This is a genomic window from Proteus myxofaciens ATCC 19692 (assembly GCF_001654855.1).
Taxonomy (GTDB): Bacteria; Pseudomonadota; Gammaproteobacteria; order Enterobacterales; family Enterobacteriaceae; genus Proteus; species Proteus myxofaciens.
The window spans coordinates 1-56,774 of sequence record NZ_LXEN01000019.1 but is presented as its reverse complement, the minus strand read 5'-3'; the positions used below and the strand labels follow the sequence as shown (position 1 = coordinate 56,774).

Sequence of the window (56,774 nt, the reverse complement as noted above, 5' to 3'; positions counted from 1 at the left end):
AAGATAAAGAATAATCTGATAATGAAATAAATATGTTATTGCGATTTATTCTGTAAATAAATGATAATGGTTATAATTATTGCTCGGCCTTAAAGTAGATACTAAGGAGTAAAAGAATTGTCATGACTAAAGACGATGAAAAGTCTAATAACTGTTGAGGATTGATATGATCCCACGATAAAAATGTATTGTAATGATCTTAGTTAAAATAATGTTTTCTTCAGTTTGTATTCATGATGTGAATAATGCCTGTTATCTTTAATAAAAAGATAATATAAAACAATTTTTACCGTTTTATCACGCTTAAAGCTTAAAAGGATAGAACGATAAAACTCTTTAGTTTTACCTCCAAATTTTACTCATTATCTAATAATTGCATATTGATCTGGGTATCTAAATATATCAGCATGATTATCACGAGTTGGTTTGTTAGAAAATCTTAATTTGGGAATATTTACTCATATAAGGCGTATTTATTATTGTGTAAGTAGAATAAATAAAAAAAATAGAAATGATGGTATCAAAGTGTAAGTTTAAATTGCCTCATTGTAACTCTAGATCTCCATACTGTTCATATTTATTCAGTTGGCCTTTAATTTAATTCTATAGAAAAATGGCATTTTATCGATAAAAATAAGGTAGTTTTGGTTAAGTGTTGTTGCTTGTATGGCGAAAATCACATTTAAAAGTAGAGTATGAATGTATAAAAAACACTCTATAATTGTTGATAACGTATTTCTTTTATGAAGAAATTTCTCACTAAATAATAACATTTGTTACATTACTCTTTATTTGTGTAAGGACTATTTTTTGTTGATAGATTGTATTTTGATCACGGCTCTTTTGGGACTTAACATTGATATGATTGAGGTATACAAATGTAAGCTTTGATGAGTTTATGTTAGAACTAAAAGCATAAGTATCTACTGATACAAGCTCAATTTTATAAAATAAACTATGAATTTTAATATTTATTGAATTTTATTTTTATAAATAGAACTGTTTTTTAATTAAAATTAATATTTATATATCGTTATATTTATATCTTTTTATATCTTTATTTGCATTTTTTATTAAATAGTATGGTTATTTTATAATAATATTATAGTTTTCATTTTTAATTAAAAGCATTTTTTTATTATTACATATCTTTTTATATGAGTTTATAATGGCTGGAAATTAAAAATTAACTGTTTTTTATTTGTATTTTAATGAAATCAATTATTATAAATTAGCTATATTGAATTTGTTCGATGGAAAAGAGATAAATTAATTACTTATTATTTTAGATAGACTAAAACTGATATTTTAATATCTTATTTTATAAAATAACAATGAATTACTGTTGATAAAATAACCTATAATTCATAAATAAAGCTTACTTATAACGTATGTTCGCTTATATTTTATTTAATTATTGCTTATAAAGCTTTTATTAAATGCATTATAAATTAGACATTAGTTTGTGTGATTTAAATATAAGTAAATCTTAATTATTTTTAGTGTTAGTTTTTATGATGTAGAAATAAATATTCAAGAATTTAAGGAATAAGGTGCATAAGTAAGAATTTAATTTTATACACTATATCGTATCTATAGAAAATAAATATACCTATCTTTATGATAAATAAAGATATTTGTATTTTTTTGGTTTTTAATAAAAAAAATATAACTATAATTAATTAGTTTGGTATGTTTTTTGAGCAAATTGTAAATAAAAAGTGATCATTTCTAATAATTTAAGTAAATGATGAAAATTATAATCTCTGAAGAAATATTAATTGAATGGGAGCATTTTGTTTAGATAAAGATGACGAGGAGATATACTAATATATCTTACTGTGATCTAAAAAATTTTCAATTGCGGATTTGTCAAATTTTTATGCTGTATTTTTAGTTTTATAAGTTTAATAGATCGTATAAAATAAAAAATTATCATTAATATTTTAATTTGGGTAGATAAGCTTATTAATTAGCAACAAGTTTTATTACTTTTATCACTTGAATAGTTAATGAACTAATTCCATAATAATGATTATCTTTTTGTGATGTGACTCACATAGTATTTAAATTAGACTACTTTATCCGTTGAATAACTTAATCGTTAAGGAGTAAAGTTGTCTGGTTAGGATTATTCTTAACATGCTATATTGGCGAGCTTTTAAAGTTTATTTTTAATTTAATTGTTTTTCTCGCTACTTTTGAAAATGACCGTATCTAAGTAATACAAGGTAGTGTTACTGCGAGTCATGTTCATAAAATGGGGCTTGGAAATTTAATAGATATTTATATTAATTTCCTTGGGATCTTACTCTAAGGAAGATCCTCTTTGTTCAATATAATCGGACGGGATGTAAAGAGATGAGTACGGTTGAATTGCTTAAGCATATTTATGACATAAATTTATCGTATTTGCTTTTAGCACAAAGGTTAATTAACCAAGAAAAAGCGTCTGCTATGTTTAGACTTGGAATTAGTGAGTCAATGGCGGATGCGCTAAAAGAATTAACATTGCCTCAATTGGTTAAGTTGGCAGAAACAAACCAACTAATCTGTAATTTCCGGTTTGAAGACAGTGAAACAATAGAGCAACTGACGAAAGAATCCAGAGTCGATGATTTACAACAAATTCATACTGGTATTCTTCTTTCCTCGGACTTGTTTCGTCAGTTATCGAAGCAAGAGACATCTTCGACAAAAAAACGGGCATGATAATGAGTGAGAAAAGTATTGTCCGCGAAGCGAAAGATATTCGCTTAGCAATGGAATTAATCACCTTAGGTGCCCGCTTACAGATGCTTGAAAGTGAAACTCAACTCAGTAGAGGGCGCCTGATTAAACTATATAAAGAATTAAGAGGGAATCCTCCACCAAAAGGTATGTTACCTTTTTCAACAGACTGGTTTATGACATGGGAACAAAATATTCATTCGTCAATGTTTTATAATGCTTACCGCTTTTTATTAAAAAATGGTGGTTGCGTTGGTGTGGAAGCTGTTGTTAAAGCCTATCGTTTATATTTAGAACAATGTCCTCCAGCAAAAAATCAAGAGCCTATTTTAGCGCTAACAAGAGCGTGGACATTAGTTCGTTTTGTTGAAAGTGGTATGCTACAACTTTCTGTTTGTACAAAATGTAATGGTTCATTTATTACACATGCTCACCAGCCAGCTTGTAACTATGTATGTAGTCTTTGCCAGCCTCCATCTCGGGCAATAAAAAAACGTAAACTTTCCGCCAATCCTGCCGATATTAACTTACAACTGTTGGATGGTCTTGAACAGTTTGCAATGTGATTCGAGATTGAAAGTTAACTATCAGGTTATAGAAATCAGTTATCTATAACCTGAGTCACTCCTCTTACCCTCCTATCCTTTGCTGCTATGTTAGCCATTCTATCTATAACGAAATTAGCTAAAGGGATATCGCGTGTTAGTACTCTTAGGATATATCGTGGTTGTTTGTGCTGTCCTCGGAGGGTACGCCCTCGTAGGTGGACATTTAGGTGCATTATACCAACCCGCAGAGTTTTTAATCATATTTGGTGCCGGTATAGGTGCTTTCATTGTAGGTAACAATGGTCGTGCGATTGTATCGACGGTAAAAATATTACCGAAGTTACTTCGCAGCACTAATTACAATAAAGCGATGTATATGGATCTCATGGCACTTATGTTTCGTTTGTTATCAAAAGCCCGCCAAAGTGGCATGTTGTCACTTGAGAGAGATATTGAAAACCCACAACAGAGTGATATTTTTTCTCAATATCCTCGCATTATGAAAGATTTCTACATTTTAAGTTTTATCACAGATTATATGCGTTTGATGGTAACGGGAAATATGAACCCGTATGAGATTGAATCTTTGATGGATGAAGAAATCGCAACATTTGATGAAGAAAGTGAAGTACCTGCATCTGGTTTATCAACTATGGGAGATTCATTGCCAGCATTTGGTATCGTCGCCGCTGTTATGGGAGTTGTTAATGCTCTAGGTGCGGCAGATAGACCTGCTGGTGAAATGGGTGCGTTGATTGGACACGCTATGGTAGGGACCTTTTTAGGTATTTTATTAGCTTACGGGTTTATTTCACCATTAGCATCACGAATAAGACAACGTTCTAGTCAACAGATGAAAATGATGGAGTGCATAAAAACAACCTTACTATCCAGTATGAATGGCTATGCTCCACAAATCGCTGTTGAATTTGGACGTAAAACACTCTTTCTGGCAGACAGACCTTCATTTATTGAATTGGAAGAGCATGTACGTCAGGTACGGACACCAATGCAAGCCAATACGGATGCAGTGAAAGAAGAATAATTATGAAAAGTAATTCGCAAATAATTAGAGTTAAAAAGCGAGGACGAAAACAGCATAACCACCATGGCGGCGCATGGAAAATTGCTTATGCTGACTTTATGACAGCAATGATGGCTTTTTTCCTAGTGATGTGGTTACTCTCTATTGCTAGTCCTCAAGAATTAACGAAAGTTGCGGAATATTTTCGGACACCACTAAAAGTGGCCATTGAAAATGGGAGAGTTACGGGAGATGTGACTAATCCTATTCCTGGTGGTGGTCGTGATCCTATTTTTAACGAAGGTGATATTTTACCTAAAGGTGTTGAAAATAAGCAACTGACTGAAAAACAGCAATTTCGTAAATTAAAAGAAGAATTAGAGCAAATAATCTTAAAAGATCCGCGCTTAAAAGATTTAAAACCTCATTTATTAATAGACATGATGGATGAGGGATTACGCATCCAAATTATAGATAAAGAAAGTCGACCAATGTTTAAAGTAGGAAGTGCAACTGTTGAGCCATATATGAAGGATATTTTAACGGCTATTGCTCCTATCTTAAACGAAACTCCTCATAAAATTAGTTTATCTGGTCATACTGATGATATTCCTTATGCCAGTGGTGCAATGAAATACAGCAACTGGGAATTATCAACAGATCGTGCTAATGCATCTCGTCGTGAGTTGATTGGTGGAGGTTTGGCTGAAGATAAAGTATTAAGAGTTGTAGGTATGGCGTCAACTGTTCATTTAGTCAAAGAGGATGGATTTGCTCCAGCGAATAGAAGGATCAGTATTTTAATTTTAACAAAGAAAGAAGAGCAAAAAATTGTACATGAGAATGAGCGGGTTACACCAGCAATAAAAGAGGTATCAGAAATAAAACCTCTAATATCAGGGCAAGAAACCCCACAAGAAAATGTAAAAGGAACACAGACAGGTATTACTTCTGTGTCTACTTCTGAGCTTCCCGAAATAAAAAAGGAAAATGTTGAAACAGGAGTTTCTGGGGAAAGTTTGCCATCACAATCGACAAATATTACGGACAAACAAGGCATTGCGCCTTGATTTGTGGGTAATCGCGTAAAGGTGAATGAGTAACGATGGATATTACCGAGTTTTATCAAACATTTTTTGATGAAGCAGATGAATTGTTAGCTGATATGGAACAGCATCTTCTGTTACTTGATCCTCAAAACCCTGATCAAGAGCAGTTAAATGCAATATTTCGTAGTGCGCACTCTATAAAAGGGGGGGCTGCGACATTTGGCTTTGTTAAACTTCAGCAAACCACTCATGTACTTGAAAATTTACTTGATAGTGCAAGACGTCATGAGATGGTGCTCACCGACGATATTATTAACCTGTTTCTGGAAGCGAAAGATATTATGCAACAGCAATTGGATGCACATAAAAACTCACAAGAGCCGGATGAGGAAACATTCAACTATATTTGTGAGAAATTGCGCCAATTGGCTCTTGAGGTAAAAGTAGAACAAGCAACACCAGCTGCTATTACTGAAAAGAATAGCGCATCAGTGGCACCTGTTGCTGAGACTTCTTCTTCAGAAACGAAGGTACAATCTTCTGACTCAGATACAGAAAAAAATGAAGCAGAACAAACGTCATCAGCACCTACATCTGATGGACATTATTATCATCATATTATTCTGTCTGATTTAAAAGAGACCGATATTGATTTAATGCTTGATGAATTAAAGCATCTTGGAGAAGTCAGCCAAGTTGAAAAACAGCATCATGGTCTTGAAGCTATATTAAAAACAACGGCTACTGAAGAGGATATCACCGCAGTATTGTGTTTTGTGATTGAGTCTGATCAAATTTCTTTTGCTAAAACGCCATCTCAAGAGACGACCGAAAACCAAGAGAAAGTGGCGATAAGTTCAGACAATTCAGACAATTCAGACAATTCAGACAATTCAGAAAAACCTTTAGCGAAAGAAAATACACAAGCGAAAGAAAAAGAAACTACGGTACAAGTTGCAACGACTAAAGCACCTGTAACTTCGGCTTCTCCGGCGAAAAGACCAGCTACAGTGGCAACACCGAAAACAGAATCAACAAGTATTCGTGTTGCAGTTGAGAAAGTAGACCAATTAATCAACTTAGTTGGTGAATTAGTTATTACACAGTCGATGTTAGCACAACATAGCGATAGCCTTGAGCCATCAATTCATAGCGATTTATTAAGTTGTATTGCACAGTTACAACGTAATTCACGCGACTTACAAGAATCAGTGATGTCTATTCGTATGATGCCAATGGAATATGTCTTTAGTCGATTCCCTCGAGTTGTACGTGATTTAGCGGGTAAACTGAATAAAAAAGTTGAGCTAAATATGATTGGTAGTTCAACTGAATTAGATAAAAGCTTAATTGAAAAAATTATCGATCCATTAACGCACTTAGTGAGAAATAGCCTTGATCATGGTATTGAAATGCCAGCAGATCGTCTTGCGGCGGGTAAACCTGAAGCAGGTCAATTAACGCTTTCTGCTGAACATCAAGGTGGTAATATCTGTATTGAAGTGACAGATGATGGCGCTGGATTAAATCGTGAACGTATTTTGAAAAAAGCCATATCGTCAGGTCTTGCTGTATCTGAAAATATGAGTAATGAAGAAGTTGCTATGCTTATCTTTGCACCAGGATTCTCGACAGCAGAAGTGGTTACAGATGTGTCAGGTCGTGGTGTAGGAATGGATGTTGTAAAACGTAATATCCAAGAAATGGGCGGGCAAATTCAAATTAGCTTTGAAGTTGGCAAAGGAACTAAAATCCGTATTTTACTGCCACTGACTTTAGCAATATTAGATGGTATGTCAGTTAAAGTGCAAAATGAAGTCTTTATTTTGCCATTAGGTACAGTGGTTAGCTCTTTACAACCTGAAGAAGATGATATTTATCCTCTTGCTGGCGATGAAAAACTATTACAAGTCAGAGGTGAATATTTACCGCTTATTGAATTGCATCGTACTTTTAATATTGAAGGTGCTCAAACTGATATTACGCAAGCTATAGCTGTTATTGTCCAAAGTGCAGGGCGACGCTACGCATTATTAGTTGATAAATTAGTTGGTCAGCATCAAGTTGTCGTAAAAAATATAGAAAGTAATTACCGAAAAGTTCCTGGTATTTCTGCTGCAACAATAATGGGCGATGGTAGTGTTGCTTTAATTCTTGATGTACCAGAACTACAACGTTTAAGTCATACACAAATGACAAAGAAAAAGAAGACTACAACTGCAAGCGCAGTCATTTAATAATGAGGATAAAATAAGATTATGGCTTCGGAACATTTCGAGAAATTATCCGGTGAAACAGTTGGACAAGGATATCTAATTTTTACGCTGGGCGATGAAGAATACGGAATTGATATTTTAAAAGTACAAGAAATTCGTGGATATGATCAAGTAACACGCATTGCAAATGCACCTAGTTTTATTAAAGGTGTCACTAATTTACGTGGTGTTATTGTTCCTATTGTTGATTTACGTATTAAATTTTCACAAGAAAATGTGACATATAATGATAATACGGTTGTCATTGTCGTTAATTTATTAAATCGAATTGTGGGAATTGTTGTTGATGGCGTATCAGATGTTCTGACTTTAAAGCCTGAGCAAATCTGCCCTGCGCCAGAGTTTGCAGTCACAATGTCGACAGAATATCTTACTGGTTTAGGAACATTAGAAGAGAGAATGTTGATTCTGGTTGATATTGAAAAATTACTCAATAGTGAAGAGATGGAATTGGTTGATAGTGCGACAATTTTAGCTAAATAATTATTTTATTTTTTATATTGTAAAACTATTCCGGTGTTATTGCCGGAATAGCTATATATGGTGCTTTATATGGTGCTTTATTTTTTCGAGAATATTATTATTTTTTAGTCAGTGTGAAAATATTATTCATTTTAAGCAAAATAAAGAAATAACTTATTATTTGTCTTAAGTCTAATTTTTAATAATAAATATATCCGCAAATAGGTACTATTTATCATATTTTTTTATTTATTCTTATCACCCTAAAGATTTTTATATCATCTATTTTAATCTCTATCGAGATAACATCTAAAATAAATTAAATGAAGGCGAAATTGTACCTATAAAGTTTCTCTTAAGTCTGCCGATAACTTGCTCATACCATCTATTATAAAAAGGGAAATCATGTTTAGCCGAATGAAGATAGTGACTGGATTATTATCCATCCTTATGCTGTTTGGTGTTTTGCAATTTATCTCTGGGGGGATTTTTTACTCTAATATCGTTGAGACAAGAAATGACCTCGATAAAACGCTCATCATACAAGATCAACGAGAGCGCCTAGATGAAAGCTGGGCTAACTTACTTCAAGCACGTAATAATATTAACCGTGCAGCCATCAGTTATATGCTAAAGGATAAAAATCTTGTTGTAGATGAGTCCTTATCTGTTGATTATCTCATCGAGCTTGCTCGCACTAATATGGCAAAAGCAGATGAAAAATTTAAAGAATTTGAAAAAAATATTACTGCTTATCAAGTCCATTCAGAAGAGAATGTCCGTAATTTAAAAGGGCGTTTTATCGAGTATTTTTCTTCATTAAGTCAACTTGAAATTTTATTGAAAGATAAAAATCTAAAAGACTTTTTTGAACAGCCAACGACATCCTATCAAGATGCTTTTTATAGTGAATATCGTAATTATGTTAAGCGTAATGAAAAATTTAACGATGAGCTCAATGTTGCATTAGAAGCTTCACATCAACGAACTATTATTACGATGGTGGTATTAGCGATTATCGTTATTGCCGCACTAATTATTTGTTGGTTTGCTTTACGAAATGCATTAATTAGACCATTAAATGGCTTGTTATTAAGTATTAAAACTTTCTCTGAAGGTGATTTGCGTCCAAATATTGAAGCACAAGGCCGTAATGAGATGAGCTTATTAGCAAACGGTCTAAAACATATGCAACAAGAGCTTATTCAAACGGTTCGTGGTGTCTATCAGAGTACAGAAAATATTTATAACAGTACGAGTGAAATTGCTGCTGGTAATAATGATCTTTCTGCAAGAACTGAAGAACAAGTGGCCTCACTTGAAGAAACAGCTGCTAGCATGGAGCAATTAACCGCAACCGTAAAACAAAATGCGGATAATGCTCGCCAAGCCAGTAATCTTGCCAATGATGCCTCAGATATTGCTCGTCAAGGCGGAAAAGTTGTCGCTAATGTGGTGCAAACTATGCACGACATAGCTGGAAGTTCTCAGAAAATCACCGATATCACGGCTGTTATTGATGGCATTGCATTCCAAACCAATATTTTGGCGCTGAATGCGGCTGTTGAAGCAGCAAGAGCCGGTGAGCATGGTCGCGGATTCGCTGTTGTAGCTGGCGAAGTACGTAATCTTGCACAGAGAAGTGCAGAAGCTGCTAAAGAGATAAAAACACTGATTGAAGATTCAGTAAGCCGTACTGAAACAGGCTCTGTATTAGTAGAAAGTGCGGGTGAAACAATGACTCGAATTGTTGAATCTGTGACACGTGTTACTGACATTATGGGAGAAATTGCCTCAGCGTCAGATGAACAAAGTCGCGGTATTTCACAAGTCGGACTTGCTGTTTCTGAAATGGATCGTGTCACACAGCAAAACGCCTCTTTAGTTGAGCAATCTGCAGCAGCTGCTGCGGGTCTTGAAGACCAAGCAGTCGCATTAACCCGCTTAGTTTCTATCTTCAAATTACCGGGTCAGGAAGAAAAAGCATTAGAGAAAAAGGAAATCAATGCAATCCCTGTAGTTAAAGCTGCAGCTCCACTTATAAAACCAGGAACCTCAGAAAAGAAAAAGAGCAGCAGTGTTGAAGATCCCACTAATTGGGAAACTTTCTAACAATAAAAAGTGGCTGACAAGCGGTAATTATTTCGTTACCGCTTAAAACGAGGTGAAGGCATGTTTAGGTTTCGTAAATTAAAGATATCAACGAGTCTATATCTATTACTGATGATGTTTTGTGTTATGCAAATTATTTCCAGTGGGATTTCATTGGGAATTATTTATTTAAATAATCAACAAATTAGCAGAGTTGATATAGATACCTCTAAGCGAGATGAATTAGGGTTAAGTTGGGCATCTTTAATACAAACTCGCAATGCAATAAATCGTGTTGCTATCGCAATGAAAACTGAACAGTCAACAGATTACACACAATCTATTGAATCAATAGCACAATCACGCTTGGATGTAGCGAATACACATTTTCAAAATTTCCTTGCTGAAATAAATAAAGAGGCCATTCCAGCATCAGAAAAAGATATTGTTGATACCGTAAAAAAAGATTATCAAACGTTATATAACGCATTAGCTGAATTACAAAGCATGTTGAAAAACGATAATTTTCAAGGTTTTTTAGACCAACCGACAGAAAGTTATCAAACAGCAATGGAAAATTCATTTAATACGTATATGAATTATGTTCAAACAGAAATTACCGATTCTATTGAACAAGGGCACCATTCTTACACCATCGCTATTTTTATGTTTATTGGTGCAGTAGTAATGATTATTGTGGTGTCAATTGCAGCTCATCGTTGGTTGAATTTTAATATTATAAAACCTTTCGCAAGTTTAAGTCGTTATTTTAATGATGTCGCTACAGGTAAATTAAATCGTGAAATTCTGGTTTTCACTGACGATGAAATTGGTGATGTCTTTAGACGATTACGTAAAATGCGCGGTCAACTTGCACGTTCTATTCGTATTGTCCGTGATAATAGCAATGCCATGTATTCAGGTATTCAAGAAATTTCTAATGGGAATACCGATTTATCCTCTCGAACTGAGCAACAAGCTGCATCATTAGAAGAAACTGCGGCGAGTATGGAGCAGTTAACGGCAACAGTTAAACAGAATGCAGATAATGCATTACAAGCCAGCAAACTTGCAAAATCAGCATCAAATACGGCAATACGAGGTGGTGAAATAACACACAGTGTTGTTGAAACAATGGATGCGATTACGCAAAGTTCTCAAAAAATAGGCGCCATTATCAGCGTGATAGATGGTATTGCGTTCCAAACCAACATACTTGCACTTAATGCTGCGGTCGAAGCTGCTCGCGCTGGTGAGCAAGGTCGAGGTTTTTCTGTTGTTGCTGGTGAAGTACGTAATTTAGCGCAACGTAGTGCGCAAGCGGCGAAAGAGATCAAATTATTAATTGATGAATCAGTTTCACGCGTTTCACAAGGTTCTCAATTAGTGAACAATGCAGGACAAACGATGGAGGAGCTTGTTACGTCGGTAAATAAAGTCACTGAATTAATGGCAGAAATCGCCTCTGCTTCTGATGAGCAAAGTAGAGGAATTCACCAAGTTGCAGATGCTGTTAGCCAAATGGATCAGGTAACACAGCAAAATGCGACACTAGTGGAACAATCAGCATCTGCTGCCAGCGCTTTAGAAGAGCAGGCTAATAACCTTGTTAATGCTGTTTCAGCGTTCGAGTTGCCTGACACGGATGAGGATGAATCATCTTACACCTTAGAGGGTAATGGGTTGAAGAAAGTAGATAAAAAATCATTTTTTACAAAGACCCATTAAAAAATAATGAAACGTAATGTTACTGAAGGCTTATCAGATATCGCGGCTCAACCGTTAGACATTTTTGCACAGCGGTTTATGTTGTCCGATGATCAGTTTCAATCTATATGCCAGTTGATCTATCAAAAGGCAGGTATTGTACTGACTAACAACAAAAGGGAGATGGTTTATAACCGTCTTACTAGGAGGTTACGTGAATTACGGATGAATAACTTTGGTGACTATCTTGCGTTTCTAAAAAGTGATGTGCGCAATCCTGAATGGCAAGAATTTATTAATGCATTAACGACAAATTTAACGGCATTTTTCAGGGAAGCACATCACTTTCCTATTTTGGCACAACACGCTAAAAAAAGGGCAGGAGGAGTTTACCGCGTATGGTGTGCAGCTGCATCTACAGGGGAAGAACCTTATTCTATAGCAATGACGCTACGTGATGTTTTTGGAAATAGTCCTTATAAAACTAAAATTATTGCTAGCGATATTGATACTAATGTGTTGGAAAAAGCGCGAAAGGGCGTTTATCGACTAGAAGAGCTTAAGACACTCGATGATAAATATTTGAAAAAATATTTTCTTAAAGGCGTTGGTGATTTTGCAGGATACGTAAAAATCAGACCAGAAATTAGTGAAATGGTCTCTTTTCAGTATTTAAATTTACTCGAAAAACAATGGGATTTAGAAGGCAGTTTTGATGCGATATTTTGTCGTAATGTGATGATTTATTTTGATAAAGCAACACAACAAAACTTACTTACTCGATTTATCTCATTACTAAAACCTGATGGAATGCTGTTTGTTGGGCATTCTGAAAATGTAAGCCAGCTTAGCAAGGAATTCTACTTGCAGGGGCATACCGTTTACGGGCTGACACCAGCAAGGAGAGGTTATGAATAAGATAACGGTACTCTGTGTTGATGATTCGGCGTTAATGCGTCAAATCATGCGAGAAATAATCAACAGCCATAGTGATATGGAGGTTGTTGATTGTGCACCAGATCCGATAGTGGCTCGTGACTTAATCAAAAAGTACAACCCACAAGTTTTAACGTTAGATGTAGAAATGCCTCGAATGGATGGTATTGATTTTCTAGAAAAATTAATGAGATTAAGGCCAATGCCTGTTGTAATGGTTTCATCATTAACCGGCAAAGGTTCAGAGGTAACTTTAAAAGCATTAGAACTGGGTGCCGTTGACTTTGTGACTAAACCACAATTAGGTTTGCGTGAAGGCATGTTGGCTTATAGTGAGTTGATTGCTGAAAAAATCAGAGCTGCGGCGCAAGCAAGAATTAGCCGCCGAGAAGTTCAAACTCTACCTTCTAAAGCTTTATCATTTACCCCTATGATATCGAGTGAAAAATTAATTGCAGTCGGTGCATCTACAGGTGGCACAGAAGCAATTCGTAATTTTTTAGAACCATTACCTGTGACAAGTCCTGCGGTATTAATAACACAACATATGCCAGCAGGATTTACCCATTCATTTGCTGAACGATTAAATCGTTTATGTCAAATGAGTGTAAAAGAAGCAGAAGACGGAGAACGCGTATTACCAGGGCATGCTTATATTGCGCCTGGTGATTTTCATATGGAACTTCGCCGTAATGGGGCTAATTACCAAATCCATATAAATAAAGAGCCTGCGGTTAACCGGCATCGGCCTTCTGTTGATGTGTTATTTAAATCGGTTGCTAAATATGCAGGACGTAATGCCATCGGTGTCATTTTAACAGGGATGGGAAGTGATGGTGCTGCTGGATTATTAGAAATGCGCAAAGCGGGGTGTTATACCTTTGCGCAGGATGAAGCAAGCTGCGTCGTCTTTGGTATGCCTCGTTCTGCGGTTGAATTAGGCGCCGTTGATGAGGTGAAAAGTATAAACGCAATGAGTAAAGCGGTATTAATGAAAATTAGTAGTACGCAATCATTACGTATTTAATTTTATATATTTAAAAAACAACACAGTAATTTGCCGATATATTTTGAAGGAGTTTTCAATGGCAAGTAAGGATCTGAAATTTTTAGTGGTTGATGATTTTTCAACAATGCGCCGCATCGTTCGTAATTTACTAAAGGAATTAGGATTTATGAATGTAGACGAAGCTGAAGATGGTGCTGACGCGTTGGCTAAATTACGTAATTCAGCATTTGATTTTGTGATAACAGACTGGAACATGCCAAATATGGATGGTCTAGAACTTTTAAAAAATATTCGTAGTGATGCAGGACTCGCTACAACACCGGTATTGATGGTGACAGCAGAAGCCAAAAAAGAAAATATTATTGCTGCCGCTCAAGCGGGTGCAAGTGGCTATGTTGTTAAACCGTTTACCGCTGCAATACTTGAAGACAAACTTAACAAAATTTTTGAAAAATTGGGCATCTAAGGAGTCGCGATGAGTGGGGATCCAATTATGCCGAAAGATAATGTCGAAATGACATCAGATATTATCAGTCGGATCGGACAATTGACACGAATGTTACGTGACAGTTTACGAGAACTAGGATTGGATAAAGCAATAGCCGAAGCAGCAGAAGCTATCCCTGATGCAAGGGAAAGGCTAGATTATGTTGCTCAAATGACCGCTCAGGCCGCTGAGCGTACATTGAATTGTGTTGAGGCAGCGCAACCTAAGCAAGAAGCGCTGAGTGCCAATGCAACTAAGCTAACTGAGCGTTGGGACCAATGGTTTGAACAGCCAGAAGAGCTAAAAGATGTGCGCGCATTAGTCACAGATACCCGCAATTATTTGCGGGATATCCCTGAGAGTACGGCTTTTACAAACAGTCAGTTATTAGAAATCATGATGGCACAAGATTTTCAAGATCTTACCGGTCAAGTTATTAAAAGAATGATGAGTGTTGTTCAAGAAATTGAAAAACAGCTTGTCATGGTTTTAATGGAAAATCTTCCTGCTGATCAAATTGAAAAATCGAATGCGAAAAAAGAGACGGATTCATTATTAAATGGTCCACAAGTAAATAAAAACACGGCTGGTGTGATTAAAAATCAAGATCAAGTTGATGATTTACTAGAAAGTCTCGGTTTTTAATAAACTGATGAGTAAAGAGAAATATATCAATATGTGGGAGGTATATCACTCTATACTCTGCTCTTTTAGGATGGCCTACTTTATGGATAAAAAATTACTGAAGAACACTTTGATAGCACATGCTATTGAGGAAAAAGTAAGCCGCTTTTTTTAAGCGGCTTTTGATTATCTGTTTTATAGACTTTCTAAGTATTTGTAAAAGATTACTCCATCCCTACCGTATTAATATTATTGATGATAATCATTAGTCTTCATATGCTTAATATTTGCTAGGAAATTAATCTATTATCCTTTCATAGCCTAAAAAGCCCCTTAAATTTGCGATTGTTCAAGCCATCGATTTTCGCTGAATTTGTCATGCTAAACGTTATTTCATTCAGATTTTTAATCTCAATAGTTAAATCGGATAAACTGTGGCTGAAGATAGCGATCTCGAAAAAACAGAAGACCCCACACCCCATAAACGGGAAAAGGCAAAGAAAGATGGGCAAATTGTTCGTTCTAAAGAGCTCTCATCTGTTTTAATGATCTTAGGTGGCGTCAGTTTATTATGGATGAGTGGTGGATTTATCACTCACGGCTTGTATTCAATGCTGGTAGAAGGGTTTAGCTTTAATCATCACCTTATTGGTAATGAGAATCTGCTTATCCCGCGTTTTGGAAGTTTAATCAAGCAAGCTGTATTTGCCTTATCACCTGTTTTTTTAGGATTAATTTTAGTTGCAATTGGTGGCTCTGCGTTATTAGGTGGTATCAATTTTAGTAGTAAATCGATTAAATTCGATCCTAAAAAATGGAATGTATTTTCTGGTTTAAAACGTATTTTTTCCATGAATGCATTAGCTGAACTCTTTAAAGCAATATTGAAATCTCTTTTTGTGGGATTAGCCGCTACGATTTTCTTGTGGCACAACTGGAATGATATTTTACATTTAATCACCTTGTCACCTTTAAACGCGTTAGCTAATGCGATGCATTTATTAATTTTTGCCGTTTATATTACGGTTTTTATGCTTATTCCAATGGTTGCTTTCGATATTATTTTTCAAATTCGTAGCCACTTGAAAAAACTTCGTATGACACGCCAAGAAATAAAAGACGAATTTAAGCAACAAGAAGGTGACCCTCAACTAAAAGCACGTATTCGCCAACAGCAACATGCCATGTCTCGTCGCAGAATGATGTCTGATGTTCCTAAAGCTGACGTTATTGTGACTAACCCGACTCACTATGCTGTCGCTTTGCAATATAACGACAAATTAACAGCACCCAAAGTCATCGCTAAAGGTGCTGGAGCTATTGCACTAAAAATTAAAGAGATTGGTGCAGAAAATCGTATTCCGCTTCTAGAGGCGCCACCGCTAGCTAGGGCGTTATATCGTCACAGTGAGATAGGTCAAGCTATTCCTTCAACGCTCTATGCAGCTGTTGCAGAGGTGTTAGCTTGGGTTTATCAATTGAAACGATGGAAAACCGAAGGTGGTTTAAAACCTAAACAACCTATGAACTTGCCAGTGCCTGCCGCACTGGACTTTGCTGGAGAGAATAATCGTCATGGCTAATTTGGCCTCATTACTCCGCTTGCCGGGAAATTGGAAAGGTTCTCAGTGGCAAGTGCTGGCAGGACCAGTACTTATTTTATTAATACTGTCTATGATGGTATTACCATTGCCACCTTTTCTATTAGATTTATTATTTACCTTTAATATCGCACTTTCCATCATGGTATTGTTAGTGGCTATGTTCACACGACGTACCTTAGATTTTGCTGCATTTCCTACTATTTTATTATTTACCACACTATTACGTTTATCGTTAAACGTTGCGTCTACGCGTATTATTTTAATGGATGGTCATACAGGGCCTGCGGCTGCTGGACGTGTTGTTGAAGCATTTGGTCACTTCCTGGTGGGTGGTAATTTCGCGATTGGTATTGTGGTCTTTATTATTTTGGTATTGATCAACTTTATGGTTATTACCAAAGGTGCAGGGCGTATTGCAGAAGTTGGTGCACGCTTTGTATTAGATGGAATGCCAGGAAAACAAATGGCGATTGATGCTGACTTAAATGCGGGCATTATCGATGAAGAAGAAGCGAAAAAACGCCGTAAAGAGGTTGCTTTAGAGTCTGATTTCTATGGTTCTATGGATGGTGCAAGTAAATTCGTTCGTGGTGATGCTATTGCAGGTTTAATGATCCTTGTCATTAACGTGGTTGGTGGTCTTATTGTGGGTGTTGCTCAACATAATATGCCTCTTAATGATGCCGCTAGCACGTATACCTTATTAACTATTGGTGATGGTCTTGTTGCACAAATTCCAGCGTTGATTATATCAACCGCAGCCGGTGTTATCGTCACCCGTGTTGCAACTGATGAAGACGTTGGCCAACAGATGGTCACACAGTTATTTAATAATCCTCGTGTTCTTATTCTTACTGCGGCAGTGTTAGGTTTATTAGGGTTAGTCCCTGGTATGCCAAACTTTGTCTTTTTACTATTCACTATGGCATTAGCGGGATTAGGTTGGTACATCTTACGTCGTAATGCAAATCCACAAGTGCAACAACAAAAAGAAATGGAACAAGTTGAAAAACAAAACCGTGTTGTTGAGGCATCATGGGAAGATGTACAACTTGAAGATCCTCTTGCGATGGAAGTGGGATATCGCTTAATTCCTATGGTGGATAATCAACAAAATGGTGAGCTTCTAGGACGAATTAGTGGTATTCGTAAAAAGTTTGCCCAAGAAATGGGATATTTACCACCTGTTATCCATATTCGTGACAATATGGAATTAAAGCCTTCTGCATACAGTATATTAATGAAAGGGGTTGAAATCGCACACGGTGAAGCACATCCAGGCCGCTGGCTTGCAATTAATCCAGGCAATGCAGTGGGATCACTTGAAGGTGATATTACTCAAGAGCCAGCATTTGGCTTACCAGCAATATGGATTGATGATAGTTTAAGAGAGCAAGCTCAAGTACAAGGCTATACGGTTGTTGCTGCAAGTACTGTCGTTGCAACACACTTTAATCATGTCTTAACAAAATATGCCGCTGAGTTATTTGGTCGCCAAGAAGCACAAATGCTTTTTGATAGGGTAAGCAAAGAACTACCTAAAATGACTGAAAATATGATCCCAGATATGTTGTCATTAACGGTATTGCATAAAGTATTGCAAAATCTACTCTCAGAACAAGTCCCTATTCGTGATATGAGAACAATACTTGAAGCGCTTGCAGAGCATGCACCAGAGCAAAAAGATCCTGCTGAATTGACCTCTGTCGTTCGCGTTGCACTTCGTCGTGCGATTACTCAGCACTGGTTTGGTGATAAAGATGAAATTCAGGTTATTGGTTTAGATGCGAGTTTAGAGCGTCTATTATTGCAAGCAATGCAAAGTGGTGGTGGATTAGAACCAGGGCTTGCTGAAAATATAGAGCAACAAGCAGCAGATGCTGTGCGTCATCAAGAAATGTCAGGTGGTGTATCAGTGTTATTGGTTAATCATGCTCTTCGTTCGTTGCTTTCACGTTTTTTACGCCGTAGCTTACCTCAATTGGCTGTACTTTCGAATATGGAAATCAGCGAAGGTCGTCGTATTCGTATGACATCGATGATTGGTGGACAACCTCAATAATCGAAAATAAAGACTAACAAAACCACATTATTTTTGTCTTCTATATAAACCTCATATTTTGGTATGAGGTTTATATTTTTATCAATCCATAGTACCTTTAATAGGTAGAAAATTCACTAAACTAATGTTCGTTTACTAATACTTAATATATGTAATGTTTTATTTATAATATAAAAAAATTTTTAATTATTTAAAGTAAGCGTCTTATTAATGTAATAAATTTGTAATTCATTTATTTATATTTAAGGGCGTTATATGAAAAAAACTTCGTTATTTACCGTATCATTACTTTCTTTGTTAGTTTCTCAATCTTGTTTGGCAGAATCTGATATTGTTATTTCAAAACGTTCTCCAGATGCAGAGGTTTATACAGATTTAATTCCTATTGAAAATACACCATTTTATAAAGATGGAAAGGATGTAATTATTGTTCCTAATGCTACAGAAGGTGTTTCACATATTTATTATGATAAATTTAATGTTGCATCTGAGGGTATTGAGTTTGCTAATGAAAGTGCAGGCGCTAGCCTTATTATTAATGAAGTCGTATCAGAAGTAAAATCTATTATTGCAGGTGATATTGATATCAAAGGTGAAAAAGCGCAATTAATTATTGCTAATCCAAATGGTATTGATTGTATTAATGATTGTTCATTTTCAAATTTAGATAAGGTGATATTTATTACAGGTAGTAGCAAAAATAAAAACTCTGCAATATTTGATGTATCCTTAAATGGTAAGGTGAATGTTAATATAAATAATCAAAAAAACTTTATTTCTAAAATGGGAGTTTTTGCCATCATTTCTAATGATATTGAGATTAAAAGAGGGAAGTTTGACCTTGAAAAAATGAATATTACTATGGGGTTGAATAGAATGAATTTCAATACATGGAGAATAGGAAGTGACAAAATAGAAACTATCAAAGAAGCAAGCATAGGTAAAGATACTGAAATAAAGGCGAAAAAAATAAATATTTATTTTGGCAACTCTGAAGTTACTAATAATGGTAAATTAAATGCAACACATTTTATAGGTAGAGGATATAAATTTACCCATAATGGGAGTATGACTATTAATGATGATAAAGGAAATATAGAAAATAAAGAAAGAGGTAGTTTTGAATTTGATATGGCTGGTTTTTATCGCTCAGATGATTCATCATTAAAAATAAATAACACATCGGCTAAGGTGAGTGCTAAAAACTCGAACTTTATGACAGACAGCATTGTATCTATTGAGAATATGAAGGCTTTTTCGCCGAGTACTTATGAAATTAAAGGCGAAACTAAAATAGTTGATTCTAGTTTTATTGCTGAAGGCGATACGGCAATAATTGATAATTTTAAATATCATAACTCGTCAGTTAAAATGATGTCTCGTAATATGGAGATTTTTGATCTTGTTAAAGGAGGTGGAGAGTTGGTATTAAGAGGGGATTTAAAATTAATAGGCAAATTAGATGTAATAGGTACTTTAGATATGCCATATAAAGCTGAAACTACTTCATATTCTAATATTAAATTAAACGGTGAATATTTACATGAAATAGTTGAAACAAAATCCCTAGATATAATAGATGAATAATCTAAATTTAAGATAGATTGTACGAATCTGCTTCCTCCATTTATTATTATAATGATCTTGATAAAAAACTTCGTTATTTATCTTTTTATTACTTTCTTTGTTATTTTTTTCGATTTATGATTGATGCTGATGATATAGAAATAGATAAGCTTAGGTTGGCAAAATCAATAGTTGAATTTAATTCTATCTATATCGATATTAAAAATGAAATTAGTCGAACATATGATGTAGAGTTAAAGGATAAAACAGAGTTATCTGATAATACTAAAATTGATTTAAATAGTATTGACTTCAGAAGAAATTTTGTACTAAGTAATTGATATAACTTATAGTAAAATAAATCTAAACTCTTCAGGTAGTACATAAATTTTTCATTTATATAATAAATATTATTAAACATGCCTCATATTTGTTATGAGGTTTTTTTAATGCCATATTTTGTATTATCTATATATTTTATACTATTTAATATAGTAAGGTTTATTTTAATCAAATAATAAATATAAATCAGCTATTAACAGGGCTAAAAAAACTTTATTTTAGATAATAAAGGTGCATATTTGTTTTTATAATAAAAATCACTCCCTTTATGGTGAAAATAATTATCATATATTACTAAAAATGAAATGTTTTATTTATAATATTAAAAATAATAAAAACAATTAATAATAATACACGCCAAATATTTTTTTATTTCGTTTGATTTGGTTGTAAGAATAAATATTATTTGTTTGTTTATAATTTAACTATGGTAATAATATGAGTATTTTTATTAAAAAAACGAGTTATTTAATTATAACAACGTCTTTATTTTTCCCTCTTTCTGCATTTTCAGAAGCGTTAATAAGTAAAGATGAAAAGCTATCTAATAAACTTGCTGTTAATTATGAGAATGGTAAAGCAATTATAGATATAGAAAAATCAGATATTAAGGGAGTCTCTCATAATTATTATTCTCAATTTAATGTTGATAAGCACGGAGCAGTGTTTAATAATTCTAAAGATACAAATGCGACTTTAATTGTTAATGAAGTTACTTCTTTAAATAAATCAAAGTTGGCAGGGGATATTTCGGTTCTTGGAAGAATGGCTAATGTTATTGTTGCAAACCCTAATGGTATTCATTGTTCAGATTGTTCATTTAATGATATTCAAAATGTAACCTTAATTAATGGCGAAAGTGATAAACTCAATGTAGGAAAATATAAAATATCGGATAAAGGTAACATTATTTTTAGTCATGAAAATATTGATGATCATAAGTTTATTTTTGATAATATTAATCTTATATCTAACAGAGTGTTATTTATGAATAATGTTAATTTTCATGCTAACACCTTAAGTTTTTTTCATAATATTGAAAATAATTATTTATCTAAGCCAGATATGTCATCAGGATATAATAAAGGGGAATTAATAACATATAATTTAGCAATACTTAATATTGGACTTTTTAACTACTTAGCAAAGGATGCTAATTTTATTAATTTAGGTGTTTCAAATATAGGTGAAATAAATTACAATGCTCCTGGTAAATTATTAAATTTGGGGGAGTTTAATTTACTAAGTGGTCGCATTAAATCATATTTAGATGTACTTTCAGTTAACTATCCTGACCATGATTTTTCAAAGAAAGATAATAATATTAAATCTACAATGATGATAAATGCGCCAGGGGCACGTTTTACCGCTTATAATTCAAATTTAAATATTGATTTAAAAGATGGGAGTTTTATAAACAAAGGTTATGTACGATTAGAACATACCGTAATGAATTCTACTTCACGTAATTTCATCCATGATATTGGAGGAACTATGTTATCTAATCAGTCAATATTAAATATTTCCGCAACAGATAATGTAGAACTGAAAGGTATGATTCATAATGAATTAAGTAAAGATAAAATTAATATTATTAAAGGCCGTGTGATTAATATAAGTAAGGAAAATCAGAAAAAAGTTCATATTAAAAAATCACAATTTTAAATTCTATTAATATGATTTAAATCTTATAAATAGATAAAAATAATGCGCTATTAAAACTACTCATAGCGCATTATTGAGATATTCTAGTATTTTGAAAATATTGAAGAGTATTCACGATTAAACTTGAATTTTACGTCCCGCTAATAGGGAATGCTGTGCTTGTCCATCAGCGCCATAAAGTGTTGGGCTGTGGTTTTTTTTCAAAAATTCAATAGCTTCACTATTGCGTGAAATATGTTGTTCTAACAGTAATCCGTTATGATGATTAAGATTTTTTAACTCTGCCGTAATATCCATTATCTGTATCCATAAATCAGATAAAAATGGATGACCATCATAAGGTTTATCAATACCTGCTTGTTGGCTTTGTATGTGACGCTGTTGGTCTGTATGACCTAAAGCCGACAACACAAAATTCTTCTGTTCAGTTATTTCATGAAGTGCATTGATATCAATTGTGCCTGCACATAATAACTGTTGTTCAGCTCGTAAAATACCCGCAATGGCATTTAGCTGTGATAATTGAAGATCTAAGGTCTGGCGGAGTTCTTCCATCATAATCGTTAAATTTTTATTGAGTTATGCTTTCAGCAGCTTCGCGAAATAGCGCATCAGCGATTTTGCTGCTATCCATGGTTAATGTTCCATTAGCGATCGCTTCTTTTAAACGAATCACTTTTTCAACATCAATGTCTTTATTTCCAGGTTGAACAAGTTTTTTCTGTGCTTCACTCAGCTTTACGGAAATATCACCCGTAGATGTTTTTTGTCCAGTCGATCCTGCTTTACGTGTTCCTTGTGTACCTTCATTTAGGTTACGTTGAGAAACCGCGTTAATCGGAGGTAGTGGATTTGTGCGTTCAATACTCATAGGAAAATCCTTTGTTAGGCGTCAATTAATCGTCAGATGAAGCCATTGTAAACAACCTATGTGTTTTCGCCTATCATCTTACTCTTTATATCGGCGGTTAAGCTAAAAACTTTAGTGTTTAAAGTGGAACGCGAACAGTGCCATTTTCTAGTGCTTCACCCGTGACAATTTGACCTGATTTGACTCTTACTCTAATTGTTTCATTTTCTACTGCATTATTAATGGCTTTACCTTCATAACGTATTTGAAAATGGGGACCTTGTGCAAATACGGTGACGGTTTGTCCTGCTAAAATTGACCAAGGACGACGTATCATCGTTGAGGTTAACGGTTTTCCCGCTGAAATTTGTCTCATTGCAATCGCATTTTTAATAAGGACGGGATCGCGCAATACATCATAAGGCAATTTTTCAAGTGCACCTGTTGTGAGTGTAATTGCTGATTCTTTAATATTATCATCACGACTAATATTTTTTTTCGCCATTAAATATTGCCCATTCACACTCACATCAACTTGAATAAAACGACGTTGATTATCGCATTGAATAGGGATAGATAATCGACCCCAATTACGCGAACCAGCATGACGCTGTATTTCTTGGTATTGACAAACAGGCCATTTATCTTCAGACGTTAAAACAGATACCGTGACTTTATCGCTAGGCTGATGCAGCGTAACAAAGAAATCTTGCAACTCTTCTGGTAGTGATTTAGCAAAGCTTGTATTCACCATAAAGAAAAAAGCAAAAAGACCGATATAAGTTCTTACTGACATAGTTTGTGTCACCTTACTGTATTTATACGCTAATTATGAATTTGTACTTATTTAGCAACAGTAGTGTACATTGTCTTTACTGACCTTAAACGCATAAATAGCAATCCAATTTACGTCTATTCCTCCAATCATCTTTTTTTTGAGCGATTATTCTATCAACTGAAATTGTTTTATCAGCTGAGGTATGTGGCATAGCCACCAAGGATAGAAGATGCTCGATAAATTAGAAAACACGTTTCATTTTCAACAAGAAGCACTTTCATTACACAATAAACGCCAAGAAATTTTAGCTGCGAATATCGCCAATGCAGATACGCCAGGTTTCCAGGCTCGAGATATTGATTTTGCTTCAGAATTGAAAAAAACCATAGAAAACGGACGCACTGGTAGTCATGGGCTTCAATTAGCGATGACATCAGACAGACATATTCCGATTAAGCCAGGTTATCGATTAGAGGCTGACTTACTTTATCGTGTTCCACATCAAACAGCGATGGATGGTAATACGGTTGATATGGATATGGAACGTAGTAATTTTGCTGATAATAGCCTTAAGTATCAGGCTGATGTGACATTTATTAATTCACAAGTTAAAAGCATGATGGCTGTATTGCAACAAGGATAAAGAGTATGTCTTTATTTAGTATTTTCGATATTTCAAGTTCAGCACTTTCGGCTCAATCACAACGTTTAAATGTTAGTGCCAGCAATATGGCTAATGTTGACAGCGTGACAGGTCCTGATGGAGAGCCTTATCGTGCTAAACAAGTTGTTTTTCAACTAAAAGCCGCTGCTGGCCAAGAAATAGGTGGTGTTGGCGTTACTGATGTTGTTGATTCTCCTGAGCCTTTTCGCTTGGAGTATCAACCAGGAAATCCATTTGCTGATGAAAAAGGCTATGTACGTAAATCCAATGTTGATGTTGTCGGTGAAATGGTAAATACGATTTCTGCATCAAGAAGTTATCAAGCCAATGTTGAAGTGATGAATACGGCAAAATCACTGATGCAAAAAACATTAATGATTGGTCAATAAGGAGCGTAAATTGTGGGTATTTCTGCCTCAATGAATGAACCTTATGATAATACGATTGTTGGGGAAGCACCTTCTTCTTACCATACTAAAAAGAATGGTAGCGATGATATTAAAGGAAATTTCCTCAATCTTCTTATCGCTCAGATGAAAAATCAAGACCCCACTAATCCAATGCAAAATAATGAACTAACAACACAGTTAGCTCAAATATCAACCGTTGAAGGTATCGAAAAGCTAAATAAAACGGTTAATAACATAGTGGGGCAAATTGATCAAAGCCAAGCATTGCGTGCATCTTCGTTAGTTGGGCGCGGTGTCATGGTATCAGGCGACAAAATTGTTGTGTTTCAACCAACAGATGGTAAAGGTGAAACGGATGTATCTGGTGATAACAAAACACCTGATACACCCCACGAGAAAACCCGCGAAAAATTGGGCACCTATAAAACTGACGCGACTGATACACCTACCACAGAAGGTGACCACCTTTTTTCAACACCTTTTGGTTTTGAATTACTTAGTCCTACTGATTCTCTTACCATCACTATTTCAAATAAAAATGGTGAAACGGTTCGCACAATCAAAATGGATAAAAAGATGCTACCGGATGTTTATAACTTTTCGTGGGATTGTACTGATGAAAATGACGATCCTGTGCCTGTTGGAAGTTATAAATTTACCGTTAACGCCACGCTTAATGATGCTCAAGTTCCTATGAAGACTCTAAATTATGCGCTGGTGAATAGTGTGTCCATGGTAAACGGTGAAGCGAGGCTTGATGTCGGCTTAGGTAATACTGTTTCATTGGATGAAATTCGTCAGGTTCTTTAATCAACACATATTCAATATGGAGGGCGCATGTCCTTTTCTCAAGCAGTAAGTGGTCTAAATGCAGCAGCTGCGAATTTAGATACTATCGGTAATAATATTTCAAACTCAGCAACCTACGGCTTTAAAGGTGCAAATGTCTCTTTTGCTGACGTATTTGCAGGTTCTGGTGCGGGTCTTGGTGTTAAAGTTGCGGGTATTAGCCAAAACTTTAAAGATGGAAATATCACAACCACTAATCGTCCAACGGATGTTGCGATTTCAGGTGGTGGTTTTTTTCGTATTGAAGACAGTAATGGCGGCGTTTTTTATTCTCGTAATGGTGAATTCGGTAAAGATAAAAATGGTTATCTGACCAATATGCAAGGTATGCGTATTACCGGTTATCCAGTTCAAAGCGTCGATGGTAAAAATGTTGTACAAAAAGGTGCAACACCAACACCTATCATCATTCCGACTGATATGATGAATGCAAGTGCAACCGATAAATTGGATATAACGGTTAACTTAAACTCAGGTGAAGAGAAAGTGGATGCAATAACACATCCTTTTGATCCTAAAGATAATGACTCTTATACCTGGAGTACAAACTCGACCACCTATGACAGTTTAGGTAATGAGCATAACATTAACTTATTTTTTGTGAAAACGGACGATAATAAATGGCAGGTTCATGCTCAAGATGTCACGACAGGTGATGCACCAAAAGATTTAGGTACATTAGTTTATAAAGATAATGGTGTACTTGATGAAGCGGCCACTAAAATCAACGCGTTTACTTCCACTTCTTTTAAAGGTTCACAAGCAATGAATATTGCGGTGAACTTTAATGGTAGTTCACAACAAAAAGTAGCAGAATCTAGCGTTTCCAAACTCGCACAAAATGGTTATCAAGCGGGTGAATTCACCAATTTCCGTATTGAAGCTGATGGCTCTATTATGGCAACTTATTCTAACCAACAAAGCCAAGTTGTAGGTCAAATTGCATTAGCTAACTTTGCAAATCCAGGGGGATTAAATTCTCAAGGTGACAATATGTGGTCTGAAACTAATGGTTCAGGTTCACCTATTGTGGGTGTAGCGGGATCGGGTGTCTTTGGCAAATTAACTAATAATGCATTAGAAGCATCTAACGTTGATATGAGCCAAGAGCTTGTCAATATGATTGTTGCTCAACGTAACTACCAATCAAATGCACAAACCATTAAAACACAGGATCAAATCCTGCAGACTCTGGTTAGTATGCGTTAATAACGCGGGGAATAATCTGTTATGGATCATGTGATTTATACCGCAATGGGCGGCGCTAGGCATTCGATGGAAAATCAATCGGTTGTCGCGAATAACTTAGCAAATGCATCAACGCCAGGATTTAAAGCACAGCTTAGTGCCATGCGCGCCGTTCCTGTAAAGGGTGATACCTTACCAACACGTACATTAACAGTAGAGTCAACACCAGGTAGCGATCAAAGCCAAGGAACGATGAATTATACCGGTCGAGCTATGGACGTTGCATTAAGTGATAGCGGATATCTCGCTGTTCAACTTGATGATGGCACTGAAGCATATACACGTAACGGTAATATTGAACGTAATGCTGACGGCATGTTGATAGTTCATGGACGCTTATTAATGGGGGATAATGGTGCGATAGAAGTCCCTCCTCAAGCTGATGTCAGTATTGCCGATAATGGTATTGTGACAGCACATGTCCCGACTGATCCACCGAAAATGTTGGGTCAGATTGGTCGTCTTAAATTGGTTAAACCTGAACAGAATGATTTAGTGCGTGGTGATGATGGATTATTCCATCTTTCGCCACAAGGTACTGAGCGTGCTGGTGGTGAATTACCAGCAGATGACACCATTAAGGTATTTGCAGGAGTGCTTGAAGGCAGTAACGTTAATCCAGCAGAAGCCATGGTCGATATGATAGCAAATGCAAGACGTTTCGAAATGCAGATGAAGATTATTCATAGTGCAGACGATAATGCTCAACGAGCTAACCAATTGCTATCAATGAGTTAATTAGTGTAAGGGGATGACGATGATCCGTTCTTTATGGATTGCTAAAACTGGGTTGGATGCACAACAAACTAACATGGATGTGATTTCCAACAACCTCGCAAACGTCAGCACTAATGGCTTTAAGCGCCAACGTGCCGTTTTCGAGGATTTACTATATCAAACTATTCGCCAACCAGGAGCTATGACATCTGAACAAACCAATGCGCCTTCTGGTTTACAAATTGGTACAGGTGTTCGTCCTGTCGCCACTGAGCGTTTACACAGCCAAGGTAACTTAGCACCAACAAATGGTACACGTGATGTGGCGATTAAAGGGCAAGGGTTCTTCCACGTTCAACTACCTGATGGTACTGATGCTTATACCCGTGATGGTGCATTTCAAATGGATCAAAATGGACAATTAGTGACAACAAGTGGTTTCCAAATAGTCCCTGCGATTATTCTGCCAGAAACGGCGAAAAAAGTGACGATTGGTCGAGATGGTACTGTTAGTGTTGAAATTGAAGGTTCTACCGCACCACAGCAAGTGGGACAACTAACGCTGACTACTTTTATTAATGACAGTGGCTTAGAAAGTGTGGGTGAAAACCTTTACTTAGAAACAGCGAGTTCAGGTGCTCCAACAGAAAATGCACCGGGTATTAATGGCGCTGGTTTGCTATATCAAGGTTATGTTGAAACATCAAACGTCAATGTGGCTGAAGAGTTGGTCAATATGATCCAAACTCAGCGTGCTTATGAAATTAATAGTAAAGCGATTTCAACATCCGATCAGATGTTACAAAAACTGACTCAGCTTTAATTTCATTGGTTTATTTGCCTGACAGCATTCTGTCAGGCGCATTACTAAAAGAGTATCGAAGATGGATACAAAGGTCATTACTGACAATCTTGGGGCAAAAAAGCTTAGTGTCAGATGGCGTCGTCACCAACGTTTAAGTACAGCTTTGTTGGTACTGACACTAGCAGGATGCGCACAACTACCAAGAAAACCCTTGGTAGAAGGAAGTACGACGGCAGTTCCAACAGCACCAATGGCACCTGCACCTAATGGCTCTATTTTTCAGGCAACTCAACCCGTTTATTTTGGTTATCAACCCTTATTTGAAGACCGACGACCTAGAAATATAGGTGATACATTAACGATTACATTGCAAGAGAATGTTAGCGCGAGTAAAAATTCATCAGCTAATGCTAGCCGAAATGGCAAAGCAGGCTTTCTTGCATCAATTACACCTCGTTTTATGGAAGGGTTATTTGGTAATAGTCGTGCTGACATGGGTATGGAAGGCAATAGTGACTTTGGTGGTAAAGGTGGCGCTAATGCGAATAATACCTTCAAAGGTACCATTACGGTAACGGTCGATCAGCTATTAGCAAATGGCAACTTACATGTAATAGGTGAAAAACAGATATCTATTAATCAGGGAACGGAATTTATTCGTTTTTCAGGCGTTGTTAATCCACGCACAATCAGTGCGGCAAACTCTGTCAATTCAACCCAAGTTGCTGATGCTCGCATTGAATATATCGGAGATGGTTATATCAATGAAGCTCAATCAATGGGATGGCTACAACGCTTCTTCTTAAATGTATCACCTTTTTAATGAGTAGGTTCTAGATGAAAAAAATAGCGATTAGCCTTTTCTTTATCGTGATGACATGTGTCGGCTTTTCCGCTCATGCCGAACGGATCAGAGATCTCACTTCCGTTGAAGGTGTGAGAGAAAATGCGCTGATTGGTTATGGTTTAGTGGTGGGGTTAGATGGAACGGGTGACCAAACAATGCAAACTCCGTTTACCACGCAAAGTCTGAATAACATGCTCTCACAGCTAGGTATTACAGTACCACCAGGTACAAATATGCAACTTAAAAACGTTGCAGCTGTAATGGTAACGGCAAAATTACCGGCTTTTGGTCGTTCAGGACAAGCTATTGATGTGGTTGTTTCCTCATTAGGTAATGCAAAAAGCTTACGTGGAGGCACGTTGCTAATGACTCCATTAAAAGGAGTCGATAACCAAGTTTATGCTCTTGCTCAAGGAAATATCCTTGTCGGGGGAGCTGGTGCTTCAGCGGGTGGAAATAGCGTTAAAGTCAATCAATTAGCAGGTGGCCGAATAAGTAATGGTGCAACGATTGAACGCGAATTACCGTCTCAATTTGGTCAAGCGGGATTATTAAATTTACAGCTTAATGAAGAGAATTTTACGCTAGCGCAAACTATCTCCGATGCTATCAATAAATTACGTGGCGTAGGTACGGCTGTTCCATTGGATGCTCGTACTGTCCAATTACGAGTCCCTATTGGTAAAAGTGAACAAGTGCGCTTTTTAGCGGAAGTACAAAACCTTGATATTAAACGTGTTATTGCAGATGCAAAAGTTATCTTAAACGCAAGAACAGGTTCCGTTGTAATGAATCGTGATGTGACGCTAGGAAACTGTGCAATTGCACAAGGCAACTTATCCGTTACTGTAGATAGTCAAGTAAACGTGAACCAACCTGATACGCCATTTGCGGGTGGTAGTACAGTCGTGACACGTAATACAACCGTTAATATGAATGAACAAGGTGGTTCGTTACAAAAAGTAAACGCAAGTGCGAGCCTCAATGAAGTTATTCGCACATTAAATGCATTGGGTGCAACGCCAACCGATTTAATGTCGATATTACAAGCGATGGAAAGTGCGGGTTGTTTACGTGCGAGATTGGAGATTATCTGATGAAAGATTTATCAATGCTATCTTCTATGCCAAACATTTCTTCACCGGCATATGACAGTAATGCACTGAATAAACTCAAATATCAGGTTGGACAAAGTAACGATAAACAAGGACTGCGCCAAGTGGCGCAGCAACTTGAGGGCGTCTTTGTCCAAATGATGTTAAAAAGCATGCGAGAAGCGATTCCTCAAGAAAGCATGTTTAATTCAGAAAGCACCAAAATGTATACCTCTTTATATGATCAACAAATCTCCCAAGACTTAGCAAAAAAAGGATTGGGATTTGCTGACATGATTGAAAAACAGCTTTCAGCTAATGTGACGCTTGAACCTAGTGAAATGGCAGGCAAAACACCTATGCCACTTGATAACACTGATATTTTCCAATCAATGCCAACACAAGCGCTAGAACAGGTTTATCGCGCAATGAAACCTTATCAAACCGCATTTGAAAGTACGATTGGTAAGTTAAAAGGATTATCTGAAAGTAGTACATCTTTTGCATCTAGATTACTAGGCCCAGCGAAACAAGCAACAGAAGGTACAGGTGTTCATCATTTGTTAGTTGTTGCTCAAGCTGCTTTAGAATCGGGTTGGGGTAAACGCGAAATTTTAACAGGTGAAGGTAAGCCAAGTTATAACCTATTTGGTATTAAAGCAGGGGGTAATTGGAAAGGGCCTGTCACCAATATTATGACAACGGAAGTGATAGACGGTAAATCTATCAAGATCCGTGATAATTTCCGTGTTTATGGCTCTTATGTTGAAGCAATTCAAGATTACCTGAGATTACTCACTGAAAGCCCAAGATACGCTAAAGTACCACAGGCTCAAACACCTGAACAAGCGGCTTATCGTATTCAAGAAGCGGGTTATGCAACAGACCCTAGTTATGCCAAAAAATTGGTCTCTATTATTGGGCAGTTAAAAGGCAGTGGTGAGCAAGTCGCGAAAACATATACTCACGATTTAAGCGAACTTTTTTAATGATTTTTCTCTCAAGTTTAGAGAGAAATTACCGATAATAAACATCAGAGCATTTAAATCAATTGCCCCGTTATGCTCCGTACATACGGGATATGACTAAACGTAAAAGGATAGACAAATGTCCAACAGTTTAATTAATACAGCGATGAGCGGACTTAATGCGGCACAAGCTGCGATGAGCACTATCAGTAATAACATCGCTAACTCAAACGTAAAATGGTACAACCGCCAAATGACTGTTTTTAATGAAAACGGTGGCACGATGACCAGTCACGGTTATATCGGTAATGGTGTTAATGTCAGTCGTATTCATCGTGAATATAATGAATTTCTTGCTGATCAAATGAATCGTGCAACGGCAAAGCAAAGCGCGTTGAATAGTTATACAAAAAATATTTCGCAAATTAACGATTTGTTAGCAGATAAAGGGAACGATGTTTCATCTGCAATTGATGATTTCTTTACGAGTTTACCTAACGTCACAAATAATGCAGAAGATAACCCTGCAAGAACAACCGTGATTGGTAAAGGTGAAGCGATGGTGAACATGTTTGCTAAAGCCGACCAATCTCTACGCGATTTAGAAAAAGATATTAATAATCAAGTTACAAACACGTCTAAAAATATTAATGAATACACTAAACAAATCGCAAAATTAAATAGTGAAATTAGTCGTGCTAAAGGCTTTAATGGCGCTGATCCTAATGATTTATTAGACCAACGTGATCGTTTAATTCAAGAATTAAATACATTAGTTGATGTTCAAGTTACACAGCAAGACAGTGGCTTTGTAAATGTCACCTTTGCGAATGGTTTACCTTTAGTTTCAGGTACTCGTTCATATGAAGTTTCTGCCATTCCATCAGAAAAAAATAGCGAGCGCCTTGTTATTGGTTATAGCAATGGTATCGATGAAGTCCGTGAAGTTGATGCAAAACGTATTAAAGGTGGTGAATTAGGTGGCGCATACCGCAGCCGCAGTGAAGTGTTAGATTCTAGTAGGAATCAACTAAATCAACTGGCCTTAGTCTTAGGCGATCAATTTAATAAACAGCATGAACAAGGTTTCGACCTTAACGGCGATAAAGGTGAGAAATTCTTTAACCTTGGTGGTGCTCATGTAATGCCTAATGGCAAAAATAAAGGTGATGCGAATTTCACCGTTGATTATACGGATACTAAGCAAGTTAAAGCTGCTGACTATACAGTTACCTATGACGGAAGTAAGTGGAACGTCACGGTTGAACCAGGTAGCCGTAAATTTGAAGCAAAACCTAATACGAGTGGTGAATTAGAGTTTGAAGGAATGAAAATCACTGTGTCAGGTACACCGAAAGCAGGTGATTCTATTGTTGTGCAACCTGTTGGTAATGTGATTGCAGGTATGAGTGTTGCTATCACTGATCCGAATAAAATTGCAGCTGCGGGCGCAAAAGATACTGGGCCTAGCGATAATGACAATATGAAAAAGTTATTTGAATTACCTGATGAAAAAATTATTGATGGTAAAACAACAATTGCTGGTGGTTATGGTTCATTAGTGAGCATGGTCGGTAATAAAGTCAATACTGCTCAAGTTGATTTTGACGCACAAGTTTCTATTACCAAAAGTATTCAGCAACAGCAGCAATCAGTTTCAGGTGTGAACATGGATGAAGAGTACGGTGAAATGTATCGTATTCAAGAATATTACATGGGAAATGCAAAAGTTATTCAAACAGCAAACAGTATGTTTGATGCAATTATGCAAATTTTCTAAGTAAACCTTCATCAGAATAAGGAGTAACACTGTGCGTTTAAGTTCAAATCAAATTTATAATCAGCGGATGGATAATATTACCTCTTCGCAAAGCAAATGGATGACTGAAGGTAATCGAATTTCAAGTGGTCGTCGTGTTGAAAAACCTTCTGATGATCCGATGGCTGCATCTCAAGCGGTTATGGTTAAACAATCTGAAGCACGTAATCAGCAATATGCCACAGCGCGTGGATTTGCAAAAAATAGTATGTCTTTGCAAATGAGCTTAACCAATGAAATGGTTAATATTACAACTAAAATCCAAGAAACCTTAGTTGCTGCTGGTAATGATGCAACACTTAGCGATGAAGATCGCTCATCTCTGGCTGATCAATTACAAGGTTTAAAAGACCAACTTGTGGGCATTGGTAATACAAAAGATGGCGTTGGTCGCTATATTTTTGGTGGATTTAAATCAGATAAACCCCCTTTTGTCGCTGATACTACAGGTAAAATCACTTATCAAGGTGGTGATAAACAAATCTCTCAAAAAGTTGATAGCAATATTGAGATGATAACTAATTTTACAGGGATTGAAACTTTACAATCTTCTGGTAGTACGGGTTCAGCACCTGATATTTTTGAAGCACTGGATTCTGCTGTGACTGCATTACGTACTCCGTTAAAAGGAGCACCAAATAGCGATCGACAGGCTGCGCTAGATAAAATTGATAATGCCAATCGAGTCAATCGCAATACACTAAATAATATTTCTAGTGTAGAAGCTAAATTAGGTTTACAGCTTCAAGCGCTTGATAGTTTAGATGATTTAGGTGCAGATTCTTCACTGAGAAATTCAAAACGTCTAAGTGAGTTACGCGACTTAGATTGGACTCAAGCTATTTCTGATTATTATCAGGAAGAGTCTGTTTTACAAGCTTCATATAAAGTGTTTAACGATATGAAAGGTATGTCAATGTTCTCTATGTATCGCTAGTTTTTAGTACTGTCTCGCGACATTTTGATATCTCCCCTGGTTATCTTTTTATCAGGGGATTTTTTTATACTTATTGAAAACAATAGATGACTCTATTTTTTTAATACCAAGAATCAGATATTTTCTTATGTAGATGAAGTTTTAAAGTGATTATAAAGATAAAATTGTTTTACCTTTTTATAAAGGTATGAACCATAATTGCTTTAATATCAATATTTTCATCAACACGATAACAGCATAAATCAAAATCAAGGCCATTTCTATGGAAAGGAATATTAACAGTAAGATTCTCTAAAATAATAACAAGGTTAGGCGTTGGTATATTACTACGAATAAGATTAATGATTTCAATATGATTTACCTTCTTGTTGCTAAAGAATAATAGTTAACAATATAGTCGCTATTTTCTTTACGAATTACAAAGGTGCGAACTACCTCCTGTTACTTCAAGAATATAATACGCCTCTTACCTGGCAACTGATGTACGTGAATTTTAGAATAAATAAGCATTGATAGCCAAAATTAAAATAGATTCATTTTAATGAGATACCTGAAAAATGAATTATATGAAATCTTAAAAAATGATTATTGTAATATTAATGTACTGCTAAAACTAAGCGTAGTATAAAAAGTTATTTAAGTATAATTACTTACATTATTAACATATTAAGTGTTTTTTTTTAGAAAATATATTTTTACTGAACATTTATGATATTAGAAAGTGTAGGTAAAAAAGTAATATCTAAATTGATATTTAAATAAGCTTTCACACAAAAAATATTTAATATATATAAAAGTATTATTGTTAAATTCTAATTAAGATAAATCCTACCGCAAGTTGTTGCTTATTTAAATTATATAAAATAGTTTAATACTCATTATAAGATAATTGTCTTTTTCAATTGTTATTATTGATATTACAAACAATAATAACGTCCAGTAGCGACACTCATTTAAAGATATCTACTGTAAATTCAGGCAGATAAATCAATAAATACTATTTTTGTTTCTATTTTTATATTTATTTCGTTGATTAAACCAATGTGAAAATAATTATATTTATTTAAGTTTTGAGTAAAAATAAATCATAAAAAGTTTAATGGAATTAATACTTACAAAGTAATGCTTTTTTTATTCGCTTATTTGATTAAATTTTTGATAAATAAAGGTTTTGGTTTAATTAATATAGCATTTAACGATCGCTGAGTGGCTTATTGATAGTTAATATCTATCAAAATTTGTTTATCGATCGATAATAACGTGTTTACACTTATTATTTATAAATTTACATTATTAAACAAATCAATGAATCAACAATAAACAATCGATAGATATATAAATAATAGTAATCAAGCAACAGTCTTAGTGGTTGAATAATGTTTAATATTTATAAACAGGGTGATTTTACTATTATTTTTTTATTTATAAAATTTACCTAGTGCTATAAAAATAGATGAACAGGTTGTTAAGATGAAAAGAGAACGTTGTGAAGTATTGCGTAAAATAATCGGAAAGTACATTAGAGATGCTCGCATAAAAAAATCGCTATCAGGTGAGCAATTAGGATTATTATTGCATGTTAGCCAACAACAAATATCAAGATATGAAAATGCAAATACAAGCATTAATATTGAAACACTACATGTTATTTTACAAAAACTGGATAAAGATTGGGGTGATTTTTTTTGTAATGTCTTGAGTGAGTATGAAAAAAACAATGTAACCTATACTCGGGACTGAGGTTAAGAAAAAATAGAGTAATTAAGGTATTTGTAGAATTTAAAAATTTACTTTATATAGGTAAGAATTTTTATTTGTTCATTAATTATTTCTTAAATTTAAGAAAGTATTTTTTATATTTACTAATAAATGATTTTTGATTTTTTTAATAAGAATGTTTTTGTTGTGAATATTTTGTGTTTTTATAAAGGCTAAGTGAAAATAAAATAGTATTTATATTAGTCTCATTATTTAGCTAAATATACTTAGTGGTTTTTATTTATTAAAATTAATTTAGTAAAGAAAAGTATTAGTGCTGAGTTTAATTAGCTATGTATTTATGTAAATAAAAATAAGTTGTAAGAGTAGGGTTGATGTATTGATTAATATATTAACTTTTTGTTTGTGTAATTAATATATTACGTATTATCCACATATAAGGTAGGAAATAATGAAAGTTAAATCTTTAGCACTTGTTTTTTCAATTTTAACAGTTAGTTCATTTGCAACATTAGCAGAAGATGCAGTTAAAACAACTGTTAATGGCGGGACTGTACATTTTAAAGGTGAATTAGTAAATGCAGCATGTGCTGTGGATGTGGGATCAGTTGATAAAATGGTTCCATTAGGACAAATTCGTACCGCTAGACTTGCTAAATTAGGTGATACAAGTTCAGCTGTTAATTTTGATATTCAACTTAATGATTGTGATACAACAGTATCAAAAACTGCAAAAATTGCATTTACAGGCGTATCTTCTGGTTCTGCAAATCCAACAGTGATACCTGTAGCATCTTCAGCCTCTGGTGCTGCAACTAATGTTGGTGTTCAAATCCTTGATAGCAAAAGTGTTCCATTAACTCTCGATGGTTCAGGATTTGGCAGTGCAATTACGTTGCATGATGGTTCTAACTCATTACCGTTCCAAGCACGTTACTTTGCATTAGGTGCAACGACTGCCGGTGTTGCTAATGCTGATGCTACATTCGCAGTACAATATGAATAAGACTTCCAATACATAATACGTAAAAGGAATATATAAGATTCAATAGACCAAGGATGGTTATTATTTGGCAAATACTAAAAAGGTGGAAGTTTATGAAAAAGCTAATGCTTAGTCTACTCATCCTTTTTTCTTTATCTCTTCAAGCAGGAGGTGCGAATTGGAAAGTAGAGCTTCCTGGTGGCGAAATGCGCTTCTATGGGGAATTAATTGCAGAAGCTTGTAGTGTTGCAATATCAGATCAATCCATGATTGTAAATATGGGGCAATTAAGTACAAATAAATTAACTGCTCCTGGGCAAGATTCTGATCCTATAAAGTTTGATATCCATCTTCAAGAATGTAATCACGAGATTAGTAAATTCGTATCTATTACTTTTTTAGGCGTTGCCAATGATATTAATCACGATATTCTTTCTGTCGATAATGGAGATGATTCAGCTAAAGGCGTAGGGATAGCTATTTTTGATTCAAACAATAATTTAATTCCAATTAATAGTTTGCCTATGAAAGTTGCCTTGCTTAATAAAGAACGCGAGATGACCTTGCATTTTATGACTAAATATCGCGCAACTAGTTACAATATAATGGGTGGAAAAGCTGATGCATATGCAGATTTTTTACTTACTTATGAATAAGAATACCCAAAAATGAACAAGTATTATTTTTAATATTTTTAGTAAAAAAGGATTAATATAAATATGAAAACTGCAATAACCCGAAAAATTATTACTGCTTTATTAATAATATTTTGTTCAAGTATTTCAATACAGGCATATGCAGGTATTGCTTTAGGGGCAACTCGTGTTATTTATCCTGCGGATCAGAAACAAGTAAAGTTATCTGTTATAAATAATGAAGATAATGGAATTTTTCTTATTCAATCTTGGATAGAGAATATAGATCATCAAAAAAGTGATCAGATGATTATTACACCACCATTATTTACAATGAATGGAAAAAAAGAAAATACATTACGTATTATCGACGCAACAAATAATCAATTACCTAAGGATAGAGAAAGTATATTTTGGATTAATGTTAAAGCTATACCAGCAACAGATAAATCAAAACTAAATGAGAATACTTTGCAACTAGCTATTATTAGCCGTATAAAATTATATTATCGTCCTACTGGGTTATCGATTTCACCAGAAAAATCTGTGGATGAGCTACGTTTTAAAAGACAATCAGCATCACTTATTGCGATTAATCCAACCCCGTATTATATGACATTAACTGAGTTAACAATAGGAAAAACTAAATTGGAAAATACGCTAGTCGCTCCATTTAGTGAATCTACTATTGATGTTCCAAATAATGCAAATGGAGATGTTAGTTACCAAACAATTAATGATTATGGTGCGCTAACGCCTAAGCGAATTGGGAAAATGCAATAAGAAGTTTTTATTCATAAGTATAGTGAAACTTATTTTAATTAAATAATTTACTGATCAATATTATTTAGGTCGGAGGGGTTATGTCGTACTTAGTATCTAAAAAAAGGTTATTAGTAAGAAATGAAAAAAAATATTTTAGATACAATTCGAAGTTCCATTTTCCGATTGTTGTATTAACATTTTTTATTGGCTTTAGCTTATTTCCTTTTGAGACTAAAGGCGAGGGTGTTTATTTTAACCCACGATTCTTAGGTGATGATCCTTCCACAATAGCTGATTTATCTACTTTTGAAAAAGGACAAGAAGTTCCAGAAGGGACTTATCGTGTTGATATTTTTCTTAATGGTACTTATACAGTTACGCGAGATGTTCGTTTTATACTTGATAAAAAAAGTGAAAGTTTATCGCCTTGTTTATCGAAAGGTGAAATGGTTAGGTTGGGAATTAGCACGCTAGCGCTTTCTAAAATAGAAACGCAAACTCTCGATACTAAAAAAACTATCGATACTAAAAATAATACTTGTCATTCTTTGGTTTCACAAATAAAAGGTTCAACTGCGGTATTTGATGTTGGATTACAACAATTAAATATTACAGTTCCACAAATATTTATGAATAATGACGTACGAGATTTTATTCCTCCTGAATTATGGGATTCAGGGATAAAAGCCGCAATTTTAAACTACAATTTGACAGGCAGTACTACACGTAATCAGACGGGTAAGCATTCTACATACACTTATCTCTCTTTACAAAGTGGTGTGAACTTAGGAGCGTGGCGTTTTCGTGATAATTCAATATGGAATCACAGTACCAGTGGTTCGGGTAATAGAAAAACCAGTTGGGAACATATTGCTACTTATATTGAAAGAGGAATTAACCAAATACGTTCTCGTTTAACTATTGGTGATAGTTATACTACAAACGATATATTTGAAAGTTTTAATTTCCGAGGCATTCAACTAGCTTCTGATAAGAATATGCTACCTGAAAGCTTACGTGGTTTTGCTCCTGTCATTCGAGGAGTTGCACGAGGTACAGCAGATGTATCTATTAAGCAAAATGGCTATGAAATATACCGTAACACATTTCCACCAGGACCTTTTGTAATAGATGATCTTTATTCAGGTGGAAATAGTGGTGATCTTGAAGTGACTATCACTGAAAAAGATGGTTCAAAAAGAACCTTCACAGTACCTTACTCATCAGTACCACTATTACAGCGTGAAGGGCATACAGAATACGCCGTAACATTGGGTAACTATCGTTCAGGTAATAGCCAGCAGAATAAACCGGTCTTTTTACAAGGGTCATTATTGCATGGTTTATCAAATGGTTGGACATTATATGGTGGAATGCAATTAGCTAATCATTATCAATCAATTAATGCTGGTATTGGTAAAAATATTGGTGCATTTGGTGCATTATCTATCGATGTCACTCATGCTAACTCTGAATTGCCTGATGATAGCGATCATCAAGGTCAATCAATTAGATTTCTTTATAATAAGTCTATAAGTGAAACAGGCACATCTATTCGATTAGCAGGTTACCGTTATTCAACAAGTGGTTATTATTCATTTGCGGATACGACATATAAACGCATGAGTGGACGTACTGTTTTAACTGAAGATGGTTTAGTGGATATAGAACCGAAGTTTGCAGATTATTATAACTTGCTCTATAACAAACGCGCAAAAATTCAGCTAAGCCTGACTCAACAAATTGCTAAGCAAGCAACAATGTATATAACGGGTAGCCATGAAACATATTGGAATACTAATAAATCTGACCGGCAGTTACAGGTAGGAGTTAATACTCAATTTAAAGGGGTAAATTTAGGAGTAAGTTACAGCCTATCAAAAAATTCTTGGCAAGATGAAAATGATCAATTATTAGCCGTGAATGTTAATGTCCCCTTTAGTAATTGGTTACGTTCTGACAGTGATTCTATATGGCGTAATGCTAATGTCAGCTATAGTGGCTCTCATGATTTAAAAGGTAGAATGAATAATACAGTGGGGTTATTTGGGACGCTACTGAAAGATAATAACTTAAATTATAGTGTACAGACTGGTTATGCTGGTGGTGGGCATGCAAATTCATCAGGAACCAGTAATACTTCACTGAATTACCGTGGTGCATATGGTAATGCTAACATCGGTTATAGCTATAGTAATAATTATCGCCAAACATATTATGGGATTAGTGGTGGCGCTATTGCGCATGCTAATGGTGTTACATTAAGTCAGCCATTGAATGATACCGTTATTTTAATTAAAGCACCTGGCGCTAATAATGTTCGTGTTGAAAATCAATCAGGGGTTGCAACTGACTGGCGAGGCTATGCCGTTATTCCTTACGCGACAGAATATCGTGAAAATCGTGTTGCTCTTGATACAAATACTTTAGCTAATAATGTTGATCTTGAAGATTCAGTCATGGATGTTATTCCAACAAGAGGGGCAGTAGTACAAGCTGATTTTAAACCTAAAGTAGGTGTGAAAGTCTTAATGACTATCTTCTATAATAATAAGCCTATACCGTTTGGCGCTACTGTTTCTTTAGAAAATAATCAAGGAGGAAGTATTGCTACAGAGGGTGGCCAAGTTTATTTAACGGGTTTACCTCTTAAAGGTCAACTCACTGTAAATTGGGGGGAGGAAGCAGATAAAACTTGTCATGTAACTTACTCTTTACCAGAACAAAGCCAGTATGAGTTAATCAGCAAATACCGTGCTGAATGTCGCTAAGGGGGAGTAATGTTTAATCATTTTAAAAAAATATCTATTACGATGATTACACTTATTTTGTTAAGTCAAAGTGTAATAGCAGCAGATAGTACTATCCATATAAAAGGCTATATGTGGGATAATACCTGTGGAGTTGCTCCTGGTTCTCAAGATCAAGTTGTTGATTTATTAAATAATGCCTTAAAGCAGATGTATAAGGTTGGAGAAGTTACGCCTATTGTCCCTTTTTATATTGAATTATCACCATGTGGTGAAGCGGCTACTGCGGTAAAAGTGGGGTTTTCTGGAATTGCTGATATATCCAATACGACTTTGTTAGCAATAGAACCTGGTGGACAAAATGCATCAGGTGTGGGGATCCAAATTTTGGATGGTAATAGAGTTCCTATGGCGATAAATGCTACTAGTGATTACATTACTTGGACGCCACTCGTTGCAGGAAAAAATAATACACTTCATTTTTATGCAAGATTGATGACATCTAAGTTACCCGTTATTGCAGGTCATATTCATGCATCAGCGACTTTTACTCTTGAATTCCAGTAAATGGAGAAGCTATGATTATTAATAAATGGAAGATAGTGATAACCATGATAATAGGAATGCTATTGTCGGTAACATCAGCATATGCAGTTGATGTCAACATTACGGTTAATGGTAGTGTTATTGCTAGACCTTGCACTGTTGGAACAAAGACTGCGAATGTTGATTTAGGTGATTTATATACATACAACTTTATACAGCCTAATTCTGCTTCACCGTGGTATGCTATTTCATTAGATTTAGTTGATTGTCCTATAGGTACATCCGTAGTTGCCGCAACATTTAAAGGTGTGACAGACAATACTGGATATTATAAGAATCTAGGGACATCAGAAAAAATACAATTACAATTACAAGATATTCAAGGTAATAACTTAAATAGTGGTGCAATAAAAAAAATTGCTGTTAATGATTCAACATTATCAACTAGTTTCCCTTTACGGGTTAGGGCTCTGTCAGTGAGTGGTAGGCCTACCCAGGGTTCAGTTCAAGCAATTATAGATGTTACTTATACTTATCTGTAAATTATATCCTTGATATAAATAATTTATTAGTTATGTTTTTATTTTATCTATTTAGATTTCAGTTTATTTAAATAACGCAATTTAAATATTAAATTAAAATTTAAATTTAAATATACTTGTTTATATTCATCAATATTTAAAAAACTCTCATTATTAATTTCTTTCACGTACATTACGTTGTTTTTATTTTAATAAATTTTAAGTTAGTAGGTATATAATATGAATTTAATAAGAAGTGGAACTCTATTCGCTTTTTTTATTCTGTTTTCAACAAAGGCATTAGCGTTTGGGTGTAAGGTTGATGGTGGCCAAGAGATAGGTAGTGGTAATCATAATATCTATGTGACATTAGGGCCTGATGTCCAAATTGGGCGAAACTTAATTGTTGATTTGTCTCAACATTTAAGCTGTTATAATAGCTATGATAATTACTCGGATATAGATCATGTGAACTTAGAACCAGGCACTCGACTTACGGGGCCGTTAAATAGATTTACAGGCTCTATATATTGGAATGGCAGTACATACCCATTGCCATTAAATACAACTACATCTGTTCTACATATAGCAGAACCTTATCCTCAGCCAATGCCAATGAAGCTTTATTTAACCCCTTTAAATAGTGCGGCAAATGGAGTGCTCGTACAAGCTGGCTCTGCAATTGCTCAGATCAAAATGTATAAAATAGCCGATCTAAATGGCGGTGATCCTAGGTTTTTTACTTGGAATATTATCTCCAATACAGATATAGTAATTCCCATTGGTGGCTGTAATGTAAATAATAGGAATGCTGTCGTTAATCTTCCTACTTATCCAGCAGAAGCTGCTATAGATCTTAATATTCACTGTGCTCAAAATCGAAATATATCATTTTCTCTTTCTGGTCAAACCGCGAATGATGGAATGACATTTGTTAATACTTTGAGTAGTGATAATTCGGCATCAAAAGGGATGGGGGTTCAGATTACTCGAAATGGAACCGCTATTCCTATTAATAAGTTAGTTAGAATGGGGATTGTTGGTAATAATCCTGTATCACTTGGTTTAAGGGCCCGATATGAGCGTACTGGAGGACAAGTAACTGCCGGGAAAATAACATCTCTAGTTGGGGTTACTTTTACATATGACTAATTTCGAATATATTTAAAACCTACTTTATTTCATTTTTTGATGCTTATAATTAAAATATATTGATATAGATACCTATTAACACGATATCGTTATAGCTTTAGAAATTATTTATATAGATAAATATTAGTACTATTGATTTCATCATAAATTAGTAGTGCTATTTTTTATCTTACTATTTTTCCCCAATATAACATGGAGCCATTAGTTAAAATTGTATTTCTTCATGTGGATTGAAATACTTTTAAAATTTATTAATAAGCTATATATTAAGAAACTAATTGCTGTAATATCAGTGTAATACGATTAAACGTGTCACTAAATACACGTTCAGTAAAGACCGGCAGTGCAGGCATTAACATTGATAGTGCTAATATACCCACCGTTAAGGTCAGTGGGAAACCGACAACAAATACCGATAACTGCGGTGTCATACGGTTTAAAATACCTAATGAAAGATTAATGACTAAAAGGAGTGTAATTAATGGCATGGCTAGCATCATACCATTAATAAAGATAGTTCCACCACTTTGAACGAGTGTTAAAAGGCCTAATGAATTTAAGGTTTGATGACTAATAGGGATAACATAGAAAGTATCCACTAAAATAGAGAGTAACCATAAATGGCCATCAAACACTAAAAATAACAAGATAGTTAGCATATTAAAAATACGCGCTAAAATTGGCATATTAGGGCCACCAGAGGGATCGACAAAGGTAGCGAATGAAAGCCCCATTTGTAAGCCAATCACTTCACCCGCATGACGAACACTGGCAAAAGCCAGCTGCATCGATAACCCTAAAATAGTACCAATAAGAATTTGTTGAATAAGCACCCAAAATGCCATGATAGAAACTAATGGAATTTGAGTTTGTGGTAAACCCGGTGCAACAAGGGCTGTGGTTAAAAACGCTAATCCGATACGAAATTTTTTCGGTGTTTGTTTTTCACTAAATATAGGTGCGGTGCTAAAAAGTGCGAGAATACGCACAAAAGGCCAGAAAAAATCACTAATATAGCCGTTAAGCATTTCACTGGTCAGCGTTATCATTGTTATTAACCAATCATATTTGGAATGCTAGTAAACAGGTTATGTATATAATCTATCAATAGACTTAACATCCAAGGGCCAGCGACTAAAATAGCAGCAAGAACAGCTAAAATTTTAGGAATAAACGATAATGTCATTTCATTTATTTGTGTGGCGGCTTGCAACATACTGATAATTAAACCCGTTACAAGAGCAGCTAAAAGTAAAGGACCAGCAAGGGATAATGCGATTTTCATCGCCTCAGTACCTAGCGCTAACACAGATTCAGGAGTCATAAATTACCTCGCCACTAATTAAAGAAGCTTTGTGCTAATGAGCCAAGTATTAACTGCCAACCATCAACTAAAACAAAGAGCATTAATTTAAAAGGCAATGAAACTGTTGCGGGTGGCACCATCATCATACCTAATGCCATTAAGACACTCGCAACAACCAAATCAATAATAAGAAAGGGAATAAAAATCATAAAGCCAATTTGAAATGCTGTTTTTAATTCACTCGTAATATAGGCAGGAACTAAAATTCGCATTGGTACACTTTCACGTGTTTCAAACGCAGGCGCATCAGCAAGACGAGAAAAAAGGGCTAAATCTGTTTCTCGGGTTTGTTGCATCATAAACTGACGTAACGGTTTTGCACCATTATCAAGGGCTTGTTCAAAGGAAATTTTATCTTCACTAAAAGGAAGGTAAGCATCTTGATACATCTTATCGAACACAGGAGCCATGATAAAAAAGGTCATAAAAAGTGCAAGACCAAGAACAACTTGATTTGGTGGTGCAGAAGGTGTTCCTAATGCATTTCGTAATAGACCTAATACTATGATAATTCGAGTAAAACTCGTCATCATCAATAATACTGCTGGAATAAACCCTAGAGCAGTAATAAAAATTAAGGTTTGTACTGGTAATGACCAACTTTGTCCACCACCAGGCAATGGTTGCGAAATAACGCCAGGAAACTGAGCAAATACACTGCTAGGCAAGAAGAGCAAAACTACAGCACTTGCGAAGATGTGCCAACGCTTTAATGCGTTAAAAAATGAGACATACTGATGCATTATGAGTTGCCTTTATCTCGCTTTAGCGTTTTTTGTAATAATTGGGTAAATAGGGGATGTGTTGATGTCGTGGTTGCTTCCTGTGAGGCTTTTTCAGGAATAGGTAATTTATGCAGTACATTTATTTGAGAGGTGGTTACCCCTAATACAAGCCATTCCTGCTCAATTTCAACGACTACAACACGTTCTTTAGAACCTAATGAGCAACTTGCTTTTACACTTAGTTGAGCTGATTGCCCTTTAAATGTGCCACGTGTTAATCCCATTCGACGAAATAGCCACATTGCAATTACAATAAGTACAATTATACCCGCAAGCGCTGTACTCACTTGCACTAGACTTTGTCCTACAGGCAAAGTTTGTGTTGATGTTTGAGTCGTTTGCGTTGTCGTTGGTGTGGCAGTATTTGCCACACCTTGACTGGAAAAGGAAGGAAGCTGTTCCATTGATTAACGACTCAGACGACGCATACGTTCTGATGGTGTAATGATATCAGTAATACGAATACCATATTTATCAGAGACAACAACAACTTCACCTTGGGCGATTAAATAACCGTTAATCAAGATATCAAGTGGCTCACCTGCTAGACCATCAAGCGAAACAACAGAACCTTGAGAAAGACTGAGTAATTTCTTAATCGTCATTTTTGTACGACCTAACTCGACGGTTAATTTGACAGGAATATCCATAATCAAATTGATGTCAGAAAGATGATTAAGTGCGTCTTGTTCAGGTGATAGATTGTCAAATAGATCGGAACTATTATCCTGGTTTTTCCCAGTTTGCTGTTCCATAGCTTCAGCCCACATATCTTCAGCAGATTCAGATTGTGAATTGTCAGTTGGGCGATTCGCATCACTCATCGGTTTGTTCCTCATCCAGAGCGTTTAAAACAGGGTTAATTAGATGTTCAACACGTAAGGCATATTGCCCATTTACCATACCGTATTGGCTTGTTAAAACAGGTACGCCATCGACATGTGCAATCAATCTTTCAGGTTTATCAATAGGGATAACATCCCCTTTTGAGAGTTTCAGAACTTTAGATAAACGTAATGGGATGTCAGTAAAATTAGCAACCAATTCAAGTTCTGAGTGCTGAACCTGATTGACTAAACTATCTAACCAAACTCCATCTTCTTGACGCGCATTTTCAATTGGGGGATTGATTAATCGTTCTCGTAATGGCTCAATCATGGCGAAAGGAATACAAATACTAAATTCCCCAACCATAGAACCAATCTCTACCTGAAAGGGGGTCGTAACAACAATGTCATTCGGTGATGAGGTAATATTAGTAAATTTAACCTGCATCTCTGAACGAACATATTCAACTTGGATCTTGAATATAGAATCCCAAGCATCACGATACGCATCTAATGCTAATCTCAGCATTTTATTAATGACACGTTGTTCTGTATTTGTGAATTCTCGGCCTTCTACAGGGATAGGAAAACGGCCATCACCACCAAATAAATTATCTACGGCGATATAAACCAAGTTAGGTTCAAAGGTAAATAACGCGGTACCTCGTAGTGGTTTTAAATGCACCAAGTTAAGATTGGTTGGTACAGGTAAATTACGAGCAAAATCGTGATAAGGGTGGATTTTTACACCACCAACAGTAATATCGGGGCTACGACGTAGCATATTAAATAGCCCCATGCGGAATTGACGCGCAAAACGTTCGTTAATAATTTCTAAAGATTGTAAGCGTTCCCGAACTACACGGCGTTGCGTGTTAGGGTTATAAGGCTGAATATCCGGTTCATTCGGATCCTTCGCTTTCGCAGGTTCCTTGTTCGCGCTTTCGTTAGCGTCGTCACCTGATGTGTCATCATTCAGCAGAGCATCAATCTCTGCCTGTGAAAGGATATTATCGCTCATAATGATTATCGCAGAATAAACGTGGTAAACAGTACACCAGAAAGGATCTGTTCAGATTCTCCGGGTACGAGAGTCGGTCTCAGCGTTTCTTTTACATCTGTCATTAACTGCATTTTTCCAGTATCTGTCGCTAGCTTATTAGCTTGTTGACGTGAAAGAAGTAATAACAAACGACTGCGAACTTCAGGTAAATAATCTTGCAGACGTTTACGAGTATTCTCATCAGTTAATCGTAATGTAATACCGATATAGAGTACTCTGTCTAAATGTTCCTCATCATCAATGAGATTGACGGTAAAAGGCTCTAATGACATAAAAACGGGGGCTGGGATCACTTTTTGTTGATTAGTGCCCGCTGAACCTGATTTAGCATGCTTCAATGCCCACCAACTATATCCACCGAATGCCGCCGCAATAATGACTATCACCAATATAATGATGATCAAAATTAAGCTATAGCTTTTACGTTTATTGCTGTAATTAGACATGGACAGTTAAATTCCTGTTTTGTAGTGGATACGTGTTCACTGTTGTGGACTTCCATATCCATCTAAATCAACTTTAATTATCCCGCTATTTCTGTTTTTTAATGGCAGAAACAGATAGGGAAAAAACCATTAACTCTTACGTTTATTGACATAAGGCCCCCTCCAAATACATTTGTATTAGGCAAAAATATCAACACCGCCACGAGCAGATGCTAATTGTTGAGGTGTAAGAGTTATCTTTTGTTGTGCCGACTCTGAGGTTAATTGCATATCGTTATCCTCACTTCCTTGATGATTATCGGCAGACTTTCCACTAAATTGAGAGGAATCTGACATATTTTCTTGTTGCCAGTTATTGCTATTGTCGCTAGATACATGACTTTGCGTAAGCTGGATACCGTTATCAGAAAGCGCTTGACGCAAATGATGTATTGCATTTTCTAACACATTACGAACATGTCCATTTTGAGACGTAAGATGAAGTTGAGCTTGTCCATCTTCTATTTTCATACGAATTTGCAGTGAACCTAGCTCTTCAGGATGTAACCGTAATTCTGCTTTTTGTAAGCCATTACGACTAAACATCACGATTTGCTGATTAAACTGTTGTTGCCATTCAGGTGTGCCTACTTGAGCATTTAACACTTGTACAACGGTAGGTGAAAAATGAACTTGAGGCTGAGATATTGCTGAAACATTCGTACTATTCACAAGGGAATGAGACGTCAATGAAGATGTTGTTGTTAAGGTGTTATGCAACTCTTTTTCAGACGTCGAATTATTTGTTGCTATTTGCTGGAATACATTTTCTGTTAATTTTGTATTTTGCTGTGATTTATTACTATTGAGCTGTGCATGTATCTTCTCTGAGACAGGCGTTAGCAATGAAGCAAAAGTATCCGCTTTTTTTGTAGAAGATTTATCTGCTGGTAACGTATCAGTTTGTGTACCTTGGGTTGCCAATACAGATGTTTCAGGACGCAACTGTGTTAATAACGACTTTTCATCAAATTTTGATAAAACGTTATTATCAGTAAGATGAATCCCAGTCATTTGAGTCTCTTTAGTGAATACGCGTGTTAATGGTGAGAGTTTATCTTCATGTTTTACTGATTGTTTAAGTTGCTCTGATGTAGGAAGCGTGCGTTTTAAACCAGGTAGCCCTGCAAGTTGAACGGGTAATTCTGCTGCAAGTTCCTCTGCCGACATTAATGAAGAGGGGATTTTATTTTCAATAATGTCATCTAATTGCTCATTATCAGGTAAAGAGAGAGTTAACGATAACTTTTCTTGAGATTGCAGTTTGTTAGGGATTGTGTCAGCGACAACAGAGGCGATATCGTGGGTATCGTCTTTGTCTTTATCCTCTTGTGAGTGCTTCTCTACTTTTTTCTCTTTAGATGTATTATCTTGAGCTTGTACCGTTTTTTTGTCGCTCTGTGAATTCTGAGGATGTGTACTCAGAAATTGAGCAAATGTCGGTGCATTTTCTCCGGGTTGACTATTCGTCGCTGATGCTGAGCCGGGAGAAGGTGCGACGACATCCATGTTCAGAAGCGTTATCTCCATCAAGTTGTTCTCCGTAAAGTACTACGCTGTGCGTACTCATCCATTTGTTTCTGTTCAATGCGGTCAAGATGTCGCTTACGGCTATCTTCAGCGCGTTGCTCTAAAGTCTCAAATGCATTGAGTCGTTGCTGTTTTTCTTGCCATTGTTTAGTAGCAAGATCTAATTGCTCTTGCCAGTGATTAAGTTGTTTCTTATGTTGCTCTATGGTGAGCTCTAATGTTTTAAGAAACTGTTGGTAGTTTTGCCATGACGCAGAGGACATTCCTCCCAAATTTAATGTTTCATTAAGACGTATGCGGTATTCATCCTGATACCCGATCAACATATTGAGTTGCTGTTCCATTTGTTGATGACTCTGCCGGACTTGAGCTAGTTGAATAGCTGCTTGTTCAGCGGCTGTTTGCGCCAGTTCTCTTAGTGTCACTAAAGGTGACTGTTCCCGCATTGGAACCCTCTCTGATTATGTTCAGATTTAGTTTAATGTGATCAGTTGATTAAGTTGCTCACATGCACTCTGATAACTGCATTGCTCATGAATATCTTGTTGTAAGAACGCAGCTAATGACGGATATAACGAAATGGCTTTATCTAACAGAGGATCACTTCCTGTTGCGTAAGCGCCAACATTAATTAAATCTCTATTGCGTTGATAACTCGATAGAAGTTGTTTAAAAATTTGTACTCGTCGATAATGCGTTTTCTCAATAAGAGATGTCATTGCGCGACTAATTGAAGCTTCAATATCAATAGCCGGGTAGTGACCTGATTCTGCAAGAGAACGCGATAGAACGATGTGTCCATCTAAAATAGCGCGAGCAGAATCTGCAATAGGATCTTGCTGATCATCACCTTCTGTTAATACAGTATAAAAAGCGGTAATGGAGCCACCACCATCAACACCATTACCAGCACGTTCAACTAATGCAGGCAATTTAGCGAAAACAGAAGGGGGATAGCCTTTTGTCGCAGGTGGCTCACCAACAGCAAGTGCAATTTCACGTTGTGCCATGCTATAACGAGTGAGTGAATCCATAATCAGTAACACGTGTTTTCCTCGATCACGAAAATCTTCTGCAATACGTGTTGCGTAAGAAGCACCTTGCATACGTAATAAAGGTGAAACATCAGCAGGAGCCGCAACTACGACAGAACGTGCTAGGCCATCAGTACCAAGAATATTTTCAATAAAATCTTTAACTTCACGTCCGCGCTCACCGATTAAACCAACGACGATAACATCTGCTTGTGTAAAGCGAGCCATCATACCGAGAAGTACACTTTTACCTACACCTGAGCCTGCAAAAAGTCCCATACGTTGTCCACGACCGACGGTTAATAGTGCGTTAATAGAGCGCACACCGACATCGAGTACATCCGTTATTGCAGTACGCTGTAATGGGTTTATTGGTGGAGTAATCAATGATGCCCGATATCCTGTATCAGGAGGAGGTAGACCATCTAATGGATAACCCGAGCCATCAAGAACACGACCTAATAACGCATCACCAAGAGGTAACTGTCGACCTTCATTTTCACTTCCAGGTATAGCTTGTGCGTAAACACGAGCACCTGGTGTTAAACCTTCTACTTCTTGTAAAGGCATTAAGAGCATTTTATCGCCATTAAAACCCACAACCTCACTTTCGACTTCTTCAACCGTTTTACCAATGGTACGTTCGATAAGACATGTTGAACCAAGGGGCATAACTAGCCCCTTAGCCTCCATGACTAAGCCTGTTGCTCTAGTTAATCGACCGTATTGGCGAACACGTGGAATTTTATTCAAGGTTGCTTCTGTTTGTGCCAATTTGTCTAACCAACGCCCCAATCTCGCAGTCATTACAATGCCTCCGGTGCAGCAAGACGGCAAAGTTCATGCCAACGAGTGGCTATCGTGGAATCAAGGTCACCATCATTTGTTACAACTCGGCATCCACCAATATGAATACTGTTATCAGCAACGACTTTCCAACCATGAGCTGAAAGCGAATCACCTAATTCTTTTTCAATTAATGGAATATGTTTAGGATTGACCCGCAACTGCGGATCACCTGAGAACATTTGTTCTTGTTGTAACATCAAATTGATTTGAGCTAATAAGGCAGAACCATCGCAAACAGCAGGCTGACCAAGTACTTCTTTGGCTGCTGTTAATGCGATTTGCATCAATCTTGATGCTATAACACTGTCTAATCCATCCAGTGAATGCTTGAATTCTGCCAATAAGCCTTGCCATTCGTTAATTAACGGTGCTTGTTGTTCGATACCTTGTTGAGTCCCTTTGTCAATACCTGCTTGTAATCCAGCCTGATAGCCTTCCTGATAACCTTGGTTTTTCCCTGCCTCAAAGCCTTCAGCATGACCCATTTTTTGGGCTTTTTCTTTCATATCATCAAGCATATTAATTTGCTCGAGAACTTTCTGTTGCTGAACGACTTCTTTTTCCTGTTTTTCGATTTTTATCTCGTTTTCTACTGGCGTTTCTGCCTTTAACTCCCAATCAGTCAATTCTTTGGGAACCCATGGCTTCCAGTTATCAGTATGTTTATCAGACATAGGTATCTTCTCCTCCATGAAGAACAACTTCTCCACTCTCTGCTAATTTACGAACAATAAGCAAGATAGCTTTCTGCTCTGCTTCGACTTGAGACATACGAACAGGACCACGAGAAGCCAAGTCATCACGCATAATTTCCGCAGCACGTTGAGACATATTGTTGAGGAAGTGATCGCGCAATTCTTGATCGCATCCTTTTAATGCCACAACCAAGGAGTCGGATTCCACATCCTGTAGAATGCGCTGAATTGAACGGTTGTCGATATCGATAAGATTTTCGAAGAGGAACATTTCGTCGATAATTTTCTGTGCCAATTCGCCATCATAATCACGTACAGCGGTAATAACGTTCTCTTCTTGCTGACTTTTCATTAAGTTAATAATTTCAGCCGCAGTACGAACTCCCCCCATTTTGCTACGTTTGAGATTTTGGCCATCAAGCAGATTATTTAAGACTTCTGTCAATTCTGCTAATGCAGAAGGCTGAACTCCACCAAACGTTGCGATACGTAACATCACATCATTACGTAATTTGTCATCAAAGAGGGCAAGAATATCGGCAGCTTGACCCCGTTTGAGGTGAACCAAAATAGTGGCGATAATTTGTGGATGCTCGTCGCGAATAATATCGGCAGCCATTTGTGGCTCCATAAAATTAAGCGTTTCAATACCTGTAGTTGTTTCACGCGTTTCAGATATTTCATCCAACAGATTATTAGCGCGCTCTTCACCCAATGCTTTGACAAGAACAGAACGCAAGTAATCATTAGCATTCACATTCAAGGCAGCATATTGAACAGCATCTTCTTCAAAGTTAGCCATGACATCAATTAATTGCTGATTAGAAATTTGGCGCATTGATGACATGGCAATACTGAGTTGTTGCACTTCACGTGTTGTCAGATGTTTAAACACCTCTGCTGCTCTATCTTCACCAAGAGTCATTAACATCACGGCACTTTTTTCTGTTCCGGTTAAATTACTCATTGTTCTTTACTCATCCATTGACGAATTACCATTGCGACGACACGAGGATCTTTCTCTGCCATTTCTCGAATACGTTGGCTTTGTAACTCAGCGCTAACACGTTGACGCGCTTGTTTACGTCGTGCTTCTTCGTCAAGTTCAGCTTCATCAACATCATCACTCACTTTTAATTTGCTTTTTAGCACCGTGTTTTGTGTGGCAATTTCGGCTTCACGGCGTTTGTCAATTTGAGGTTTAACCAATTTGCGCCATAAAATCCAAGCGATGATAACGAGAAGTAGCCAGCGACCAATATCTAAGGCTTTAGACAATATTTCAGGATTTTGCCATACAGGGGTAATAACAACTTGCTCTTCAATATCATTAAACTGTGAGTTAACCACACTTAAAGAATCGCCCCGTTCTTGGGAATACCCCATAGCTTCACGAACTAAGCCTTCAATTTGTTTGATTTGTTCATCAGTTAGAGGGACTTGTTTAGTTGCTACGATAGCATCATCGCTACTTTCACCTTCCTCTGGTTTTTTCTTATCTTCAACCGTTTTATAGTTAACAATAACGGCAACAGAAAGGCGTTCAACGTTACCCACAGGGCGTTTGATATGACGAATACGACGGTCAACTTCAAAATTCGTCGTCTCATCTAAACGGCTATTACTATTCGGATTACGAGTTGCAGATGCGGTACTATTTCCTTTTGCTGGTTCAGCCTCATTCTTATCACCCTCTTTCGCTTTAGCGGTATCAATAGGTGCTTGAGGAGAGGCAACAGGCTGATTGGAAAGGGCACCAGGGACCCCCCCTGCTAACATACCGCCATTTTGTTCACTTTGGCTTAATTGCTTAGAGCGAACGGCAGCTTGATTGGGGGGTTGATTAGGCTTGTACTCTTCTGCTGTTTCTTCTGTATGAGAAAAATCAATTTGAGCTGTCACTTGTGCATGAACATTTCCACGACCAACAATAGGTGCAAGTAACGTTTCAATGCGTTGTTGATAACGGTTTTCTAATTCCTGAACATATTTCAGTTGGATAGAATTAAGATCACGACCTAAAGCATCAGGTTGTGTTAATAATTTACCGCTTTGATCAACAATAGTGACACTGCTATCAGGCATACCAGCAATACTACTTGCAACAATATGAACAATGGCATTAATCTGACCTTCATCAAGTGCACGACCTTGTAATAGGCCTACTGTCACAGATGCTGAAGGGGATTTTTGCTCGCGTACAAAAAGAGACGGTTTAGGCAGTGCTAAATGAACACGTGCATTTTGTACAGGCCCTAATGTTTCAATAGTACGAGCAAGTTCACCTTCAAGAGCACGTTGATAGTTAATTTGTTCACTAAATTGGCTGATCCCAAATTTTTCTTTATCAAGCAGTTCAAAACCAGCAGCCCCACCTTTTGGAAGCCCTGCTTGTGCAAGTTTTAGGCGTAAATCATGAACCTGAGTATCAGGTACCATAATTGCCGATCCATTTTGCGACAAACGATAGGGCACATTCATCTGTGTTAGCTGTGTGACAATTTCGCCACCGTCTTTATCGCTAAGATTACTATAAAGCACTTTATAATCAGGGCTTTGTAACCATAGAAATGCAGCAACAAAAATAGCAATTGCCGCCGAGCCCGCAATAATGAGCGGAATTTTCGGATCGGCTTTTATCCGGTTAATAATGGCGTTAAAACCTTTTTTCTGGTTCACAACGTCGGTTTTTTCGGCATTCATAGACAATCCTTGCCTTGTAGTTCGGGATGAATACTAAAAGCGTGGCGTAACAAAACAGACTCCCCTTACGCTAATATATAGACCTAGTCTCAGGTGTGTCATTATTGGCCTTTTGCGTTTCATTTAATGGCGTAATTAGCCTTTAACTTTTGCGTTAATTACTCGCTTTGGAATGAAACCCCTGTGTTAGGGTATAACTCAGTAAGCGTGTTGGTGCACATCCTTACTATGACATTAATTCGATAATTGAATCAGATGATTAACGCAGAGGTTTATATGTCAATTCCAGCAATTGAAAGTGTTCTGGATAAAATACAAATTCAAAGTTTACAAGCATCCAATATTGCAAAACCCCAACCTGTTCAGGCTGGTTTTGCTTCTCAGCTTGTTGAGGCTGTAGGCAAAATTAATGAAACGCGTGTGAATGCGACGAATAAAGTACAAGCATTTACATTAGGAACACCTGGTGTTGAATTAAACGATGTAATGGTTGATATGCAAAAATCGAGTATCTCATTGCAAATGGGTGTGCAAGTTCGTAATAAGCTGGTGGCTGCCTATCAAGAAATTATGAGTATGCAGGTGTAACTAGTTTAACTATTTGATATATAGAGAATAGTTATTTCATTACGGTTCATTGAGGGCGTATAGGGGGCGAAATCATTTAATTTTTGGTTTAATAACGATATTTGGTCTTGATCGTTCTTAGGCATCAACGCACTATAAATATCGTGTACCATTTTTGATGATGAGTTCCCCATCTGTATTGTAATGAATGCAGGATTGGCGGTGAGAATAAGAGATAAAGATACAATTAGAGAGTAATTTCTTTTCTTTTAATAAAACGCCAGTTGTTTCTTAAAATATATTTTCAATATACTTCTTGTTATCGTTCAACCTTTGATACAACAACTGGCGTGTTTAGTCATTCTTTATACACGAGATACGATATTACTTATTAACCTTTGGCGTTGGTGTTTTCTGATGAGTATGATGTGTTTTATCTAGATTGTGATTAACAGAAGAGGTTTCTTTTTTATGAATATTATGGGCTTGGGCTGATGTTGAAGCCATTGCACCATAAGAAACTAATCCGGTCAAAATTGCTGCTGTTGCAAGTAGTTTTTTCATTTTAGTACCTTATTTCTAGTGGTTGTTTAGAACAAAACTAGTAATAAGCTCAAATAAAAAACGAATCAATCACCTTTAAATAACTCTTTACTCTTTTACGTTGCAAATAAAAGACTCTATTTAACTCAAGCAAAAAATAGACATCTATACATTAATCGTATAAACATTATTCTTTATACTTTTTTTGATAATGATAAATAGCAATCTAAAAATTATCTAAGATACCGTATATATACGGTATCTATTTTATAGCACACAATAAAATGATATATTTTTGCAAAAGAAAAATACGCTTAGAAGTAAAAAGTAGTTGATATCCGAAAATAACAGAATAACTAATTTCTATTGCTTGAGCCTGATAAGTTAACCTTTTAATTTACATTAAAATGTCGTTGATAATAGTCACTAAAAAGGCACTATTTATTAGTAAGTGGCTGTATTTTAATATTATTAATTATAAATAATCTAATATTTAATGAGAAAAATATGCAAAAAAATTTACAAGAGAAAATAATAAAAATATGCGATGAAAAAATAGCCGCTAAAGGTGAGGGAGTTGGTTTATCTTTTTATGCTTTTTTTGCAAATAAAAATGATGAACCGCAATTACTTATGGATGTGGCAACGTGGTGGATTATGACACACAAACTCGACCATTTTGAAAAAGCAGTCAAAATAAAACAACTAGTACAATCAGAAATGCGTTTATAGGCATAAATGCTATTTTATCTAAAGATAATAAAATAGGCTGATAAAACGGTAGATAATTGATAATCGTCACATTAAAAGAATGCATAAACCGTTATGGTCAATACATCATTAATAAACTAAACGGTGAAGATATGGAATACTGGTTTATAGCGTATAAAGTACGTTCTAGAAATGGTGATACTTACGCCGGGCATAAAATTATCGAAACGAGTAGTGAAATTACCCCTCATATAGCCTTAGAAAAAGCATGCCAAGACGTTGCTGAAAGTGCTCAAGCAGATATTTCTGCGATTAGAGTTGTCGCTTTTAATCGTTTATAACAATTCCCTTATTAGAAACCTGCCTATTATAAAT

Annotated in this window: 55 protein-coding genes; 38 read left to right on the top strand and 17 right to left on the bottom strand. The window is 36.0% G+C overall.

Annotated features, from left to right (window positions below; all coding sequences use genetic code 11):
• Nucleotides 1-2,361: 2,361 nt before the first annotated feature.
• The 16 genes from flhD (at nt 2,362) to M983_RS02455 (ending at nt 22,182) form a co-directional block, all read left to right on the top strand.
• On the top strand, nt 2,362-2,712 hold the full coding sequence (flhD, locus tag M983_RS02535; protein ID WP_066746570.1) for a flagellar transcriptional regulator FlhD: 351 nt from the start codon (nt 2,362-2,364) through the stop codon (nt 2,710-2,712).
• A 2-nt stretch (nt 2,713-2,714) separates the two neighbouring features.
• Nucleotides 2,715-3,296 (top strand): flagellar transcriptional regulator FlhC, encoded by a 582-nt coding sequence (gene flhC / locus M983_RS02530; RefSeq protein ID WP_066746568.1) that lies wholly within the window; start codon nt 2,715-2,717, stop codon nt 3,294-3,296.
• 133 nt (nt 3,297-3,429) lie between these two features.
• Nucleotides 3,430-4,323 (top strand): flagellar motor stator protein MotA, encoded by an 894-nt coding sequence (gene motA / locus M983_RS02525; protein WP_066746565.1) that lies wholly within the window; start codon nt 3,430-3,432, stop codon nt 4,321-4,323.
• 2 nt (nt 4,324-4,325) lie between these two features.
• Nucleotides 4,326-5,372: a flagellar motor protein MotB gene (motB, locus tag M983_RS02520; RefSeq protein WP_066746563.1), complete on the top strand. Its 1,047-nt coding sequence runs from the start codon at nt 4,326-4,328 to the stop codon at nt 5,370-5,372.
• Between the two features lie 35 nt (nt 5,373-5,407).
• Nucleotides 5,408-7,588 (top strand): chemotaxis protein CheA, encoded by a 2,181-nt coding sequence (cheA, locus tag M983_RS02515; protein ID WP_066746559.1) that lies wholly within the window; start codon nt 5,408-5,410, stop codon nt 7,586-7,588.
• A gap of 21 nt (nt 7,589-7,609) precedes the next feature.
• Nucleotides 7,610-8,110, top strand: a complete 501-nt coding sequence (gene cheW / locus M983_RS02510; protein WP_066746556.1) for a chemotaxis protein CheW — start codon at nt 7,610-7,612, stop codon at nt 8,108-8,110.
• 384 nt (nt 8,111-8,494) lie between these two features.
• Complete coding sequence (locus M983_RS02505; RefSeq protein ID WP_066746553.1) at nt 8,495-10,201, top strand: methyl-accepting chemotaxis protein; 1,707 nt, start codon at nt 8,495-8,497, stop codon at nt 10,199-10,201.
• 60 nt (nt 10,202-10,261) lie between these two features.
• Complete coding sequence (locus M983_RS02500) at nt 10,262-11,908, top strand: methyl-accepting chemotaxis protein (RefSeq protein WP_066746547.1); 1,647 nt, start codon at nt 10,262-10,264, stop codon at nt 11,906-11,908.
• 6 nt (nt 11,909-11,914) lie between these two features.
• A complete protein-coding gene (gene cheR, locus M983_RS02495; protein ID WP_066746545.1) occupies nt 11,915-12,805 on the top strand; it encodes a protein-glutamate O-methyltransferase CheR in 891 nt (296 codons plus the stop codon).
• Complete coding sequence (locus M983_RS02490) at nt 12,798-13,850, top strand: protein-glutamate methylesterase/protein-glutamine glutaminase (RefSeq protein ID WP_066746543.1); 1,053 nt, start codon at nt 12,798-12,800, stop codon at nt 13,848-13,850. Before cheR ends, M983_RS02490 begins: the two co-directional genes overlap by 8 nt.
• 58 nt (nt 13,851-13,908) lie before the next feature.
• Nucleotides 13,909-14,298 (top strand): chemotaxis response regulator CheY, encoded by a 390-nt coding sequence (gene cheY / locus M983_RS02485; RefSeq protein WP_066746541.1) that lies wholly within the window; start codon nt 13,909-13,911, stop codon nt 14,296-14,298.
• A gap of 9 nt (nt 14,299-14,307) precedes the next feature.
• The gene (gene cheZ, locus M983_RS02480; RefSeq protein WP_066746538.1) at nt 14,308-14,964 is read left to right on the top strand and encodes a protein phosphatase CheZ; all 657 of its coding nucleotides are present in this window, start codon (nt 14,308-14,310) and stop codon (nt 14,962-14,964) included.
• 413 nt (nt 14,965-15,377) lie between these two features.
• Nucleotides 15,378-16,526: a flagellar biosynthesis protein FlhB gene (gene flhB, locus M983_RS02475; RefSeq protein WP_066746535.1), complete on the top strand. Its 1,149-nt coding sequence runs from the start codon at nt 15,378-15,380 to the stop codon at nt 16,524-16,526.
• Nucleotides 16,519-18,609 (top strand): flagellar biosynthesis protein FlhA, encoded by a 2,091-nt coding sequence (gene flhA / locus M983_RS02470; RefSeq protein ID WP_066746532.1) that lies wholly within the window; start codon nt 16,519-16,521, stop codon nt 18,607-18,609. The genes flhB and flhA overlap by 8 nt, the downstream gene beginning before the upstream one ends.
• 255 nt (nt 18,610-18,864) lie before the next feature.
• A complete protein-coding gene (locus M983_RS02465) occupies nt 18,865-20,196 on the top strand; it encodes a two-partner secretion domain-containing protein (RefSeq protein WP_066746529.1) in 1,332 nt (443 codons plus the stop codon).
• A gap of 759 nt (nt 20,197-20,955) precedes the next feature.
• The gene (locus tag M983_RS02455) at nt 20,956-22,182 is read left to right on the top strand and encodes a two-partner secretion domain-containing protein (RefSeq protein ID WP_066746523.1); all 1,227 of its coding nucleotides are present in this window, start codon (nt 20,956-20,958) and stop codon (nt 22,180-22,182) included.
• 117 nt (nt 22,183-22,299) lie between these two features.
• Here M983_RS02455 and M983_RS02450 read toward each other — a convergent pair whose 3' ends face one another.
• The 3 genes from M983_RS02450 to flgA all read right to left on the bottom strand — a co-directional run bounded on the left by M983_RS02450 (nt 22,300) and on the right by flgA (nt 23,828).
• Nucleotides 22,300-22,740, bottom strand: a complete 441-nt coding sequence (locus tag M983_RS02450; RefSeq protein WP_083954524.1) for a flagella synthesis protein FlgN — start codon at nt 22,738-22,740, stop codon at nt 22,300-22,302.
• 13 nt (nt 22,741-22,753) lie between these two features.
• Entirely contained in the window at nt 22,754-23,053 is a 300-nt protein-coding gene (gene flgM / locus M983_RS02445) for a flagellar biosynthesis anti-sigma factor FlgM (RefSeq protein WP_066746514.1), read from the bottom strand.
• 118 nt (nt 23,054-23,171) lie between these two features.
• Nucleotides 23,172-23,828 carry a flagellar basal body P-ring formation chaperone FlgA gene (gene flgA / locus M983_RS02440; protein ID WP_066746511.1) on the bottom strand — a complete coding sequence of 219 codons (657 nt, stop codon included), beginning with the start codon at nt 23,826-23,828 and terminating at the stop codon, nt 23,172-23,174.
• 211 nt (nt 23,829-24,039) lie between these two features.
• Between flgA and flgB the strand changes: the two genes are divergently transcribed.
• The 19 genes from flgB to M983_RS02345 all read left to right on the top strand — a co-directional run bounded on the left by flgB (nt 24,040) and on the right by M983_RS02345 (nt 43,241).
• Entirely contained in the window at nt 24,040-24,453 is a 414-nt protein-coding gene (gene flgB / locus M983_RS02435; RefSeq protein ID WP_066746508.1) for a flagellar basal body rod protein FlgB, read from the top strand.
• 5 nt (nt 24,454-24,458) lie between these two features.
• Nucleotides 24,459-24,863 carry a flagellar basal body rod protein FlgC gene (gene flgC / locus M983_RS02430; protein ID WP_066746505.1) on the top strand — a complete coding sequence of 135 codons (405 nt, stop codon included), beginning with the start codon at nt 24,459-24,461 and terminating at the stop codon, nt 24,861-24,863.
• A 12-nt stretch (nt 24,864-24,875) separates the two neighbouring features.
• The gene (locus tag M983_RS02425) at nt 24,876-25,694 is read left to right on the top strand and encodes a flagellar hook assembly protein FlgD (RefSeq protein WP_066746503.1); all 819 of its coding nucleotides are present in this window, start codon (nt 24,876-24,878) and stop codon (nt 25,692-25,694) included.
• Between the two features lie 27 nt (nt 25,695-25,721).
• Nucleotides 25,722-26,942: a flagellar hook protein FlgE gene (flgE, locus tag M983_RS02420; RefSeq protein WP_066746500.1), complete on the top strand. Its 1,221-nt coding sequence runs from the start codon at nt 25,722-25,724 to the stop codon at nt 26,940-26,942.
• A 21-nt stretch (nt 26,943-26,963) separates the two neighbouring features.
• Nucleotides 26,964-27,719, top strand: a complete 756-nt coding sequence (locus M983_RS02415; protein WP_066746497.1) for a flagellar basal body rod protein FlgF — start codon at nt 26,964-26,966, stop codon at nt 27,717-27,719.
• A 19-nt stretch (nt 27,720-27,738) separates the two neighbouring features.
• Nucleotides 27,739-28,521: a flagellar basal-body rod protein FlgG gene (flgG, locus tag M983_RS02410; protein WP_066746495.1), complete on the top strand. Its 783-nt coding sequence runs from the start codon at nt 27,739-27,741 to the stop codon at nt 28,519-28,521.
• Nucleotides 28,522-28,582: 61 nt separating this feature from the next.
• Entirely contained in the window at nt 28,583-29,326 is a 744-nt protein-coding gene (locus M983_RS02405) for a flagellar basal body L-ring protein FlgH (RefSeq protein ID WP_066746493.1), read from the top strand.
• Nucleotides 29,327-29,340: 14 nt separating this feature from the next.
• Nucleotides 29,341-30,447 (top strand): flagellar basal body P-ring protein FlgI, encoded by a 1,107-nt coding sequence (locus M983_RS02400; protein ID WP_066746487.1) that lies wholly within the window; start codon nt 29,341-29,343, stop codon nt 30,445-30,447.
• On the top strand, nt 30,447-31,433 hold the full coding sequence (flgJ, locus tag M983_RS02395) for a flagellar assembly peptidoglycan hydrolase FlgJ (RefSeq protein WP_066746485.1): 987 nt from the start codon (nt 30,447-30,449) through the stop codon (nt 31,431-31,433). The genes M983_RS02400 and flgJ overlap by 1 nt, the downstream gene beginning before the upstream one ends.
• A 118-nt stretch (nt 31,434-31,551) precedes the next feature.
• A complete protein-coding gene (gene flgK, locus M983_RS02390) occupies nt 31,552-33,192 on the top strand; it encodes a flagellar hook-associated protein FlgK (protein WP_066746481.1) in 1,641 nt (546 codons plus the stop codon).
• A 31-nt stretch (nt 33,193-33,223) separates the two neighbouring features.
• On the top strand, nt 33,224-34,168 hold the full coding sequence (gene flgL, locus M983_RS02385; protein ID WP_066746478.1) for a flagellar hook-associated protein FlgL: 945 nt from the start codon (nt 33,224-33,226) through the stop codon (nt 34,166-34,168).
• A 1,470-nt stretch (nt 34,169-35,638) separates the two neighbouring features.
• Nucleotides 35,639-35,908, top strand: a complete 270-nt coding sequence (locus tag M983_RS02380; protein WP_066746475.1) for a helix-turn-helix domain-containing protein — start codon at nt 35,639-35,641, stop codon at nt 35,906-35,908.
• A 430-nt stretch (nt 35,909-36,338) separates the two neighbouring features.
• A complete protein-coding gene (fimA, locus tag M983_RS02375) occupies nt 36,339-36,893 on the top strand; it encodes a type 1 fimbrial major subunit FimA (protein WP_066746471.1) in 555 nt (184 codons plus the stop codon).
• 92 nt (nt 36,894-36,985) lie between these two features.
• On the top strand, nt 36,986-37,528 hold the full coding sequence (locus M983_RS02370) for a fimbrial protein (protein ID WP_066746469.1): 543 nt from the start codon (nt 36,986-36,988) through the stop codon (nt 37,526-37,528).
• 63 nt (nt 37,529-37,591) lie between these two features.
• Complete coding sequence (locus M983_RS02365) at nt 37,592-38,290, top strand: fimbria/pilus periplasmic chaperone (protein WP_066746466.1); 699 nt, start codon at nt 37,592-37,594, stop codon at nt 38,288-38,290.
• An 80-nt stretch (nt 38,291-38,370) separates the two neighbouring features.
• Nucleotides 38,371-41,043 carry a fimbrial biogenesis usher protein gene (locus M983_RS02360; RefSeq protein WP_066746463.1) on the top strand — a complete coding sequence of 891 codons (2,673 nt, stop codon included), beginning with the start codon at nt 38,371-38,373 and terminating at the stop codon, nt 41,041-41,043.
• Nucleotides 41,044-41,052: 9 nt separating this feature from the next.
• The gene (gene fimF, locus M983_RS02355) at nt 41,053-41,589 is read left to right on the top strand and encodes a type 1 fimbrial adaptor subunit FimF (protein ID WP_066746462.1); all 537 of its coding nucleotides are present in this window, start codon (nt 41,053-41,055) and stop codon (nt 41,587-41,589) included.
• Nucleotides 41,590-41,600: 11 nt separating this feature from the next.
• Nucleotides 41,601-42,110 (top strand): type 1 fimbrial minor subunit FimG, encoded by a 510-nt coding sequence (gene fimG / locus M983_RS02350; RefSeq protein ID WP_066746459.1) that lies wholly within the window; start codon nt 41,601-41,603, stop codon nt 42,108-42,110.
• Nucleotides 42,111-42,329: 219 nt separating this feature from the next.
• Complete coding sequence (locus M983_RS02345; protein ID WP_066746456.1) at nt 42,330-43,241, top strand: fimbrial protein; 912 nt, start codon at nt 42,330-42,332, stop codon at nt 43,239-43,241.
• A 266-nt stretch (nt 43,242-43,507) separates the two neighbouring features.
• On the opposite strand, the gene fliR is transcribed toward M983_RS02345, so the two are convergent.
• The 13 genes from fliR to fliF all read right to left on the bottom strand — a co-directional run bounded on the left by fliR (nt 43,508) and on the right by fliF (nt 54,578).
• Nucleotides 43,508-44,290 (bottom strand): flagellar biosynthetic protein FliR, encoded by a 783-nt coding sequence (gene fliR, locus M983_RS02340; RefSeq protein WP_066746454.1) that lies wholly within the window; start codon nt 44,288-44,290, stop codon nt 43,508-43,510.
• Between the two features lie 5 nt (nt 44,291-44,295).
• A complete protein-coding gene (gene fliQ, locus M983_RS02335; RefSeq protein ID WP_066746453.1) occupies nt 44,296-44,565 on the bottom strand; it encodes a flagellar biosynthesis protein FliQ in 270 nt (89 codons plus the stop codon).
• A 14-nt stretch (nt 44,566-44,579) separates the two neighbouring features.
• Complete coding sequence (gene fliP / locus M983_RS02330) at nt 44,580-45,350, bottom strand: flagellar type III secretion system pore protein FliP (RefSeq protein WP_066746450.1); 771 nt, start codon at nt 45,348-45,350, stop codon at nt 44,580-44,582.
• Nucleotides 45,350-45,796: a flagellar biosynthetic protein FliO gene (gene fliO / locus M983_RS02325; protein WP_066746446.1), complete on the bottom strand. Its 447-nt coding sequence runs from the start codon at nt 45,794-45,796 to the stop codon at nt 45,350-45,352. The genes fliP and fliO overlap by 1 nt, the downstream gene beginning before the upstream one ends.
• A 3-nt stretch (nt 45,797-45,799) precedes the next feature.
• On the bottom strand, nt 45,800-46,216 hold the full coding sequence (fliN, locus tag M983_RS02320) for a flagellar motor switch protein FliN (RefSeq protein WP_066746443.1): 417 nt from the start codon (nt 46,214-46,216) through the stop codon (nt 45,800-45,802).
• Complete coding sequence (gene fliM, locus M983_RS02315) at nt 46,209-47,240, bottom strand: flagellar motor switch protein FliM (protein ID WP_066746441.1); 1,032 nt, start codon at nt 47,238-47,240, stop codon at nt 46,209-46,211. Before fliM ends, fliN begins: the two co-directional genes overlap by 8 nt.
• Before the next feature lie 5 nt (nt 47,241-47,245).
• Nucleotides 47,246-47,728 carry a flagellar basal body-associated protein FliL gene (gene fliL, locus M983_RS02310; RefSeq protein ID WP_066746438.1) on the bottom strand — a complete coding sequence of 161 codons (483 nt, stop codon included), beginning with the start codon at nt 47,726-47,728 and terminating at the stop codon, nt 47,246-47,248.
• 177 nt (nt 47,729-47,905) lie between these two features.
• Nucleotides 47,906-49,297, bottom strand: coding sequence for a flagellar hook-length control protein FliK (locus M983_RS02305; RefSeq protein ID WP_066746435.1), 1,392 nt, complete (start codon nt 49,295-49,297; stop codon nt 47,906-47,908).
• A complete protein-coding gene (fliJ, locus tag M983_RS02300; RefSeq protein WP_066746432.1) occupies nt 49,297-49,743 on the bottom strand; it encodes a flagellar export protein FliJ in 447 nt (148 codons plus the stop codon). Before fliJ ends, M983_RS02305 begins: the two co-directional genes overlap by 1 nt.
• A gap of 27 nt (nt 49,744-49,770) precedes the next feature.
• A complete protein-coding gene (gene fliI, locus M983_RS02295; protein ID WP_066746429.1) occupies nt 49,771-51,138 on the bottom strand; it encodes a flagellar protein export ATPase FliI in 1,368 nt (455 codons plus the stop codon).
• On the bottom strand, nt 51,138-51,854 hold the full coding sequence (gene fliH / locus M983_RS02290; protein ID WP_066746427.1) for a flagellar assembly protein FliH: 717 nt from the start codon (nt 51,852-51,854) through the stop codon (nt 51,138-51,140). The genes fliI and fliH overlap by 1 nt, the downstream gene beginning before the upstream one ends.
• The gene (fliG, locus tag M983_RS02285; RefSeq protein WP_066746424.1) at nt 51,847-52,842 is read right to left on the bottom strand and encodes a flagellar motor switch protein FliG; all 996 of its coding nucleotides are present in this window, start codon (nt 52,840-52,842) and stop codon (nt 51,847-51,849) included. Before fliG ends, fliH begins: the two co-directional genes overlap by 8 nt.
• Nucleotides 52,839-54,578 (bottom strand): flagellar basal-body MS-ring/collar protein FliF, encoded by a 1,740-nt coding sequence (gene fliF / locus M983_RS02280; RefSeq protein ID WP_066746421.1) that lies wholly within the window; start codon nt 54,576-54,578, stop codon nt 52,839-52,841. The genes fliG and fliF overlap by 4 nt, the downstream gene beginning before the upstream one ends.
• Nucleotides 54,579-54,854: 276 nt before the next feature.
• Here fliF and fliE point away from each other — a divergent pair, with 276 nt between their 5' ends.
• On the top strand, nt 54,855-55,166 hold the full coding sequence (gene fliE, locus M983_RS02275; RefSeq protein WP_066746418.1) for a flagellar hook-basal body complex protein FliE: 312 nt from the start codon (nt 54,855-54,857) through the stop codon (nt 55,164-55,166).
• 363 nt (nt 55,167-55,529) lie between these two features.
• Here fliE and M983_RS02270 read toward each other — a convergent pair whose 3' ends face one another.
• Complete coding sequence (locus tag M983_RS02270) at nt 55,530-55,709, bottom strand: hypothetical protein (protein WP_066746415.1); 180 nt, start codon at nt 55,707-55,709, stop codon at nt 55,530-55,532.
• Nucleotides 55,710-56,195: 486 nt separating this feature from the next.
• Between M983_RS02270 and M983_RS02265 the strand changes: the two genes are divergently transcribed.
• Together M983_RS02265 and M983_RS02260 are read left to right on the top strand one after the other, a co-directional pair.
• A complete protein-coding gene (locus tag M983_RS02265; RefSeq protein WP_066746411.1) occupies nt 56,196-56,420 on the top strand; it encodes a DUF6500 family protein in 225 nt (74 codons plus the stop codon).
• A 56-nt stretch (nt 56,421-56,476) separates the two neighbouring features.
• Nucleotides 56,477-56,740 (top strand): hypothetical protein, encoded by a 264-nt coding sequence (locus M983_RS02260; protein ID WP_245683996.1) that lies wholly within the window; start codon nt 56,477-56,479, stop codon nt 56,738-56,740.
• The last annotated feature ends 34 nt before the right edge of the window (nt 56,741-56,774 follow it).

Coding starts and splice junctions, on each gene's coding strand:
- fimF (WP_066746462.1), top strand. CDS start 41,053: ATGTTTAATCATTTTAAAAAAATATCTATTACGATGATTACACTTATT.
- cheZ (WP_066746538.1), top strand. CDS start 14,308: ATGAGTGGGGATCCAATTATGCCGAAAGATAATGTCGAAATGACATCA.
- fliI (WP_066746429.1), bottom strand. CDS start 51,138: ATGACTGCGAGATTGGGGCGTTGGTTAGACAAATTGGCACAAACAGAA.
- fliR (WP_066746454.1), bottom strand. CDS start 44,290: ATGATAACGCTGACCAGTGAAATGCTTAACGGCTATATTAGTGATTTT.
- fliN (WP_066746443.1), bottom strand. CDS start 46,216: ATGAGTGATGCGAATCGCCCAACTGACAATTCACAATCTGAATCTGCT.
- fliJ (WP_066746432.1), bottom strand. CDS start 49,743: ATGCGGGAACAGTCACCTTTAGTGACACTAAGAGAACTGGCGCAAACA.
- M983_RS02365 (WP_066746466.1), top strand. CDS start 37,592: ATGAAAACTGCAATAACCCGAAAAATTATTACTGCTTTATTAATAATA.
- fliO (WP_066746446.1), bottom strand. CDS start 45,796: ATGGAACAGCTTCCTTCCTTTTCCAGTCAAGGTGTGGCAAATACTGCC.
- fliL (WP_066746438.1), bottom strand. CDS start 47,728: ATGTCTAATTACAGCAATAAACGTAAAAGCTATAGCTTAATTTTGATC.
- fliP (WP_066746450.1), bottom strand. CDS start 45,350: ATGCATCAGTATGTCTCATTTTTTAACGCATTAAAGCGTTGGCACATC.
- fliM (WP_066746441.1), bottom strand. CDS start 47,240: ATGAGCGATAATATCCTTTCACAGGCAGAGATTGATGCTCTGCTGAAT.
- M983_RS02500 (WP_066746547.1), top strand. CDS start 10,262: ATGTTTAGGTTTCGTAAATTAAAGATATCAACGAGTCTATATCTATTA.
- M983_RS02270 (WP_066746415.1), bottom strand. CDS start 55,709: ATGAAAAAACTACTTGCAACAGCAGCAATTTTGACCGGATTAGTTTCT.
- flgB (WP_066746508.1), top strand. CDS start 24,040: ATGCTCGATAAATTAGAAAACACGTTTCATTTTCAACAAGAAGCACTT.
- flgG (WP_066746495.1), top strand. CDS start 27,739: ATGATCCGTTCTTTATGGATTGCTAAAACTGGGTTGGATGCACAACAA.
- M983_RS02370 (WP_066746469.1), top strand. CDS start 36,986: ATGAAAAAGCTAATGCTTAGTCTACTCATCCTTTTTTCTTTATCTCTT.
- fliF (WP_066746421.1), bottom strand. CDS start 54,578: ATGAATGCCGAAAAAACCGACGTTGTGAACCAGAAAAAAGGTTTTAAC.
- M983_RS02405 (WP_066746493.1), top strand. CDS start 28,583: ATGGATACAAAGGTCATTACTGACAATCTTGGGGCAAAAAAGCTTAGT.
- flgM (WP_066746514.1), bottom strand. CDS start 23,053: ATGAGTATTGAACGCACAAATCCACTACCTCCGATTAACGCGGTTTCT.
- fimG (WP_066746459.1), top strand. CDS start 41,601: ATGATTATTAATAAATGGAAGATAGTGATAACCATGATAATAGGAATG.
- flhC (WP_066746568.1), top strand. CDS start 2,715: ATGAGTGAGAAAAGTATTGTCCGCGAAGCGAAAGATATTCGCTTAGCA.
- flhA (WP_066746532.1), top strand. CDS start 16,519: ATGGCTAATTTGGCCTCATTACTCCGCTTGCCGGGAAATTGGAAAGGT.
- M983_RS02505 (WP_066746553.1), top strand. CDS start 8,495: ATGTTTAGCCGAATGAAGATAGTGACTGGATTATTATCCATCCTTATG.
- M983_RS02465 (WP_066746529.1), top strand. CDS start 18,865: ATGAAAAAAACTTCGTTATTTACCGTATCATTACTTTCTTTGTTAGTT.
- cheA (WP_066746559.1), top strand. CDS start 5,408: ATGGATATTACCGAGTTTTATCAAACATTTTTTGATGAAGCAGATGAA.
- flgC (WP_066746505.1), top strand. CDS start 24,459: ATGTCTTTATTTAGTATTTTCGATATTTCAAGTTCAGCACTTTCGGCT.
- fliQ (WP_066746453.1), bottom strand. CDS start 44,565: ATGACTCCTGAATCTGTGTTAGCGCTAGGTACTGAGGCGATGAAAATC.
- flgJ (WP_066746485.1), top strand. CDS start 30,447: ATGAAAGATTTATCAATGCTATCTTCTATGCCAAACATTTCTTCACCG.
- fliH (WP_066746427.1), bottom strand. CDS start 51,854: ATGTCTGATAAACATACTGATAACTGGAAGCCATGGGTTCCCAAAGAA.
- flgK (WP_066746481.1), top strand. CDS start 31,552: ATGTCCAACAGTTTAATTAATACAGCGATGAGCGGACTTAATGCGGCA.
- M983_RS02345 (WP_066746456.1), top strand. CDS start 42,330: ATGAATTTAATAAGAAGTGGAACTCTATTCGCTTTTTTTATTCTGTTT.
- M983_RS02380 (WP_066746475.1), top strand. CDS start 35,639: ATGAAAAGAGAACGTTGTGAAGTATTGCGTAAAATAATCGGAAAGTAC.
- M983_RS02305 (WP_066746435.1), bottom strand. CDS start 49,297: ATGGAGATAACGCTTCTGAACATGGATGTCGTCGCACCTTCTCCCGGC.
- flgE (WP_066746500.1), top strand. CDS start 25,722: ATGTCCTTTTCTCAAGCAGTAAGTGGTCTAAATGCAGCAGCTGCGAAT.
- M983_RS02400 (WP_066746487.1), top strand. CDS start 29,341: ATGAAAAAAATAGCGATTAGCCTTTTCTTTATCGTGATGACATGTGTC.
- cheW (WP_066746556.1), top strand. CDS start 7,610: ATGGCTTCGGAACATTTCGAGAAATTATCCGGTGAAACAGTTGGACAA.
- M983_RS02455 (WP_066746523.1), top strand. CDS start 20,956: ATGAGTATTTTTATTAAAAAAACGAGTTATTTAATTATAACAACGTCT.
- fliG (WP_066746424.1), bottom strand. CDS start 52,842: ATGAGTAATTTAACCGGAACAGAAAAAAGTGCCGTGATGTTAATGACT.
- fliE (WP_066746418.1), top strand. CDS start 54,855: ATGTCAATTCCAGCAATTGAAAGTGTTCTGGATAAAATACAAATTCAA.
- fimA (WP_066746471.1), top strand. CDS start 36,339: ATGAAAGTTAAATCTTTAGCACTTGTTTTTTCAATTTTAACAGTTAGT.
- motB (WP_066746563.1), top strand. CDS start 4,326: ATGAAAAGTAATTCGCAAATAATTAGAGTTAAAAAGCGAGGACGAAAA.
- M983_RS02415 (WP_066746497.1), top strand. CDS start 26,964: ATGGATCATGTGATTTATACCGCAATGGGCGGCGCTAGGCATTCGATG.
- M983_RS02360 (WP_066746463.1), top strand. CDS start 38,371: ATGTCGTACTTAGTATCTAAAAAAAGGTTATTAGTAAGAAATGAAAAA.
- M983_RS02265 (WP_066746411.1), top strand. CDS start 56,196: ATGCAAAAAAATTTACAAGAGAAAATAATAAAAATATGCGATGAAAAA.
- cheY (WP_066746541.1), top strand. CDS start 13,909: ATGGCAAGTAAGGATCTGAAATTTTTAGTGGTTGATGATTTTTCAACA.
- flgA (WP_066746511.1), bottom strand. CDS start 23,828: ATGTCAGTAAGAACTTATATCGGTCTTTTTGCTTTTTTCTTTATGGTG.
- cheR (WP_066746545.1), top strand. CDS start 11,915: ATGAAACGTAATGTTACTGAAGGCTTATCAGATATCGCGGCTCAACCG.
- M983_RS02490 (WP_066746543.1), top strand. CDS start 12,798: ATGAATAAGATAACGGTACTCTGTGTTGATGATTCGGCGTTAATGCGT.
- M983_RS02450 (WP_083954524.1), bottom strand. CDS start 22,740: ATGATGGAAGAACTCCGCCAGACCTTAGATCTTCAATTATCACAGCTA.
- flhD (WP_066746570.1), top strand. CDS start 2,362: ATGAGTACGGTTGAATTGCTTAAGCATATTTATGACATAAATTTATCG.